The organism is Pseudidiomarina insulisalsae (assembly GCF_003987065.1).
GTDB lineage: Bacteria > Pseudomonadota > Gammaproteobacteria > Enterobacterales > Alteromonadaceae > Pseudidiomarina > Pseudidiomarina insulisalsae.
Map to the genome: position 1 here is coordinate 112,756 of NZ_PIPY01000004.1, position 57,671 is coordinate 170,426.

The following is a 57,671-nucleotide window of genomic DNA, read 5'->3' on the forward strand; positions in this document are numbered from 1 at the left end:
GCTGGTGGACTTCAAGTTAGAGTTTGGCGTCGACGCCGACGGTAACATCGTATTAGGCGATGAATTTAGTCCTGACGGTTGCCGTTTGTGGGACAAAGAGACGCGCAAAAAGCTCGATAAAGATCGCTTCCGCCAGGGCTTAGGTGGGGTTGTTGAAGCTTATGAAGAAGTCGCGCAGCGCCTGGGCGTGCAACTATAACTGATCATCTTTGTCATCACGCTCATCTGAATGCCGTTGCTTACGCGACGGCATTTTCATATGTGCGGTATGCTTTACCAGCATGATATTGCCGATCACCACGGCAAAGACAACCAGCAAAATTATCCAAAAAGCCATCCGTTATCTCCCGCAGCGGTGTTGTCGCTGCAAATGTTATCGACGTAGCGTTCTTTGAGTTCATGCATGCGCTCACATAGATAGTCGCTGCCGGCGACATCATTGTTACGCACGGCCTTGATGAGCAGCGCGGTGGTGAGTTGTTGCTGTGCTTCACTGGCGCTGCTGCGATGACTCAAATGCCAGGGTTCGGCTGCCACACCGCCCTGATAAACCCGGTAAGGAAAGAAGAAGCCAAAATCAGCGGCGTGGCGGTAGAGCCACAAGGCCAGATCATAGCAGGGGCCGCCTTCTTCATACTCCGCCGGAATAAGTTGTAACTGACGTTGCTGATCAGCAAAGGGCCGCGGGTCATAAACATCAAAATCCGTACCCCAATGATGACGACTGGCCCCCGGTAATGCGGACCAGGTCATGATGGCTTCGACCTTTTCCCCGGTGCTCAGCGAACTCGGATCAAGCAACGCGCCAGAACTGTCGTATAATGGCGCGTCACCGGAAAACTTACGATTCCAGATCTCACGCTGTCGGGCAAAGTCACGAAAGCCCGAGGCAATATCAAGTTCGATTCCGGCCTGCTGCGCGGCCTCGCGCATCGCCCGATAAGCAGCAAATACCTGGGGTTGCAGTCGCACGCTGGCACGGCAACAGGCATCACTTACTACATGACTACTTGCCTGGCCGGTAAGCTCCGCACTGTTTAGCATAAAAGCTGCTCCAGAATATTCTCGTACATGTCGGTTAAGATGACTAAATCGTCCGTTCGCACACATTCGTTAACCTTGTGAATGGTGGCATTGACCGGCCCTAACTCAATGACTTCAGCGCCGGTGGGGGCAATAAAGCGTCCGTCGGAAGTGCCGCCAGCGGTGGACAGTTGTGGCGCCTGACCGACATGGTGGCGCACCGCAGCTACGGTGGCCTGTACCAGCTCACCTTCGGCCGTTAAAAACGGCTCGCCGTTGAGCTTCCAGTCAATGGCATAATCAAGCTCATGGGCATCAAGTATGGCACAGACCCGTTGTTTTAGCTCAGCGGCGCTGCTCTCAGTGCTGTAACGGAAGTTAAAGCTGACTTTAAACTCACCGGGAATCACATTACCGGCACCCGTGCCGGCGTGCAGATTGGAAATCTGAAAACTGGTCGGTGGGAAAAACGCATTGCCATGGTCCCATTCCGTCTGCGCCAATACGGCCAGCGCGGGTGCTGCTTTATGCACTGGATTATCCGCCAGGTGCGGGTAGGCGACGTGGCCTTGCACTCCGTAAACCGTAAGCTCACCGGAAAGCGAGCCACGGCGGCCGTTTTTGACGACGTCGCCAACAGTTTTGGTACTGGAAGGCTCGCCGACCACGCACCATTTAATTTTTTCGTTCCGCGCTTCGAGTGTCTCAACAACCTTTGGTGTGCCATTGATAAACGGACCTTCTTCATCACTGGTGATGAGAAAGGCGATGCTGCCACGATGATTCGGGTTGTTGGCGACGAAGCGCTCTGTCGCGATCAGCATCGCCGCCAGGCTACCTTTCATGTCAGCAGCGCCCCGACCATACAAATAGCCATCGGCGAGCGTCGGTGTAAACGGCGGGTAATGCCAGGCATGCTCGGCACCTGCAGGTACCACATCGGTGTGGCCGGCAAAACAAAATACCGGGCCCTCAGTGCCGCGTCGCGCCCACAGATTCGTGGTATCGGCAAACTGCATGGTTTCCAGGGTGAAGCCTGCGGCAGCCAGGCGCTCACCCATAAGCTGCTGACAACCTGCGTCCTCGGGCGTGACCGAGGGGCGGGCGATCAGTTCACTGGCAAGGGCAATAATAGCATTGCTGGCAGCGACCACTGTCATCGTTCCAGCACCTGTTGCCACTGCGCTTCATCAAAGCCCACCAGCAAGTGTTCGTCCACTTCGAGTACCGGACGTTTCATAAGCGTAGGATAACGTTGCAATAACTCAATGGCGGCAGCGTTATCGTGCAACTCACGTTCGTCGTTGGTCAACTGGCGCCAACTGGCACTGCGCTTATTAATCAGCGTGTCACGGTCAACTTTTTGCAGCCAGAGGGTCAGGGTCTCGGCGTGCAAAAGTTGCTCACGCACATTTTGAAAGTCATAATTAACGTCATGTTGCTCAAGAAAACGGCGCGCCTTGCGTACCGTATCGCAGTTCGGAATTCCGTACAGTTTTACCGTCATTGTGGTCTCTTATTTTTTGAGTTGGCTCAACAGTTGCCCGACATTGTGACAAAAGCCTTGTGGATTCTCCACAGTTTGTGTGGATAACTCTGTGAGTTAGCTGCTGTGAACTAGTTAAGTCACTGAAAAATAATATAAAATCAATATGGTTAAAGCTTGACCAGGTTGATCAAAAGGACAGCAAAAGGATAAAAATGAAACATTCTCTTTGGCACGTTTTTAAAACCGGACAAGAGTACGCTGCTATCTGGCCGCACCACGCGGTCGTGGCGGCGATGACTGAAACCCGGGTCGTGCCGGCGGTGAAGTTCGCGGCGCGGTGGATGCCACCGGCGGCGGTCGTTAATTTGCTGGTTCAGTATCAGTGGTTGGGCATGAGTATGGCGCCACAGGCGCTGATCAGCTCACTGTTTTTATTATCGCTGCCAGTGCAGGGCTGGTATTGGCTGGGTAAACGCGCGCTGACGGAGCTCGATCCGCGACTGAAGCACTGGTATCTGGAACTGGCGCAAAAACTGCAGGTGCAGCCGCGGACTAAGCCCAAACGCATGGACTTAGCGCGGCTGCTCGATAAGGCGTTACGGGATTTACCGCCTGAGGAGCATTAAAGTTTAAACTCGCTCCATACCGGGGCATGATCCGAAGGTTTTTCGATGCCGCGCAGCTCATAGTCGATACCACTGTCAATCAGCTTATCAGCAAGCTCTGGGGTGGCCAGAATCAAATCGATTCGCAGCCCGCGATTGTCATCGAAGCCGCGCGAACGATAGTCAAACCAGCTGAACTGATCGGTACTATCATGATGCTGCAGCCGATACGTATCGACCAGTCCCCAGTCGAGCAGGCGGTTCAGCCATTCGCGCTCTTCCGGCAGAAAGCTGCACTTACCGGTGCGTAGCCAGCGCTTGGCATTAGCGTCGCCGATACCAATATCACAGTCCTGGTGCGAGATATTCATGTCACCCATGACCACCACGGGCTGGCTTGGATCAAGGTCTTGCTGCAGATAGTGCATCAAATCGGCATAGAATTTTTCTTTTGCCGGAAACTTCAGTGGATGATCACGGCTTTCACCTTGTGGAAAGTAGCCGTTTAAAATACGTACCCGGGTACCATCATCCTGAACCAAATCACCCATGATCATACGGCGCTGTGCATCTTCCGCGTCGCCGGGAAAACCAAACTGCGGGTTTTCCAGCGGACGCTTGCTTAACAGGGCGACACCGTAATGACCTTTTTGCCCATGGTAAATCACGTGATAACCCAATGCCTCAACGTCGGCGAGCGGGAACTGCTCGTCGTGGACTTTGGTTTCCTGGAGGCCAATCACATCGGGCTGATGCTTTTCAATGAGCGCTTGCAACTGGTGTAAACGGGCGCGAATACCGTTGATATTAAACGAAATGACTTTCATCGTTTTGCGTGTTCCCTTACCAAAAATAGAGTAGCTGATTAGCGTCTGCTAAAAACAGTCTGTTGAATGACGGCGATAAGCATATCAGAAGCCGAAATGGGGTGCGACCTTGAGGCTGTTGCAGTGCCGAAATTTGGGTATACTGGCGCCAGCATCAAAACGAACAATATGGAGAGAGCAACATGGCAACCCAGTGGTTGCAGTTACGTGCCGGCAAGCGGGCGTGGTTGCAGATTAAGGAGCAAGGGCTATCTGAGGCCGATATTAAGTTGTTGGTTGGCGCTTCAGGCGGGCCTAAATGGTTTGTCTTACAGGGCCTGGACCGCTATCTGTTTGGCGAGCTATTTGCGCAACGCGAGCAACCACTGGACTTGCTCGGTACCTCAGCCGGAGCGTGGCGCTTTGCCGCCCTGGGACAGAAAGACCCGGTTGCTGCCAGCGAACTTTTTGCCCGCCTCTACAGCACGCAAACGTACAGCGCTAAACCGGACGTGAAGGAAATTACCGATGAGGCACGCAAACTGCTGGCCGAATATATTCCCGACAACGCAGTGCAGGAAATTCTGTCGCAGGAGCGGTTTCGTCATCACTGGATTGTCGTGCGCTGCCGCGGGCTGACCGCCTCTGAAGGGAAACGGCAGCTGGTTGGCCTGCTGGCCTCAGCTGCGGCCAACTCGCTGAAACGGCGCTGGCTGGGTAAGTTCTATGAGCGGGTGATCTTTCATCACCCGGCGTCGCCGGCGACCTTTGCCGAACACTGGAATGATTTGCCGACACGCTTTGCGACCTTGTCGCAGGATAATTTTAAGCAAGCCTTACTGGCAACCGGTTCGATTCCGCTGGTGCTTGAAGGCGTGCGCGATATTCCTGGTGCGCCGGCGGGTATCTACCGTGACGGTGGCGTGACCGATTACCACTTTGACCTGGATTTTAGCGGCGTTGACGGTCTGGTGCTGTATCCGCATTTTCATCATGAGGTGATCCCCGGCTGGTTTGACAAGCGTTTAAAAAGTCGCCGTACGAGTGGAAGCTTATGGCCTAATGTGATCCTTCTGACGCCAACGCAAGAATTTATTGATTCGTTGCCCTATCAGAAAATACCTGATCGTAAGGACTTTGCTGAGCTCGACGCCAGCGAACGTATTAAGTACTGGCAAAAAGCAGTGGACCAGGGCAAGTGGATGGCGGATCAGCTGCATGACTGGATCGCCACGGACAAAATTCGCGATCATGTGCAACTTTGGCAATAAAGTTGCCGATTGCAGTGACAGATGAGGTAAGACATGGACTATCGCGGTTTTCCTGACTTCTCCCACGGCCAGGCAGATAAAATCGGTGTATTGGTGACGAATCTGGGTACGCCCGATGCGCCAGATGCCCCTTCGCTACGACGTTATCTGAGACAGTTTCTGGCTGACCCCCGGGTGGTCGAAGTACCACGTGCGCTGTGGTGGTTAATTCTTAACGGCGTCATTCTGCGCATTCGTCCGCGGCGTTCGGCAGCTGCCTACAAAACGGTGTGGACCGAGCGAGGCTCGCCTTTGTTGTTTCATACCAAAGATCAGGCCGCGAAGCTGCAACAAAAATTGCAACAGGACTACGGCGATAACGTAGTGGTGGGTTACGCCATGCGCTATGGCTCACCCGCCATTGGCACAGTGATTGACGAAATGCTTGAGGCAGGCGTACGCAAGCTGGTGTTATTACCGCTGTATCCGCAGTATTCAGGAGCGACCACTGGCTCAACGTTTGACGCGTTAGCCCATGATTTTACCCGTCGACGCTGGTTACCTGACTTTCGCTTTATCAGTCATTACCATGATGATGCCGGTTACATTAAAGCGTGTGCGGCGCAGATTAAAGCATTCTGGACACAGCACGGGCAACCGCAAAAACTGATTTTTTCTTATCATGGTGTGCCACTGAAATACCTGCAAAAAGGCGATCCTTATCACTGTGAGTGTCACAAAACCTCGCGCCTGATTGCCAACGAGCTGGGGCTCGGTAACGAAGACTACCTGACCACCTTTCAGTCACGCTTTGGCCGCGAGGAATGGCTAAAACCGTACACCGATGCGACGTTAAAAGCGTTGCCTGAACAAGGCGTGAAAAATGTGCAGGTAGTTTGTCCCGGCTTCAGCGCGGACTGTCTTGAGACCATTGAAGAGATTGGCGAAGAAAACCGCGAGTACTTTGAAGAAGCCGGCGGCGAGTCTTATGCTTATATTCCGGCGCTCAACGCGACTGATGCGCATATTGACGCACTCGCTGCAATAGTGCAACGTGAGTTACAGGGATGGCAACTAACGCGCGATGAACAACAAAGCGCGGAGCGCGCACAACAGCTGGAAAAAGACTACGGATCCATTTAGCGAACGAAAGAAGGAGCAAGAGCGACTGTGGTAAGCGACAATGGACAGGAAAGTTTAGCACAGGTAGTTCAAGCCTTAGTGTCGGAGCACCCGGGAGAAACGGGGGTGCTCCCTCTGGTTGAGGCCCGCGAGGCATTTGCAGCGCGCATTTTGCTCGCAGAGCAAGCCCAGCACCAGTTGGACGTGCAGTATTATATCTGGCGCCATGATATTACTGGCACGCTGTTGTTCGAAGCCCTGCATGAGGCGGCTGAGCGTGGCGTGAAAGTACGTTTGTTACTGGATGATCTCAGTACTGTTGGCCTTGATGCCACACTCAAGGGCTTGCACCAACATCCGAATATCGAAGTCCGCTTATTTAATCCACTGAAGCTGCGTCGCCCCCGCTTTATTAATTATCTGTTTGAGTTCCGGCGGCTGAACCGCCGTATGCATAACAAGGCTTTTATTGCTGATGGTCAGATGGTCATTAGTGGCGGTCGTAATATTGGCGATGAATACTTCGGTGCTATCCGCAACCTGCTGTTCGCCGACTTAGACGTCATGTTTATTGGTGACGTGGTCGATGATGTACAACAGGACTTTGACCGTTACTGGGACAGCGAGCCGGCGGTACCCTTAGATGAATTGTACAGCTTGACTAAGCCGCAAGATTTGTCGGTGTTGCAAAAAATTGCCGCGCGCTACAAGGACGATCCAAAGGCACAGGAGTATGTGAAGGCCATTGAGGAACTGCCATTTCTGAGCAAACTAAAAGCGCAGGAACTGGAGATCATCTGGGCGCGAACGCAACTCATCAGTGACTCGCCGGAAAAGGCACTGGGCCGCGCGAAACCGCAACAGATGGTGCCGCATCAGTTGCAACAAGCTATCGGTTCACCACAGTCACATGTCACTCTGGTCTCTCCTTATTTTGTTCCCACCAAGGCCGGGATAAAAGAGCTGATAGCTCTGGCGCGTCGGGGGGTACAGATTATTATTCTGACCAACTCGCTGGAGGCAACGGATGTGGCGGTGGTACACGCCGGTTATGCCAAGTGGCGACGCACGCTGTTAAGTCATGGAATTCAGCTGTTTGAAATGCAGTGCCTGACGCCGCTGGCAAGAAAGGACGCGCGCAAACAACGCCGCCAACGCCTCAAAGGTAAAGAGCGTTTTGGTAGCGCCGCCTCAAGCTTACACGCCAAGACCTTTATGGTCGATATGGCACGGGTCTTTATCGGCTCACTGAATTTCGATCCGCGCTCGGCCGCGATCAATACTGAGCTTGGCTTTTTAATGCATAGTAAGGCGCTGGCTGGCAGCCTCGAAAAGGCGATTGTGGAAACCTTACCCCATTACGCTTATCAGCTACGATTAATTAAGAACAAAATTGTCTGGGTGGAGCATTTAGGCGAACAACGCTCTTACTATAAGTCCGAACCGAATGCTTCTATCTGGCGCCGTTTGGCGGTGCGCATTCTGGAACGCTTACCGATCGAACGTTTGCTGTAATCACTCTGTTCTTTGAGGGGAAGTGCAATGCGGTTAACATTTTTAGGAGCCAGTGAAACGGTTACCGGCTCGAAATACCTGCTCGAAACTGAAACAACACGTGTGCTGATTGACTGCGGTCTGTTTCAGGGTTACAAGTGGCTACGCGAGCGTAACTGGCAGCCGTTGCCACTGGGCATTAACGAGGTCGATGCGGTGGTATTAACGCATGCGCACCTTGACCATTCGGGCTTTTTACCGGTGCTCTATGAGCATGGCTTCCGTGGCAGGGTTTATACGCACCATGCCACCGTGGGCTTATGTCAAATCTTATGGCCAGATAGTGGGCGTATTCAGGAAGAAGACGCGAAGTTTTATAAAAAGCATCGCTTGAGCAAGCATGCCGAGCCGCGGCCTTTGTATGATGAAGCCACTGCTAACGCGGCACTAAAGTTACTGCACGGAATAAACTACGACGCGCCCTTCAGCGTCGGCGATATACAGTTTCAGCTGCAGCCAGCCGGACATATTCTCGGCGCCGCGTCGGTCGTCGCCGAACACCAGGGAACGCGGATTGCATTTAGTGGCGATGTGGGTCGCCCGAACGATATTATGATGAAACCGCCGCGCCCGTTGCCCGAGGTGGACTATGTGTTGCTTGAGTCGACCTATGGCGATCGCCGTCACGACGATGGTGATCCCTGGCAGCAATTAGCCGAAGTCGTCAACGAGACGGCGGCGGCTGGTGGAGTACTGATGATTCCCAGCTTTGCCGTAGGGCGCGCGCAGCTGTTACAGCACATGCTGGTCACGCTGATGGCGGAGAAACGGATTCCGCGGTTACCTATTTTTCTCGACAGTCCAATGGGCATCCAGGTGTCGGAACTTTATGCTGAGCAACATGACTACCATCGTCTGACGCAACAACAGTGTGATGCGGCTGAACAACAGGTGATCTACAGCCGCAGCGTGGAAGATTCCAAGGCCATCGCCAAACAGGGCGCGCCGCATATTATTATTGCCGGCAGTGGTATGGCGACCGGTGGACGCATTCTGCATCATTTTAAGCACTGGCTCGGTGATCATCGCAGTAGCGTATTGTTTAGTGGACATCAGGCGGGCGGTACCCGGGGCGCGAAAATGCTGCAGGGCAATGAACGGATTAAAGTGCATGGCGAGTGGCTGCCAGTGAAAGCCAGAATTCGTCAGCTCGATGGTTTGTCCGCCCACGCGGATTATGCGCAATTAGGCGACTGGCTGAAGCAATCAGCATTGCCGCAACAGGTGAAGATTTATCTGGTGCACGGTGAGCCTGACGCGCTTGAGGCGATGTCGGACTATCTGAAGCAGACCAGTTCTTATGATGTACACATTGCGGCATACCGGGAGGTACTGCATTTCTAGACCAGCTGCCGGACGCTGGCTTATTAAGCGATCGTCACCATCACGACCAGTGTGGTGATGATCGCCAGAATGAAGTTTAATACCATTCCCTCACGGGCCATATCTTTCACTGTCAGGCGCTCCGATGAGAACACGATGGAGTTCGGTGGGGTTGCCACAGGCAGACAAAACGCCGTGCTGCAGGCAATGGTGGCGGGAATCATCAGTAGTTGGGGTGGTAACTCAAGCGCAATTGCGGCAGCGGCCATAATCGGCATCAGTAGCGTCGCCGTGGCCGTATTCGAGGTCACTTCGGTCAGAAATGATACACTCAGAGTCAGACAAAATATCAGTAACCAGAGAGGTAATGCGCCGAGCCCGGTCAAGGCTTCGCCAATGCGCTCACTCAGACCACTGCTGATAAAGCCCTGCGCCAGTGCAATACCGCCAGCAAAGAGTAACAGGATACCCCAGGGAATCGATACGGCAGCGTTCCAGGTCAATAAGGAATCGCCCTTTGAGTCGCGCACCATAAACATCACCAGCACCCCGGCGATGGCTACCGTGGCGTCGCCGACAGCGGTCAGGCCCGTCAGTGCCGTCCAGCCACCAAACGGCGTGGTGCGCGTCACCCACAGCAGCACCACCACAGCAAAAATCGCCAGTACTCGTTTTTCGGCCGATTGCATAGGTCCTGGCGGCTCAATACTGAGCGCGACCACATCATTAACCTTGCGGGATAACCACCAGGCCATCAGTGGAATAGCCAGTACCACTAACGGAATGCCGACTTTGAGCCAGTCGGTAAAGCTAAATGACTGGCCAGTGGTGGTTTCATATACCGAGGCAAAGATTAAATTCGGCGGAGTACCGACCAGGGTGGCAATACCGCCTACCGATGCCGAATAAGCCAGTCCGAGCAGCAAAGCGCGCTGAAAGGGCGCATCGTCGCAGGCATCGGCAAGCGCCAGTGCTACCGGCAACAGAGCGAGCACAGCCGCGGTATTACTAATCCACATGGACAGCAGGGCAGTGGCCAACATAAAAGCAAAAAGCATGCGTTTGCCGTGGCCATTGCCGACCGTATGGACCAGTCCCAGGGCGAGCCGACGGTGGACACCGCTTAATTCAACCGCTTTCGCCAGCATAAAGGCAGCCATGAATAACCAGATGATCGGGTTGCCCATGGCGGCGGAAACGTCGTTGAGTGAGCTGATACCACCCAGCGGCAACAGTACAAAAGGCAACAGTGAGGTGACGGGGAGGGGCAGCGCTTCACTGATCCACCACCAGGCAATCCAAACTGTTGCAGCTAAGGTCCAGGCAGGCGCATGAGAAAAATCGGCGAGTGAGAGGGTGGCAACATAGACCATGACAGCGGCAAATGGCGCCAGCAGAAGATGCCAGTTATGCATAACACGATGCCCCTGCGTTAATCCAGATCGTTCAACAAGTCATTTAATGGCTTCGGTTTGGCAAAGTAATAACCCTGACCAAGGTCACAGCCAAGCTCGTTCAGACGAATAGCTTGTTCGGCCATCTCAATACCTTCGGCCACCACTTTAATATTGAGTTGGCGTGCCATGGCCAGAATGCCGCGGACAATGGCTTCGTCACTCGCTTTGTTGACTACTTCCTGAATGAACGCGCGGTCAATTTTCAATTTACTGACCGGCAGTTTCTTCAGGTAACTCAAACTGGAAAAACCGGTGCCGAAATCATCAATAGCGACAGACAAGCCCGCCTGGCGGAAGCGTTCGATGAGCTTAATGGCATGGGCGCTGTCGTCCATCAGAATACTCTCCGTCAACTCAAGCTCAATACATTCGCTGGGGATGTGATGCGACTGTAAGGTGGTGATGACCTGCTCAAAAAAGTTCGCACGATTAAACTGCAGGGCCGAGAGATTGACAGCCAGACAGAAGCCGGGCCTGCGTTCGAGCAATTGGCTCAGGTCATGACAGGCCTGCTCGAGGGCCCATTGACTGGCCGGGATGATTTGACCGGTGGTTTCCGCCATCGGAATAAAAATGTCAGGCGGAATGAAGCTGCCATCTTCTAACTGCCAGCGCATCAATGCTTCGGCGCCGATAATTTTACCGGAACTTAAGGCGACAATGGGCTGATAAAATAATTGCAGCTGTTCATTATCGATCGCCTGCTGAAATTTACTGCGCAGATGCACGCTGAAGCGATGGGTCTGCTCAATGCACTGCTGATAAAAATTCAGATAATTGCGGCCCTGGCGTTTGGCCATGGTCATTGCCAGATCGGCATGCTGCATTAAGCTGACTGCGCTCTGTGAGTTATCGTCAAAGCAGGCAACACCAATACTGGCTGTCAGGTAGACTTTTTGCTTACGCACTTCATAAGGCTCGGCGATGATCTCCAACAAACGCTCACCCAGCACTGCCACATGATTTGGGCTCTCTTCACGTACGGCTACAACAAATTCATCGCCACCAAAGCGAGCGGCAAAACCGGGTGGGTTCAGTGCCGCCTGAATGCGCTTGGCGACCAGTTGCAGTACCAGATCGCCAGCTTCAAGTCCCATTGCCTCGTTGATCGACTTAAACCCGTCAAGGTCAATAAACATGACCGCCCACTGCTGTTTGCCCTGCGTCGCGCCGGTCTCCTGTAACTCTGCACTTAAGCGATGTTCAAAAGAGCGCCGGTTGAACAGCGAGGTTAACGCGTCATGCTCAGCCTGAAACGCCAGTTGCTGTTTGGCTACATAGCGCTCGGAAATATCCTCATGGATGCCGATAAAATGTGTTACCTTGCCGCCAGCGTCTGTGACTGGCGTGAGTTCAAGTTGATCCCAAAAGGATGAGCCGTCTTTGCGGTAATGCAGCACTTCAACATGACACTCGCGCTTACTCTCCAGTGCCTGGCGCACTTCGGTAATGATTTTCGGGTCTGTTTTAGGGCCAATCAGAAAGTCACAGGACTTGCCTGCAATTTCATCGATGTAATAGCCCGTCATGCGCTGGAATGCCTGATTGGCGTAGATAATGGGTGCATTTTCTTTTCCAGCATCGGAAATAATAATGCCGTTGCTGGTGACATTCATGCTGCGCTCTAAAATTTGCAACTGTGCGTCTTTAGCTTTATCTCGGGTCACGTCCTTGGCAATACCAAATACCCCGGTAATTTCATCGTCAATTTTAATTGGCAGGTTGGTTACCACAATACTCCGCTGCTCGCCCTGACTGGTGTAGACATTAAGCTCGTACTGACAGGTCTCACCGGCCAATGCTTGCTTGAAGTTGGTTTCAGCAACTTTACGGTCATTGGGACGCACAAAAACACTGAAGTGAGCACCGATAACCTGTTCAGGAGCGGCCTCGAGGTTCGAAAGTACCGCATGGTTGGCGCTGGTAATCAGCCCATCGGTATCCAGTGAGTAAACGGCATCGGGATGAAAGGTAAAAAGCGAGCGGAACTGTTGCTCGTTGAGTTGTAATTGTCGTTGCTGATCATGCAGGCGTTGCTGAATACCGCGCAGACGCAGACTGTGCTTGCGCAACATACGATTTTGCTGCGACAGCGCCAAAAAGGCAACACAGAACAAAAAGCCCGAGAACGCAAGAATCATGCGCAGATTCGAAGCGCTACTGAGGTTGGCAAACGAGTACAGACTGGCGGACAGCGTGACCGGCTCGCTATATGGAATGTTGAGTTCCGCACTGGCAATCGCAAGTTCGTTACGATGACGCGGTTTACTGTTCTCGAAACTCAGTTGCCGCTCTTCGCCTAATGAGGCATAAATTTTCAGAAAGTCTGGCAAAACCCGGGTATCCGGGTTCACCAATCTGACCAGATCAAACACCACCAGCAGGTAATAATCTTTCGTTCCTTCCTGAGCAACCGGCACCAGCATGAGGCCCACCGGCTTACGATCCGACTTAAATTCGTCCGGCGGGATCATCATGGCAATGTCGTTGATCGGCGAGGCGAGCCAACTTTGCACTTCCGGGTGACTGATTTGTTCCAGATAAGCGCGCTCATTATTGCGGTGCAACTGCCATTGCGGCACGCCACGCTCATCGAGCAAGTGGATGCCAAGGTAATGCGGAATGTCGCGCAAGAAAGTCGCGGCGTCAAACCGTGCGAATGCAGACGTAGGGGAAAGCTCCAACTCGGTCCAGCGCTCGCGTAAGCGATTCAGAATCTGCATGTTGACGACAATGGTTTGCTTGCGCGACTCAGCAACTTTTTCGATGGTCGTCACCGCCTCGTTACGAATATCTCTGATTTGATTGAGGCTGAGGTAAACCCACAGGCTACAAATAAATGCAACAAAGGCGAAGGTAAGCCAGGCGGCGGGGTTTGCATTCAGGTCAAACAGCAGGATGCGATTCGAGCTGGCCAGCAAAAGTGACAAGCCGGTCAGAAAAATGCTTAAGGTGGCCAGCGTCGTCACTGGCGGATGCGGGCCCAGATAAGCAAAGCCATGGGGTAGAAAATGAAGCACAATGCTAACACAGGCAACGAATAATAAGAACACAGCGAATACCCGCATCCACCGGCGTTGAATTTTTTCGCGCGGGTTTAAAAGCAGTGTTACGCCCAGAATTAAAAAGGTGAGCGCCACCGGTGGGTAAAAATAGGCATCAATCTGATTAAGAAAGTCGAGATAAAAAACCGAAGCAATCGACAAATTCACCAGCAAGCTATGCAGTGCCGCTAAGAGCAGTACCAAGGCGCCGCCGAGCTGGACTTTACGGCGCTTGGTGGCCAGCCCATACAGCGCAAAGGCAACGCTGATGGCAACAATACCCGAGGTATTCGAGATCACGCGCTCAAACGCACTTTCAGGTTGCGTGTAAATATTTACCACTAAGCCGAACAACCCGAATAAAAAGGTTGCACTTATGGTCACAAACAGCGTGACATTGACCAGTGATAGGGCAAGGCTACGGCGATAGAGCATAGATTTTGTTATTGTTTTTAAGTTACCTGAACAATATGTGCCAAACTTGGACTTAGGTCAATGGCAACTTAGGCGTACGCCGTTGCATCACTAACCGGTGCTGGCCCGGGCCAAGATAATCCAGCTTTTTTTCGGCTACGACAAACCCCTGACGCTGATACAATTGCACCGCGGGAAGATTGTCCGGTGCCACGGTCAACAAGGTGTGTTGATAACCCATGTTTTCTACTTGCGCGAGCCAGGCATTCAGGAGCTCACGGCCTATCCCCTGGCCACGACATTCGGGCGCAATCAGGAGCGACATCAGCCACAGCCGATCGGACTCCTGAGCCGGGGCCCCAAGGCAATAACCTAAGATGGGGCTGGCGTCCGCTAGGTCCTTGCAGGCCACCCGGACTAAGTGTGGCCACTGGTGTAACGCCTGATAAAAAAAGGGAGCAGGATAGCCATCGGTGGGATAAAAACTACGCTCTAAAAGAAGAAGCGCAGCAATATCACTCGACATTGCTGCGCGAAAGGTTACCGGGACTGCTGTTTTAGTCACGGGCAAATAGCACGCTGAAGGTTACTGGCACCACGTGGTTAATGGCGTCTAAGCCAGCAATGTCGCGTAACTTGTGAATACCTTCAATGAGAGCAAAATCTTTGCCATTGATTAACACCGGCTGCGAGGTCGTTGCAACGATGTGGTCAGCGTCAAGTTTGGTGATCTGAACCGCGGCGTCTACTTCAACCGCTTCACCGGCAATAAAGATTTCCATCGGAATAATCACCGGCAGCGTACCCGTTGCTGTTTCAATGTCATAAACCTCAACGGGTATCGTTGCAGTAGCCGTTACAAACGGATAGTCAGAGACGTTAAACAGATGCGTCAACATACGCTCATTGCGCACCGGAATGCCCGTATCAATACTGGAAACCGGAATTGAGATCTTCAACTGATCATCATTCAGCTCACCGGTAATTTCGGTAAAGCGATGGATTTCGGCTACGTTGTCATTCTTTACCGAAACGAAGTGCAACGTCGAGCGTTCACTGTCTAAGGTCCACTCATCGGCGGTGGCCGGAACGCTAAGCAGTGCCATCATCGCTGTCGTGCATAGAATTGATTTCAACATAAATCCCTCTTCAGTTGGCTAACAAAGTATCTATTAATACTAGCATATCCCTTTGATTGATCATTTTATAATTAATCCTTTTTGCGCCCGCTGACGTAAAACATGCTGACTTTAGGAAAACTAAAGCGCAGAACGTAAACGAGGAGATCAAAATGTTAAACCTGTTATCTACAATGAAATGGTTAGCGAGCGCACTGCTGATAGCTGCGGTATCGACCTCAGCAATTGCGCACGATCACGGTAAAAAACAAGATATTGTCGACATCGCCGCCAGTGATTCACAATTTTCTACCCTGGTCACAGCGGTGAAAGCAGCAGATCTGGTCGATACACTGAAAAGTGACGGGCCATTTACCGTTTTTGCCCCTACCAACGAAGCCTTTGCCGCTTTGCCTGACGGTACTCTGGAGAGTTTGCTGAAGCCAGAGAATAAAGACCAGTTGGTGGCGGTCTTAACCTACCATGTATTAGCCGATAAAGTGCCAAGCTCAGCGATTGCCGGCAAAAAGTTGTCGACAGCCACAGTGCAGGGCGAGGACGTTGCAATTGATGCCACCGACGGTGTCCAGGTTGCCGGGGCGAACGTGGTAAAAGCCGATATTATGGCCAGCAACGGCGTGATCCACGTCATTGACCCGTGATTTTACCTCCGTCAATGCGCTAATTGATGTGAGCTGACAGTGACAGCAAAGCCCTGGCATCTGCCGGGGCTTTTTTTATGTGGTTGTCGACAATCCGCTCGGGCTGAACATTGAAAACTACGCAAAACAGGAGTAAAATGCGCATCTCTTTCAGAAACTGTCGACACTTATAGTGCTTAAGGAAGGACTCGCCCGGTGCAAGTGACTGAACATCCGACATTATTGCGACAAGCCATTACTGCCTCCGATCGCGTGTTGTACGAGATTCAACAAGCCATTGTTGACGGTACCATTCCTGCTGGCAGCAAAATCAGCGAGCCAGAGCTCGCCCGCCGGTTTGACGTCAGTCGCGCGCCCTTGCGTGAAGCGCTGGCGCGACTGGAGCGCTGTCATCTGATTGAACGCACACCAAATGCCGGAGCCCGTGTGGTCACCCTGACCCCGGCGGGTTTGATTTCACTCTATCAAATCCGTGAAGAGCTTGAAGGCCTGGCCTGCCGGCTGGCTGCCGAGCAGATGCCAGCGCAGGAAATCTCTGAGCTTGCCGCATTGCTTGATCAGCACTTAGCGTCGCAACGGGTGCGTGAAGGCGAAAGCTACTACCAGGAAGCGGGTGATCTCGACTTTCATTACCGTGTCATTTTAGGCAGTAAAAATCCCTATTTAATTAATATGCTTTGTGATGAGTTGTACTATCTTGTGCGCATGTACCGGGTGCAGATGGGTATGAATGGTCCGCGTGTTTCGCGGGCCTTTGACGAACACAAAGCAATTCTCAATGCCATCGCTAATCGTGATGGCGAACTTGCGGATTTATTGATGCGCCGTCATATCAGCGCGTCACGCCGTAACATCGAACAACAATTGCAAGCAGAAAAGGACGTATCATGACTCATTTAACCAGTGCCGGCGCCAAACTCCGTCAGGCAATTAAAGACGAGCAGCCGTTGCAGATTGTCGGCACCATTAATGCTTACACCGCCATGATGGCAGAAAAAGTAGGCCATAAAGCTTTATACCTTTCCGGCGCAGGGGTAGCGAACGCATCTTTCGGTTTACCGGACCTGGGCATGACCTCGCTGAACGACGTCTGCGAAGATATCCGCCGCATTACCGGCGCGACCGACGTGCCGTTGCTGGTTGACGCTGACACCGGTTGGGGCGGGGCATTTAACATTGCCCGCACAGTAAAAGAAATGACCCGTGCCGGCGCAGCAGGTTTTCATATTGAAGATCAGGTCGCGCAAAAGCGCTGTGGTCATCGCCCAAATAAAGAAATTGTCAGTCAGGGCGAAATGGTCGATCGCGTGAAAGCTGCAGTGGATGCCCGTATTGATGATCAGTTTTTGATTATGGCGCGCACCGATGCCTTGCAACAAGAAGGCCTGGAAGCCGCCATTGAACGCGCGCAGGCATGTGTTGACGCCGGCGCTGACGCTATTTTCGCTGAAGCCGTACACACCCTTGAGCAATATCAGGCATTCACCAGCGCGCTGAACGTGCCGGTTCTTGCTAACATTACAGAATTCGGCGCCACGCCGCTGTTCAACAAACAGGAACTGGCCGACGTGGGCGTCGAGATGGTGCTGTATCCCTTAAGTGCTTTCCGCGCCATGAATAAGGCGGCGTTAAATGTTTATGAGAGCATTCTGGAAAACGGTGATCAAAAAGCGGTGATTGATGAAATGCAGACCCGCGCGGAATTGTATGAGTTCCTGAATTATCACGCATTCGAGCAAAAACTCGACGCACTGTTCAAAAAATAAAAACCAAAAGCGTTATTGGTTATTTGATATTAGATAGTGGTAACCAATATCCAGTAACCAATATCCAGTAACCAATATCCAGTAACCAATATCCAGTAACCAATATCCAGTAACGCATTAAGATTTTAACTAAGGAGTTTGAAATGGCTGAGAAGAAATTAGGTGGCGCAGGCTTGCGCGGACAAGTTGCCGGTGAAACAAAACTTTGCACCGTAGGTAAAAGCGGTTCAGGCCTGACGTATTACGGATACGATATTAAAGAACTGGCAGAGAAAGTTAGCTTTGAAGAAGTGGCTTATTTGCTGGCCCATGGTGAGCTGCCAAAGGCTGACCAACTGGCAGAATATAAAGAGCGTCTGGCACAGTTACGTGGCCTGCCGCAGGAATTAAAAGACGTACTTGAGCGTATCCCTGCGGATGCGCATCCGATGGATGTGATGCGTACCGGTGCTTCTTTCCTGGGTAACATTGAGCCAGAAGAAGACTTCAGCGAAGCGGACGCTAAAATTGAGCGTTTGCTGGCGTCATTCCCAAGCATGTTGCTGTACTGGTATCACTTTAGTCACAACAACAAGCGCATTGAAACCGAAACTGACGCTGATTCGATTGGCGCGCATTTCCTCGAATTACTGCATGGTGAGAAGCCATCGCAACTGCATGCTGATGTCATGAATACTTCACTGATCCTGTACGCAGAGCATGAGTTCAATGCTTCAACCTTTACTGCACGCGTCTGTGCCTCGACGTTGTCTGATATTTTCTCATGTGTCACCGGTGCGATTGGCTCGCTGCGCGGTCCTTTGCATGGCGGCGCGAATGAAGCGGCGATGGAACTGATTGAAGATATGAAAGACCCGGATGACGCTGAGCAGACGCTGATGGGCATGCTGGAACGTAAAGAAAAGATCATGGGCTTCGGTCACGCGGTCTACAGCGAGTTTGACCCGCGTAATGACATCATCAAAGCCTGGTCGAAGAAGCTTGCCGAAGAGCATGGCGACACCCGTCTGTACGACGTATCTGTACGTTGTGAAGAAGTCATGTGGCGTGAGAAAAAGCTATTCCCGAATGCGGACTTCTTCCATGCTTCTGCGTATCACTACATGGGTATTCCAACCAAGCTGTTTACGCCGATTTTCGTCATGTCACGGGTGACCGGCTGGACCGCGCACGTGAAAGAGCAGCGCGCCAACAACCGTATTATCCGTCCAAGTGCGGACTACATTGGTCCTGAGCCGCGTCCAGTTCCTGCAATGAACGAACGCTAAGGCAAGGAGCACAATGATGTTTAACGAAGCGTACCGGAAGCAGTTGTCCGGTACCTCGCTGATGTATTACGACACGCGCCAAGCGGTCAATGACATTGAGCCAGGTGCCTACGAGAAACTGCCGTATACCTCGCGTATCCTCGCTGAAAACCTGGTGCGTCGCTGTCAGCCTGAGCAGCTGACCGACGCTTTAAGCCAGTTGATTTACCGCAAACGTGACCTGGATTTTCCCTGGTTCCCGGCGCGCGTTGTGTGCCATGACATTCTGGGGCAGACGGCGCTGGTCGATCTGGCTGGTTTGCGTGACGCGATTGCTGCGAAAGGTGGTGAACCGGCCAAGGTGAACCCGGTGGTGCCAACCCAGTTGATTGTTGATCACTCGCTGGCGGTAGAGCATGCCGGTTTTGAAAAGGACGCGTTTGAGAAAAACCGCGCTATTGAAGACCGTCGTAATGACGATCGCTTCCACTTTATTAACTGGACCAAAACGGCCTTTAAGAACGTGGACGTGATTCCTCCGGGCAACGGCATTATGCACCAGATCAATCTGGAGAAAATGTCGCCGGTGGTACAAGTGCGTGACGGCGTTGCGTTTCCTGATACCTGCGTGGGCACTGACAGTCATACCCCGATGGTTGACGCATTAGGCGTTATTTCGGTGGGCGTCGGTGGCCTTGAAGCGGAAAGTGTAATGCTGGGCCGTGCCTCGTATATGCGCCTGCCGGACATTGTCGGTGTCGAGCTAACCGGTAAGCTGAAGCCGGGCATTACCGGTACCGATCTGGTGCTGGCATTGACTGAGTTCTTGCGTAAAGAGCGTGTTGTGGGTGCCTATCTGGAGTTTTACGGTGAAGGCGCTGACGCACTGACCGTGGGCGATCGTGCCACTATTTCCAATATGACACCAGAGTATGGTGCGACCGCGGCGATGTTCTATATTGATGATCAGACCATTGATTATCTGAAACTGACCGGTCGCGACGATGATCAGGTGAAACTGGTTGAACAGTTCGCTAAAGAAACCGGGCTTTGGTCAGACAGCCTGAAAACCGCTGACTATGAGCGCGTGTTGCAGTTCGATTTAAGCAAAGTTGAGCGCAATCTGGCTGGACCGTCAAACCCGCATGCCTTATTACCAGCTTCAGAGCTGGCCAAGCGCGGCATTGCCGGTAAGGTCGAAAGCGAAGACAATCTGATGCCTGACGGCGCTTGTATTATTGCCGCGATTACCAGCTGTACCAACACCAGTAATCCGCGCAATATGATTGCCGCAGGTCTGATAGCGCGCAACGCCAACAAGCTGGGTCTGACCCGTAAGCCTTGGGTGAAATCGTCGCTGGCGCCAGGCTCAAAGACGGTCAAGATGTACCTTGAAGAAGCCGAACTATTGCCGGAGCTGGAAGAGCTGGGTTTTGGCGTGGTCGCTTTTGCCTGCACCACCTGTAACGGTATGAGTGGTGCGCTGGATCCGAAAATCCAGCAGGAAATCATTGACCGAGATCTGTACTCGACTGCGGTACTTTCTGGTAACCGTAACTTCGACGGTCGTATTCACCCCTATGCCAAGCAGGCGTTTTTGGCGTCACCTCCGCTCGTCGTCGCTTATGCCATTGCCGGTACCATCCGCTTTGACATTGAAAAAGACCCGCTGGGGTATGATGCGAAAGGGAATGCCATTACCTTAAAAGACATCTGGCCAAGCGATGAAGAGATCGACGCTATCGTGAAAAGCTCGGTAAAACCTGAGCAATTCCGCAAAGTGTATGATCCAATGTTCAGCCTGTCGGTCGACTACGGCGAGCAGAATAATCCGTTGTACGACTGGCGCCCGATGAGTACCTATATCCGCCGTCCTCCATACTGGGAAGGCTCGCTTGCCACTGAAAACCAGTTGCAGGGTATGCGTCCTCTGGCGGTACTGGGTGACAATATCACCACCGACCACTTGTCGCCGTCGAACGCGATTCTGGCGGACAGCGCGGCGGGAGAATACCTGGCCAAAATGGGCTTGCCGGAAGAAGACTTTAACTCGTACGCGACGCACCGTGGTGATCACCTGACCGCGCAGCGCGCCACTTTCGCCAACCCGAAACTATTTAATGAAATGGTGCGGGACGAAAACGGTGCTGTGATTCAGGGTTCTTTTGCCCGGGTTGAACCAGATGGCAAAGTGCTGCGCATGTGGGAAGCCATTGAAACCTATATGGAACGCAAGCAGCCGCTGATTATCATTGCCGGTGCTGACTACGGTCAGGGCTCATCGCGTGACTGGGCGGCCAAAGGCGTTCGTCTGGCCGGGGTAGAGTGTATCGTCGCCGAAGGTTTTGAGCGTATTCACCGCACCAACCTGATTGGTATGGGCGTACTACCGCTTGAATTCGAAGCTGGCACCACCCGTGAATCCCTGGGTATTAACGGTACTGAAACCTTTGACGTGAAAGGTGAGATTGCGCCGGGCGCGACCATGACATTGGTCATTCACCGTGGCGGTGAGGAAGCGCAGGCTGAAACTCTTGAAGTACCGGTAAAATGCCGTCTGGATACCGCTGAGGAAGTATCAATCTATTCCGCCGGCGGTGTGTTGCAGCGTTTTGCGCAGGACTTCTTAGAAGCAGAGGCAAGTTAATTATGGTTGCCCATACAAAATTTGCTCCGCAAATCAAAATCCCCGCCACCTATATGCGTGGCGGGACCTCGAAAGGCGTCTTTTTCCGTTTAGAAGATTTGCCACCTGAAGCTCAGGAGCCAGGTGCAGCGCGCGATAACTTGTTGTTGCGTGTTATTGGCAGTCCGGACCCTTATGCCAAACATACCGATGGCATGGGTGGCGCGACCTCAAGTACCAGCAAAACAGTGATCCTGTCGCGCAGTGACAAGGCCGATCACGATGTCGACTACCTGTTTGGTCAGGTCGCTATCGATAAACCTTTTATCGACTGGAGCGGTAATTGCGGTAATTTGACCGCCGCAGTGGGCTCGTTTGCCATCAGTAACGGTCTGGTAGATGCCAGTCAGATCCCGGAAAACGGCATCTGTACCGTGCGCATCTGGCAAGCCAATATTGAAAAGACCATTGTCGCGCGGGTGCCCATTACCGACGGTGAAGTGCAGGAGACCGGTGACTTTGAACTGGACGGCGTAACCTTCCCGGCAGCCGAGGTGCAGGTTGAGTTTATGGACCCCGCGGCCGATGACGGTGAGGGTGCCGGTGCCATGTTCCCAACCGGAAACGTGGTGGATACCTTCAACGTGCCAGGGCTTGGCGACCTTGAAGCCACTTTCATTAATGCCGGCATTCCGACGATTTTTGTCAACGCTGAGGCCATTGGCTACAACGGCACTGAGCTACAAGGCGCTATTAATGAAGACCCGCAGGCATTGCAGATGTTTGAAAGTCTGCGTGCCCACGGCGCGGTGAAAATGGGGCTGATTGACGATGTCGCAGAGGCGGCAAACCGTCAGCATACGCCGAAGATTGCCTTTGTTGCGCCACCGCAGGACTACATGGCCTCAAGTGGTAAGCAAATTCACGCTACCGACATTGATGTGCTGGTGCGTGCTATGTCCATGGGCAAGCTGCACCACGCCATGATGGGCACTGCGGCCGTTGCGATCGCTGCGGCTGCAGCGGTGCCGGGTACCTTAGTGAATCTGGCGGCGGGCGCGGGCGATCGCACTTCAGTGCGCTTCGGTCATCCATCAGGCACGCTACAGGTAGGTGCAGAAGCCAAACAAGTCAACGGCGAATGGACCGTCACCAAAGCCATCATGAGCCGCAGCGCGCGAGTCCTGATGGAGGGCTGGGTGCGGGTACCGGGAGATTGTTTCTGATGGCGTTTAAAGCGCCCAAGAAATGCCCTTGCGGTAACGGCCTGTACCGTAAATGCTGTGGTCGCTTTCACCCGCAATTTGCGGGTGAGGCGGCTGCTGCTCCGGCCTCGGCCGAACAGCTGATGCGCTCGCGCTACAGCGCTTTTGCGTTGGGTTTAAGCGACTACCTGCTCGCGACCTGGCATGTCTCGACCCGTCCGGAGTCACTGGATTTAAGCGACAGTCCGAAGTGGCTGCAGCTGGATATTTACAGTGCCGAGCAACAAGGCAACGCCGCGCAGGTCCACTTTTGTGCCTATTTCCAGTTTGACAGCGAGGTCGGTGAACACGAGGAATTATCCGAGTTCGTTCGCGAAGACGGTCGCTGGTTTTATCTCAAATCCCTGCAAAGCGCAGCATAAGCCTACTGCTGCGCCTGTTTCACGCGTTTAAAGGTCTGTCGCTCGCCATAGGTGAGTGTCCGCCATAACCACTCACAGGGACCGAACCGGTACCGTTCCAGCCACCAACGGCTCAGTGGCAGTTGTAGTAACCATAAGCCGATTGCTAGAGCAGTTGCCACACTGCGGCTGATCTCGCCGTACATGGCAAACCCATAACCATAAAACAACGTCGTGAACACCACAGAATGCATCAGGTAATTGGTCAGTGCCATGCGCCCGGCTGGCGCCAGGTGTCTGAGCCAGTGCTGACGTTTCGCACGTTCGGCCGTACGAAGGGTAAGCGCGATCAGGCTTATGTAGAAAAAACAGAGTCCGAAATTAGCCACCTGATCAATGGTAAAAGTGAGTGCCGAACCCGGACTGGGTAAGAGCATGTTAGGCCGGGTGCCGTAGAAGCCGATGTAAAGCGCGGCCGGCAAGCCCAGCAATAAGCCCCAGCGCAGTAGGTGCGTATAAGCGCGCGGGCGTTTTTCAAAGGAAGTGAAAATGCCGCTGCGCGCAAGGCTGGCACCAATCAGAAAAATACCCAGTAGGGTAGGCAAAAAGAAGATTACACCACCGGTACCATAAAGTTTACTAAGCTCGTACATGCGTAAACGGTAAATGTCAGCGTAACCGCCGCTGGCATAGACTTCATTGGCATGCACAATAAAGGCCTGCAGTTGCTCACTGGTTCGTGCGACATCAGATAAAACTTCTTCCGCAACCGCGGGGTCCTGCAATGCGGCTTGCATGGCGAAGGCGCCTAGCCAGAACAGCGCCACGGGAATCAGGAAGAAACTGATACCCCATTTCAGCAAACGGCGGGCCGGGCTATTGGCAAAAAGTGCCAGCACCAGTCCACAAATAGCATAGGTCAGCAAAATATCGCCGCCCCAGATAAGAAACAGGTGCACCATACCAAACAGTGCTAAAACAACGATGCGGCGCAAAAATAAGCGGCGAGGGTGTGGTTCGCGTTGTTTCGCGCGGTCATAAAAAATCACAAACCCCATGCCAAACAGCAGCGAGAACATGGTGTAAAAACTGCCTTGCACAAAAGTAAAAACGCTCCAGCCCACCACACGATCGACCCCTTGCAGGGACTGATCAAGACCAAACAACATGGCGGTCAGCGGCCGCTGAAAGTACTCGATATTCATTAACAGAATGCCCAGTAAGGCAAAGCCGCGAATGACATCAAGCATCTGGATGCGTTCGCGCGAGGTAATAGGGGTCGTTACACTGGTCATGAATTGCAGCTCTTTGTTGTTATTGTAAAAGGTGTCTAACAACTGAGCTTAGCGGGTTTCGGTTTTTTCACAACTGCGATGTGCGCCATGAGCTCATGACCTTAGAAACGTAACTGTCCGGAGCTAATTCGCTGATATAACTGCGGGTCCAGTGGCTGATAGCCCTGGCTGCGATCGAGCAGCACGTACAACGGATCACTTATCTGTTCCGGCGAAAAACTTTCGAGCTTGAGCTGACTTTTGCGAATTTTCAGCGTGCTGGTGACTTCATGCGCCCGCTGTAAGCGAATAAATAGCGGCTGCGCATAGTCCGGCAGTACCGCCCGGATATGCTGATAGAACGCCCGCGCATCGAAATGTTTGCCATGCGCAAGTACCAGCGACACCATGCCGGCCCGGCCTTCGGTATGCGGCACTTTGACCCCATAGGCGACCGCTGCCAGTACATCGCGAAAGCGTCCGGCCTGCGCTTCGACCTCGGTGGTCGCGACATTTTCGGACTTCCAGCGGAAGGTATCGCCGACACGGTCGACAAAGGCAATATGGCGATAGCCCTGATGGCGCACCAGATCACCGGTATTGAACCAGCAATCGCCGGGTTGAAAGACATTTTCAAAGAGTTTCTCGGCGTTGGCTTTCGGGTTATGGGTGTAGCCGTCAAACGGCGCCTTGGCCGAGACTTTAGTCAGTAACAGCCCGACGTCACCTTTGGTGACCCTGCTTAGTCGTCCGTTGGCATCGCGCAGCGGGGTTTCATGTTCGTGGTCAAACTTCACAATGGCGTAGGTCATGGGTGAGAAACCTACCGTGCGCTTAAGATTAAACACATTGACAAAGCCGACGTTGCCCTCGCTGGCACCATAGAGTTCGCAAATACGTGAAATGCCAAAACGTTGTTGGAACTGGTCCCAGATCTCTGCCCGTAAGCCGTTACCAATCACCGCGCGAACTGAATTATTGGCTTCTGCGGGCGACGCTGGCTGATTTAGCAGATAACGACAGAGTTCACCGACATAGACAAAGCCGGTTGCATTGAACCGCTGGATATCCTGCCAGAACTGACTGGCGCTAAAGCGTTCTGCCAGGGCCAGCGTGGTGCCGGTCATAACGGTCGAGCTTAGCGCAATGGACAGGGCGGTGTTGTGATACAAGGGCAGGCAGTTATATAAAGTGTCGTTTTTTTTCAGACTCAGGGACATGCGGCCAAAGGCAATTCCGGCTTTGTACCAGCGCAGATGGGTCATGGCTGCGGCTTTGGGCAGGCCGGTGGTGCCTGAGGTCATCATATAAAAACAGGTGTCGCCTAATTTCACCTGCGCTGCCTGCGGTGGGTTCGCCGCCTTGCTTTGTTGTGCCTCCTGCATCAGCTCAGCTGTTGCGTGCAGGCATGGCGTGTGGCTTTCCAGCTGTTGTGCTGCCTCAGCAAATTCCGGCGCATGGATCAGAAGTTGCGGCTGCATCACCTGCACGCTGTGTGACAGCGCCTCGCCTTGTTGTTTGGGGTTAAGCATACCGGCAATCGCACCGAGCTTATTAATAGCGAACGCCCAGGCCAGTACTTCAGGACTGTTGCGATAGAGCAGGGCGACGCAATCACCGCGGCCGACGGCCCGCCGTTGCAATTGCTCTGCCAGACCATTGGCCCACTGGTTAAGCTGGGCATAACTGTAGCTTTGTCCGGCAAATTTAAGCGCAATGCGCTCAGGATATCGTTGCGCCGCGCATTGCAAAAAATAGCCCGTTGAGCCACGCCGGCCTTTATGAGCCCAGGCCAACTGCAGTAACGTCAGTAAAAAACGCGGCAGCCGTGGCGTAAAACGCACTATAGCAGTAGCCATGGCGGCAAATGAGAAGCTGTTATTAGAATTATTAGTGTTGCTTGTCATAATATTCGATTCGTATCACCGGAGGTTTAGAATAAGCGCGAGCGCATCCAAACGTCAAAGAGATTCGTATTTTTGGTTATATTTCACTAAGCTAGAGTGTTAAGACACTGGATATAAAGAGGGAATCGCTATGCCAATTATGAAACAACTGGGTGGCCTGCTGGCCTGGCTTGCTCTTTCAGCTCTGGTAGCTGCTATCGGCGGCTGGGGCTCTGGCAACGCGCCCATGTTTTACCGTGAGCTGACGATGCCGGACTGGGCGCCGCCCGCATGGCTGTTTGGCCCGGTCTGGACCGCGCTGTATACCATGATGGCAATTGCTGCCTGGCTTATCTGGCGTGAGTACGGATTTCAGGGACAAGCGAAGCGCGCGTTGCAGGTAAACTTCGTGCAGCTGGGGCTCAATGCCATCTGGAGCTGGCTGTTTTTTGCCTGGTATTTAGGCGCGATTAGCTTTGTCGAAATCATTTTATTGTGGGGCGCCATTGTCGCCACGATTGTGCTGTACTGGCGTCTGAACCGCGCGGCGGCGATACTGCTGTTGCCTTACCTGGCGTGGGTCACCTTCGCCGCATTCCTCAATTTCAGTATCTGGCAACTGAACCCGGGAGTGCTGTAACGCCCGTTCAGGTGCCGCAAAAAGTGCGGGTGACAGCTTCATCCGCCTGTGCCGGCCGCATCAGGTCGGCATATTCCTCGCGTTCGTTAAAGGGCTCGCGCAGCGCCTGGTTCAGGCGATTAAAGCGCGTCAGAGAGCCCTCATTAACGGCCTCATCAATCAGTTGTTCAACCAGATGATTACGCGGAATAAAGGCTGGATTGATGGTCTGCAGCTGTTGCGGGTCAAAGTCATCAGGCAGCGCGTCCTGCCAGCGCTGGTACCATGCTTGCCACTGCTGTGGCTGATTGAACAGAGTGGCGAAGCGCGTCGTGTCGGCATCCCCTAACGCACGAAAGGCCAGGGTAAAATCGACGCTATGTTGTTCCAGTAAGCCAAGAAAGTCCTCGACCAGCGCTTGTGCGTCACTGTGGTCGGGTGTCAGGCCGATTTTTGCGGTCATCTGCTGCCAGTAATAGTTCTGATAAACCGATTCGAATTCCTGCACCGCGCTGGTTGCGGCGTTAATGGCCTGATCTTTATCGTCACTGATAAGCGGTAGCAGGGTTTCGGCAAAGCGCGCCAGGTTCCACATGGCGATAGGTGGCTGGTTCTGATACATATAGCGGCCGCGACGATCAATAAAACTGAATACCGTTTGCGGGTCGTAGGCCTCCATAAAGGCGCAGGGACCATAGTCGATGGTCTCGCCGGACAAGGTCATATTGTCGGTATTCATCACGCCATGAATAAAGCCAAGACTCATCCATTTCGCAATCAGCTGCGCCTGCTTATCAATCACTGCTTGTAACAGCGCCAGATAGGATTGCTCAGCGTCCGCGCAGGCAGGGTAGTGACGCTGAATGACATAGTCAGCAAACTTTTGTAATAGGGCACGGTCTTTATAGGCTAGCACGAACTGCGCTGTGCCTACGCGCAAATGACTTTTCGCGACGCGGGTGATAACGGCTCCCGGCAGTGCTTCTTCCCGGTGTACCAGCTCGCCGGTGGCGACCGCGGCTAACGCCCGCGTGGTCGGCACGCCAAGGCGGTACATGGCCTCACTCAGCACATATTCGCGTAACACCGGGCCGATGGGCGCGCGGCCGTCACCGCCGCGCGAGTAGGGGGTACGCCCCGAACCTTTTAGCTGAATATCGTAGCGCTCGCCGTCGGCAGCGATGACCTCGGTGAGCAGCACGGCGCGGCCATCGCCCAGTTGCGGCACGTAGTTGGCAAACTGATGACCGGCATAGGCCAGCGCATGCGGTTGTGCCCAGTCGGGGACACGATTTCCCGCAAAAATCTCCGCGCCGGCATCGGTGCCACAAAGCGCTTCGGGAACACCGAGAAACTCGGCCAGCTCGGTATTGACTGCCAACCACTGCGGCTGCATGACAGGGGTGGGCTGGCAGGCGGCGCTTAACCGCGGATCAAGTTGCACATAAGTCATTGCTGTCTGCATGGCCACTTAAGCGTCCTTGGTTGTTGGTTGGTGTTGGGGAAATTGTAGCAGCTCTGGCAGCAGGGGATGCTGGAATTTGCGGCTTAGGGTCACCGCGTAAAAGTTTTCAAAGGCGTTAGGTAACTCAAAGCGCTTACTTAAAATACCACTGCGCAGCTCGTCACGCACCACTACCGCTGGCATCGCGGCCAGTGCACCACTGTCACGGGCAAGCAGTCGTAACATCGCCATGTCGTCGACTTCGGCAATAATATCAGGCTCAAGCTGATGCTGCGTGCAAAACCCCTCGAAGGCTGTACGCAACGGCGAAGCACTACCCGGGACCACCCATTGTTGTGCGCGGTAAGCGGGGCTGATGTGGTCGGGAAGGTCGGTGCGTGAGGCCGGGGCGATAACGCTGAGCGGCTGGCGCGACAGCAGTTGAGACTGCCAGGCAACATCGTCGCTGACTGACACCTCACGATTGGTCAACACCACATCAATCTGATGCTGGGCAAGCAAATCCAATAGCTCCGGCTGCGGTCGTGCCAGCAGCCGAAAACTGGCACCGGCGTCGCGTGCGGCGTTGCTCAACAAAGGCTCGATAAAGCTCTCAATAAAGTTACGCGACATGCTCGAAAGCATGCCGATACGTAACGAAGGCAGGGTGGTGACGCCGCGCTTTAGCAATTGCTGCAGCTCTTCACCACGCTGAAATATGTCTTCCGCGTAGTTAAGTACGGTGTGGCCAAGCTCGGTCAGCACCAAAGTTCGCCCTTCACGCGCAAAAAGTGGCTGTCCGATGCTATGCTCTAACTGATTGATTTGTGATGACAGTGCCGATTGCGATATCGCCAGCTTTTCGGCGGTCGCGGTAAGGTTGCCTTGCTTGGCAACGCGCCAGAAGTAGTAAAGATGGTGATAGTTCAGGCGTGTCATAGCTGCTCCGGCTGGTTCGCAATCAAGTATACGTTCACTATAATAGAACGTTAGTAGATAATATATGTATTTTTATAATGTTTCTAAGGATTGCAGAATAGCCGCCAAGTCAAAATAAGAGTGATGGAGGTTTTATGCCCTGGCGTGGTACCCAACTGGTATTACTGGCATTTTTGCTGGCTCTGTTAGCAGCATGCGTCGCGGTGGCAAGTGGTCTGAGTGCCCCGATTCAATTCTTCGGTTTTGCATTAACCCCTTTAAGCAGTGGCTTTGCGGCGATGATCTGTTTTATCGCCTGGGTCGTGACCCGCTACGCCGCCACCCAATTTCGTGACGAGCAGGATGCCGGCAGCTTTAAGCGCCGCCTTATTGCTACCATTGCCGCTATTTTGGTGACCTCACTGGCCGATCACTTCGTGCTGTTCTGGCTGGGCTGGGTTGCGGTAAGTTTAACCCTGCACCGGTTACTGGTGTTTTACCCTGAACGTCCCCGCGCCATGCTGGCCGCGCATAAAAAGTTTATCTTCGCGCGGATTGCTGAAACCTTACTGGCAGCGGCGTTACTCACTCTTTATTTCACTTACGACATTACCCGCATCAGCGAGCTTTCATTCATTGCTGATCACAGCGTGAGCAACTGGGTTGCCATACTGCTGGTCACAGTTGCGGCAATGAAGTGTGCGCAGTTGCCGGTCCACGGCTGGCTGTTGCAGGTGGTAGAGGCGCCTACGCCCGTCTCGGCATTGTTGCACGCCGGTATTATCAATCTTGGCGGCTATCTGTTGCTGCAGTTTTCTGAGGTACTCACGCCGGCAGAGGGCGCGCGCTGGTTATTAGCCGTAATCGCGGGTCTGAGCATGTTGGTCGCGGCTTCGGTCACCATGACCCGGATCAGCGTCAAGGTACGTCTGGCCTGGTCGACCGTGGCGCAGATGGCACTAATGCTGGTTGAGATAAGCCTTGGTTTTTATGCCTTAGCGGCACTGCACTTACTGGCCCACTCTTGTTACAAAGCCTACGCCTTTTTATCGGCTGGCAGCGCGGTCGAGCAGCATGAGCGGCAGGTTTTTGCGCAACTCGAATTGCCAAGCTTTCGTGCGTTACTTGGCGGTGCGGTGATTGCAACCGTGCTGGTAGTCGCGGCAGCGTACTTGCTGACCACGCAACTTTATATTGCCCCCTGGCTGGCAGTGGGTATGGCGCTGGCCTTATGGCTGGCCAGTGAAGTGGACTATTTTGGCCGCCGTCATTTAATTCGTACGCTGGCCATCAGCGCCTTCTGGCTCGGCCTTTATCTTATCGGTGCCTTACTACTGAAAGCTTTACTGACAACGCCGGTTGCCGAAGTTTACCTGTTAGGCATTGATATCTGGGTCTGCTTTGTGCTGCTGGGCATCGCCAGTGTCTATTTATGGCTGCTGTACCGTCCGCGCCGTGCCCTGGGGCATCGGTTATTTATCGCTCTGAATGCCGGTTTGTATCTGGATGAATGGGCGACCCGTCTGTCGTTGCGGATCTGGCCGCTACGTTTACCAAAAGGAGAGCAATCATGAGCTGGTCTGCATTAGGCAAACACGTTTGTTCACAAGTGGCGCCGGTCTGGCCTCTGGCGCGCAGCATTGCGGTTAATCCATGGTGGCAGCGCCGCCAGGAAACCATTGATCAGGTTGCGATAAGCGAGCAGACCTTACTGGGCACGGCCATGCTAATGCCGGCCGATTACTACCGTGCGCGCTGGCAGCAACAGATTCAGCCAGAGCATTTAGCGCGCGCCCGGCAATTGCAGGGCTCGCAACTGAGCGAGGCGGAGCTGGTTGAGGCGTTAAACGCGGCGGCCAGTGGCGCGACCATGCCGTCAGTGGCACAAATTCTCGACAGCGGTAAGAAACGCAATACCACGCTGCCATGGCAAACCGAAATCGTGCATCAGTTGAGCCAATTTTGTGCACTTTGGGTGAACTATCCCGAGCAGTTTAATGGTTCTGACAGCCACGATGCGCTGTATCTGGCCTGGCTGGATATTGTTCGCCATGACCGCGGTATTGAGTTACTGGTCGGTGAGCGCCGCGTTGAAGAGCAGCTGCAGCAGTTGCCACGCGACAGTGAGGCTCTGTGGCAAGAGGTCGCAAAAGATCTACCGCTTAATGATCCGCACCAGGTGGAAGCCTGGTTGCAGGTGGTGCTGCATGATATTTATGGCTGGGCCAGCGTGTTCGCGCAGCGGCGCTGGGCACGGCAACTGGAGCACAGCTCGCAGGTGTACGATGAACTGGATCAGTTATTGGCGATTCGGGTTGCCTGGGAGTTGATTTGCTGGCGTCTGGCCAGTGACAATAAACGCCAGCGCTTTATCGATGCCTGGCAGCAGTTAGAGCCGCGTAAGCAACTGGTAACCGAGCAGCAGCAAGCCTTATGGGTCTGGCAGCGCGCTTTAGAGCTTAGCTATCAGGACGAACTTGCGACGCAACTGGTCAGCCAACCCATGTTGAAAGGCAAAAGCAAGGCGCCGGAGTTGCAGGCAGTATTTTGTATTGATGTGCGCTCGGAGCCGATGCGCCGCGCGCTCGAGGCGCAACACGAGAGTATTCAGACCTTCGGCTTTGCCGGTTTCTTTGGGCTGCCGGTGGACTACAAGATCAGCGAAAGCTTTATCAAGCCACAATTGCCGGGGCTGCTGGCGCCGCAGTACCGCGTAACCCAGGCGAAAGACGCCGAAGGGGTGGCGCAACGGACCCATAGCTGGCGTGCCGCCAGTTGGCACCGCTCGCTGGAAAGCCCGGCGGGTGCTTATGGCTGGGTTGAGATGAGTGGTCTGGCGAAGATCTGGAAGTTGTTAGAGCGCAGTCTGTGGCCGTCGCCGCAGGCGCGCATTGGCAGTGAAGTGGTGCGTGACCAGACCTGGTTGATTGAGCGTGACGGTGAGGCCGCAACGACCAAAGAGCTGGCACAGCTGGCCGCCAATGCTTTACGTGGTATGGGTTTAACCGGCGAATTTGCCCGTCATGTGCTCATTGTTGGCCATAGTGCTTGTGTGACCAATAACCCGCATGCGGCAAGCCTTGATTGCGGTGCTTGTGGCGGTCAGTCAGGTGAGGTGAACGCCCGGGTTCTGGTGCAGTTATTCAATAATGAAGACGTACGCGAACGAATTGCCAGCGTTTACGGTATAACGATTCCCGCTGAGACAGTATTTTACCCAGCGCTACACGACACGACCCAGCAGCAGGTGAGTGTTTTGGGCGAGCGGAGCCTTCCGGCGGAGTTGGCGAACTATCTGGTGCAGGCCAACGCGCAAGCTCAGGACGAGCAACGCCAGCGCCTGCCCGATCAGCCAACCTCGTCTGACAAAGCGTTATTACGCCGCGCGGCAAGCTGGTCGGAAGTGCGTCCGGAGTGGGGACTGGCACGCAACGCCAGCATTATTTTCGCGCCGCGTGAGGCCACCGCAAATTACGATTTCGCCGCGCGAACCTTTTTACACAGCTACGACGCAGAGCAGGACCCTGAAGGCGCGGTACTGACCCAGCTGATGACTGCGCCAATGGTGGTTGCGCACTGGATTAACATGCAGTATTACGCCTCAATGGTGGCGCCAGTCACCTTCGGTAGCGGCAATAAGTTACTGCATAACGTGGTGGCAGACGGCGTGGGTGTGTTTGAAGGGAACGGAGGTGATCTGCGCATTGGCCTGGCGAAGCAGTCGTTGCATGACGGTAAGGACTGGTATCACGAGCCGTTACGCCTGACGGTGGTGATTGCAGCGCCGACCGACGCCATTGATAAAGTCATTGCTGAACAACCGGTGGTGCGGGAACTGGTGGAAAATGGCTGGTTGTATTTATGGCAGTGGGAGCCGGCGCAACAGCAGTTGCAGGAACGCACCGCCAAGGGCTGGAGTGAGTTGGGAGCGCGTTATGACCTTGCTGTTTAATGCCGACAACGAAAAAGAGCTGCAGCATGTCGGTCGCTTGCTGCAGTTAGGCGGTGTGGTCGCTATTCCCACGGAAACTGTATATGGTCTGGCCGCCGACGCCAGTAACGTGAAAGCGATTCAGCGGGTTTACGAGGCGAAGAACCGGCCTGCCGATCATCCGTCCATTGTACATATTGGGCGGGTGGGGCAACTGACCGACTGGGCCGTGGAAATACCGGACGCTGCCTATCAGCTGGCCGAGGCCTTCTGGCCCGGTCCGCTGACTTTGTTGTTGCAGCGCCATCCGCATGTGTCGCCGCTGGTGACCGGCGGCGGCTATGGCATTGGCGTGCGGTTACCGGCACAGCGACACACGCGCAAAATCCTGAGCGACTTTAACCTTGCAGTCATTGCGCCATCGGCGAATATGCATCAGCAGCTAAGCCCCGTGACAGCGGCACAGGTGATGCAGCAACTGGATGGACGGATTGATGCAGTGCTTGATGGCGGTCGCTGTGACGTCGGCATTGAATCGACCATCGTAGATGTGCGTGAAGGAACGCCGCGTATTTTACGGCCTGGCCTGATTAGCGCTGAACAAATCGCCAAAGTGCTGGGCGTTGAGGTGGAAACGCCGGTGCGCCACCGGGTGTCCGTTGCCGGGAATCAGGCGCGGCATTATCAGCCACGGACGCCACTGGAGTGGTATCAGGTGGGTGCTGTACTGACGGACAATGACGTGGTGCTGGTGCGTGAGCCACTAAGCGAGCTTGGCGGTCGCCAGATTGCGCTTGGCGGTGACCCTGAGGCCTATGCCCACGAGTTGTATCATACCTTGTACGAACTTGATCAGCAGGGCCTTGCGCGCATTTTAGTTGCGCCTTTACCACAAGACCCTGCCTGGCTACCGCTGACGAACCGCCTGGAGCGCGCCGTAACCGCTTAAGCGACGGCGCTACCAATCAGGCGAACCGTCGCGTCATCGGCGTCCAGTTCGACCACATGGCCTACCGGCAAAATGTGGTTGTCACGAATGTGACCGAATTGGGCGCCGGTGTAGGTTGGCACACCCAGCGGCTTGAAGTAATGCTCAAATACTTCATGCAGGGTAAAGCTGCCGAAGCCGCCACCCGGATCACACTCGGTGCAATGGCCAAACACGATACCGGCAACATCATCTAAGTGACCGGCAAGCTGCAGCTGTGATAAGAAGCGGTCAATGCGGTAAATATTCTCGCCAACATCTTCGAGCATCAGAATCTTGCCGCTTAAGTCCGGGAAGTAGGGCGTGCCGCATAAACTCGTGAGTACAGTTAAGTTCCCGCCGACCAGAACCCCTTGCGCTTTACCACTGTTAACCGTGGTGGTGCGATTGCTCATCATGGTCAGGGTTTCTTCTTTTTCTTTGTAATTGCGCATGGTGGTGGACTTACCGTCCATGATGACATCGCGGAACTGCTGTGCCTGAAAGTCAGCCCAGTACGAGAATCCGTTCGGACCATGGAATGACACCATACCGGTTTTCACATACAACGCGTTCATAAGCGAGGTAATGTCGCTGTAGCCCAGTAATACTTTGTTGTTTGACCGGATCATGTCGTAATCGAGCAGCGGCAGAATGCGGTTGCAGCCCCAGCCACCGCGTACGGCGATAACCGCGTCGACGCTGTCGTCGGCAAAGGCGTTGTTAACGTCTTCGGCGCGTTGCTGGTCGGTACCGGATAAGTAACCGTAGCGGCCAAACACATGCTCGCCCAGCTGCACTTTAAAGCCCAGGGCCTCAAAGGACTCCTTGGCGATCAGCACATGATGACGGTCCTGCACCGCACTGGCGGGGGCAACCATGCGCACGGTGTCGCCCACTTTCAGACGTTTGGGTAAGCGTCCGGCGCCCAGGCCATTGCCCGCCTGAAACAGTGGCGCTGAGGCCAGCGCTGCCGGCGAAAGAACAGAGCCTGCGACTGCACCGGCAGCCAGGGTTTTCATAAAAGATCTGCGATCCATGACAAGGTCACCTTTTCATTAGTCTTAGATTTGTGCCTATTGAACGAGTGTCAGTTGACGCTGAGGAAGGTCAACCGCTACGCTCAATCCTAGTAATAATTTATTATTAATTGAACCCCAGGTTGAAATAAAAAATGAAAAAAAGCTTTCTGACGACTCTTTTCGTTACCACCGTGACGTTGCTCTCGAGCCTACCTGCAAATGCGCACGAAAACCATCACGGGGCAGTTAAACTGCTACCAGGACTCGATAAACAGCAGATTCGATTTGCCGATGTTGAGCCGTTGATTCAACGCGTACAGCGCAGCTCGGTGATTGAAACCAAACACGTCGGCACTTCCTATCAGGGACGTCCACTTTATCGGTTTAAGGTCGGGCAGGGCGATACTGTGGTCTTTATGTGGTCGCAAATGCATGGCGATGAGTCGACAGCGACGCCTGCGCTGTTCGATCTGATGCAAAAAATTGAAACCGACGCCCGCTGGCGCGAGCACTGGGAAGACGACATCACCTTGTACATGCTGCCTATGGTCAATCCGGATGGCGCTGAATTAGCACAGCGCTACAACGTGCAGGGCATTGATGTGAATCGCGACGCGCGGGCGTTGCAAACGCCTGAAGGCCGCATTCTGATGGCCCAAGGCCGCGAACTTAACCCGGATTTTGGCTTTAATCTGCATGATCAGAGCCGTTACTATGAAGTCGGTAATACCGGTAAACCAGCAACTATTTCATTGCTGGCGCCGGCATTTAACCACGCCAAAGATATAAATGATGAGCGCCGCCGCGCTATGCAGCTGATTGGCGATCTCAAAGCTGTGGGTGATAAGATGATTCCCGGACATATGGGCCGCTACAATGACACCTTCGCGCCGCGCGCTTTCGGCGATAACTTTGCTGCAATGGGCATCAGCACCATTTTAATTGAGTCAGGCGCGTTTCCGAATGACCCGAACCGACAAAAAGCGCGGGCGGTCAATGTAGCGATGCTTATCCGTGCCATTGACAGTATTGCCAGTGGGGACTATCAGGCGCAAACCCTGGAGCCGTATCACAGCATTCCGATGAATAACTCAAACAGCTTTAAAGATGTCATTCTTGAGCAAGTGCAAGTGCAAGATGGTGCGCATGAGTATCGCATCGATATCGGTATTAACCGCAGCGCTGACGCACGTCACAGCGGTTATATCCGCGAGCTTGGCGATCTGTCGGTGTTCCCGGCATTTGACCGCTACGCCGCGGATGCCTATGTGTATCAGGCCGGCAAGGGCTTCGCAATTCCGGACGAGGGCCTGACGCTTTCGCATCATGAATACCTGAAGTTGTTAAAGCAGGGCTACACGCACTTTACCGGCAACGCCGAGGCGCTGGAACTGCGCACCCATTTGCCGGTGCTGGTGAATCCGAACAATCTTCCTGGAGCACGCCCGCAGCAACGCCAGCAAGCAACCTTCTTACTTCGTAAGCAAGATCAGGTAGCAATGGCTGTGTTGGCGGGAGTGGTCATAAACCTCCAGTAATGACAAAAAGTCACTGATTATCGTTATCGCCTTTTTTCTTGGCTGATTTCTTTTCAGTGGCTTTTTCCGCTTCGGCGGCTTTCTCGGGCTCGCTGTAGCCGTCGCCATCGCTATCGCTATCGTTGGCCTTAACGCCTTTCTTGAGCGTAATATCCGCAAACTTAGTGCGGCCGGGACGCTTGCGAGTCAACGGGTCATCGCCGTCCTGTTCGGCTTCGGTGGCGTCCGCTATGCCGTCATCATCACTATCGGCGTCATGAAAGTCAGGTTGCCCCGACTTGGCTTTCGCACCTTGTTCAGCTTTGGCTTTTGCATCAGCGTCGTTTTTCGGATCTTGCGCTTGCGCAAGTGCAGTTAGGGAGCCTAGCAGCAGGCTCAGGACGCTTAGTTTCAATAGATGTTTCATGGTGTACCTCCTTCGCAGATACTGCTTTTAATTTTAGTTGCCGGTTAAAAAACAACCACACGTTAAAACGCAAAAGCTCAGTAAACTGACTTTAACTCCTTAAGGTGTTAGCTATAGTTAAGGGAGACATAAGGAGGAGTAATATGAAACTTAGCAAATTATTCATTACCTTAGCTTCAGTAACTACGTTAACTTTCACCGGTGCAGCGGTGGCCGCACCGTTGCTCGCACAAGCGCAGCAAGACGTGGGACATGCGGCTGAAGATCCTAGTGATCATGTCAGTGATGCAGCGATTACGGCACAAGTGCAAAGCGCATTGCTGGCCAAAGCGAGTGGTATGCAGGTAAATGTGCAAACCAACGGCGGCGTGGTAACCTTAAGTGGTGAGGTGCCTAGTGCAGCAGATATCAAAGCCATTGAACGCATTGTACGTGACGTGAATGGTGTCAAAGAGGTTCGCAACGAACTTACTATTTCAGGAGCTTAAGCTTACGAATGAAAGCCCAGGAAGTTCTGGAATTCTGGTTCGGTGAGCTGGAACCTGCTGATTGGTTCCGTAAAAGCGACGAGCTTGACGCGCGTGTTACCGAGCGCTTCGGTACCGTGTTAAAGGCAGCTGCTGCCGGCGAATGCTGGCAGTGGCGCCGCTCGGGCTTTGGCCGGCTGGCGGAGATTATCGTGCTGGACCAGTTCTCGCGGAATGTTTATCGCGACACCGCCGCAGCCTTCGCGCAAGACGCCATGGCCCTGGTGCTCGCCCAGGAGGCCGTGGCACTGGGCGTTGACAGCGACTTCTCTGCCGCCGAAAAAGCCTTTTTGTATATGCCCTATATGCATAGTGAATCACTGGTCATCCATGACCAGGCAATGGTGCTTTTCAATCAGCCAGGTCTGGAAACCAACTTCGACTTCGAAGTAAAACACCGCGATATTCTTCAGCGCTTCGGCCGCTATCCGCACCGTAATGCCATTTTGGGGCGCGTTTCCAGCGCCGAGGAAAAAGAGTTCCTGGCCCAGCCAGGTTCGGCGTTTTGATTTTTCGCGTGCTGCTGACGCTTGGTGTGTGTTGTCATTTCTATTTGAGTTTTGGCCAAAATAATGCGGCTTTTTTGCTGCAATAATTAGCTACTTTTTTAGATGCTCTAACATACCCTCCATCGACTGATCTTATTAACGTCTCTTCAACGGTATCCTCGTGGTCAGTTGCGGCTGTGCCGACATTAGCGCTTTTAACTCACGGATTGTTACGTTTTTACCCTGCAACTTTGCACTTCGCTTCGGCTAGACTGGATTAATGTGAAAAGGAGATCACCTGTTATGGATGCGAACGTGAGTGCCGAGCGCCTGGCAGTGATGCTGGGTCAATGGCTGAAGTCTGAGCGCGCTGAGCAAGGCATGGATCAGTCGGAGCTTGCCACGCTGGCCGGGGTGAGTCGCGCTACCGTGTCGAGAATGGAGCGGGGGCAGTCGGTGGCGTCACACTCGCTGTTTAGGTTAATGGCGCAGTTACAGGCACTCGACGATATCAGCTTGCTGGTGGAAGACAATTATATGAGTACCCAGCAACTTAAACGGAAAATTACAGGTCGGCGCAACAGACAGCGGCGGCATAAATGGGAGGCATTTTGTGACTACTGGAGCATTTGATGACCGCTTTGATCATGGCATTGAGAACCTAAAGCTATACGAAGGGCTCATGCTGCTCGCACTGAATGAAGAGAAGGGCACCATGAGCGGTGCGTATGTTGAGTACAGCGTTGCTGCGGCCATATTGGCGGAACTGTTGCTGCTGAAGCGTATTCGGGTAAATGTCGACGATAAAGACAAGGTTGAGCTGGTAGACGCAACGTCGACCGGCGATAAGGTCATGGACGAAGCGCTGCAAAAGATTGCTGACGCAAAACGGCGCGCAAAGTTGAAAGACTGGGTGCAGCGCATTGGTCATATCTCGCGGTTAAAGCACAAGGTAGCTGAGCAACTTGCAGCCGATGGCATTATTGCGCTGGAAGAGAAAAAAGTGCTGTGGCTATTTACCCAGAAGGTTTATCCGGAAGTGAATCCGAAGCCGGAAAAGGAGCTGCGGTATCAGATGCGCCGGTTAGTGCTGGAAAAGCCGCTTGAGGTCGACCCGCGCGTCGCGCTGATGGTCTCGCTGGCAAAAAGCGCCCACTTGCTGAGCCAGGTATTCAGCAAGGAAGAGCTAAAGCAGCATAAAGAACGTATTGAGCAGATTGCCAAAGGCGAAGAACTGGGCGCCATTGCCAGCGATGTGGTTGCCGCAGTTGAGGTGGCTGTAATGGTGGCTGTCATGTTACCGGCAATTACCGCAGCAACGACCTCGGCAGCGACTTCGGCCTCTACTACCTGTTCGACGTAAAGGGAGGGATACGATGTACGACATTATTGGGGATGTGCATGGTCATGGAGACCGGCTGGAGGCGCTACTAAGTAAGCTTGGCTATCGCGAACAGCAGGGCGTCTGGCGCCATCCAGAGCGTAAACTGATTTCGGTGGGCGATCTGGTGGATCGAGGTCCGCAGCAGCGCAAAAGCGTGGATATTATTCGCGCCATGCAAGAAGCCGACGAAGCCAGGGTGATTATGGGGAATCACGAGTTCAATGCTGTGGCCTGGGTAACACAAGATGAGAATGGCGATTATCTAAGACCGCATACCGATAAGAACTACACGCAACACAAAGCATTTCTGCAAGCTGCCGAAGCTGACAGCGATTGGTATCGCAGCACCATTGAGTGGTTTAAAAGCCTGCCGTTTTATCTCGACTTACCCGACCTTCGCGTCACCCATGCCTGCTGGCACGAGCCATCAAAGCGCATTATCGACCTCCATACTGACGAAGAGGGCGCACTTCACGAAAGCGCCTGGCAGCACGCAACCCGCAAAGGCCACGAGCTCTTTGATGCGATCGAAATCATGGCGAAAGGCTGGGAAGTTGAATTGCCGGAAGGCTATAGCTTTCTGGACACATCTAAGTTCGAGCGCCGGCATATGCGCACCGAATGGTGGCGCGAAGACAGCCGTAACTATCGCGATATAGCGATTGGTGTCGAGCCGCTCTCCTCACTGCCAGACGCCGACATTGATGGTGCCGCGCTGCCCGGCTACGACCACGCCAAGCCACTTTTTCTCGGCCATTACTGGATGCAGGGCGAACCTTGTTTACAGTCGAAGAAAATCGCCTGCGTCGACTGGTCGGTCGCGAAGAACGGTATTCTGGTGGCTTATCGTTTTGACGGTGAGCAGGAGTTACGGGACGATAAGTTTATTTGGGTTTGACAAATAGACGTATAGACGGCTATAATCGTTTTGCATTTTGAGTAGAGCCAAGCTCTCGCCAACCTGCCGGCGTTCTCCGCGTTGGTAAGGTGGTTATCGTGTTTTTGCTGACACGAGATGTGCTCAGTAATCGGATGGTCGGTTACTGAGAATCATCAAGCATTGCTCTCGATTTTTTATCAAAAGTGAAACCTAAGGTTTGAAGCTTGCCCACAGTGACTGTGCTCTCAGTTACTCGTAGAGGGCGTTGCTGGCTTGGTCTCCCTCAAAAGTGCTCAGATAAACAGAACGCATAAAATCTCTCATCCACAGGATCTGAAAGACACGATATGTCACACAAGTGAGCATAATAAGTGATTGTTCCTGATGGTTAAGAGACTGGACATAGAGGACGATTATGCAAGACAAGACGTATGGACTTCGAGTGGCGAGCAGTCATGATGAACACCTGACGATTAGCGACCCCCAGTTAGTTTGGTTAGAGGTGAGCGAATGTGAGCAATTGCAGTGCCTTGAACTCCAAAACCAGAATGACGTTTCAGCCCCAAAGGCAGTGGCGACTCATGAGCGTCATCTGACAATCAACCGAGCGCCAAATCTACGTCGTATTAAAAATCCTCAGAATTTGCCATTGGTCATCCACTTAGATGCACGCGGACGTTTAAAACCACTGCTAGTCGAGGGTCCCGTACATCACATCGACTTCTGTTGGGAAAAAGGTGAGTTTGGGAGTTCTCGCCGATATGAAACAGTCATGCTCCTGCCCGTTCAATCATTAAGCCAGTATCGACAGGAGGTTGAGCTTCTGTGCAAGGATGCACTACTGGTGCTTTATTCGCCTGAGTCGAGCAAGAGCCTTAAAGCCACAAGTCTTACAATTTTACAAATTGAGACCAATGCTGAAGTTGTCGTTACCGACCTGGCTGAAATACAACAAATTCATATGAACAGTCGGGATAAACAGTTACCTGCACGGCTGCTGGCAACTCAATGCCCTAAACTTGAGCTGATAAATAAACTGGGTACCGAACCTACGAAGGCATATGCAAAGATTAGCCGTTGTGGACGTAATCGGCTGAAATTCACAGGCGCTTGGTATCGGATAGCGTTGGCAGGATGCACCATTCGGCGACTTTCTGTTGAAATGGCGCAAGCGCTTCATGTGGCGGGCGTTTGCCATATCGAGGAAGTACATGTTCCCAACACGATGCGAGTAGTTAACCAGGCAACCAATTGGTTTGCTGATGGCGTTATTCCTGATATCAACGAATCTACGTTGTCTGATCTCAAGCAGCGACTTAATGACCCATCGAGCGAACAACCGGATGTCGAGCTTGTTGAAACCTGCATGGCCGCAGTCCGCCGCTGCCGGCGTCCGAAATCGCGCTATTACGGAATTCAAATACTAAGTTTACTGGCTGAAAGTTACGAAAAGGGCATTCATCTTGATGAGTTATTTGAAATACGTCGTAACATGCTTCCGCCGCGCACTTCACATCCTTTTCCGGCTGATTTACATATTGAAGGCTGGCGCGCTGATGTTCGACTTTGGAACTACTTACGACGGGCTTCGCTCGCTGCCAATAAAAATGGACAGTTTGTCCGTATCAACAATTACTACCTTGAGCATTTTAGCGGCACCGACCAAAAAGGCGAGGCGATTTACGCGCTGATTCGTGAGTGTCTGGACCACCGTAGTGAAGAATTGCTCGAGTACGCACTAAAACAACTGAAACCGACATCGCCACAACACTCGATATTTATTGATATTTACTTTAACTGGGGCCAGCCGCTTATTATTAAAGGTATAAAACTCTTGTTGTTGGCCATACCGCGCCTGGGCGCAAGTACTAAGACAATGGCGATTGAATATATTTTATTGAGTTCCGTTCCTGACCTTTTCCGAACTGCTGTAGACAAACTTATAGAACAGGAGCCCTTTCTAACACGGAAGGTCGCGTTACGTCTTGCGAATCAGCACCCAAAAAGTAAAGCCGTATTTATTCACCTGGCTTTGTCGGGCCCGTCGGGTCATCGCGGTAAACAGCCATCAAGTAAGGAAGGTGCAACAGCATGAACGATTTATATCCAAGCACTCCGCGCGACGTGCAAACGATTATTCGCGCGCAATTAGAATTACTTTGGGAGCAACCTGAATTGGCACAAACAATTCCTCCGTTGATGCTGTGGGGTGCTCCAGGCGTAGGGAAGAGTACTGTAATTCGGGAGCTTTGCCAGAAACTGGGGATTGAATTTATTGACATTCGCCTGGCGCAACGCGAGCCGGTCGATCTCCGGGGCTTGCCGGTTCCTAAAGAAAATCATGTCGAGTGGCTGCTGGCAAGTGAATGGCCACGAGATCCAGATAGCCGCGGCATTATTCTGTTTGACGAGTTAAGTGCTGCCGATCGGACCTTACAGGCGGCGGCGTACGAGATTATTCTGGATCGTCGTCTGGGTGATTTGTATACGCTACCGAAAGGCTGGTTAGTGATGGGAGCGGGTAACCGTATAGGTGATCGTGCAATAGCGCACAGTTTTTCAAGTGCACTGGCCAACCGTTTCTGCCACCTCACTCTTGAGCCTGACATTGAACAATGGTGTGTCTGGGCACGACAAAAAGGTATCGACCCACTAATTATCGGCTTTTTAAAATTTGCGCCAGAGCATTTTTTCAACCTGACCGACACTACTGAGACGGACTACGGTTGGCCAAGTCCCCGCTCGTGGGAGCGAGCCGCACTGATGTATTCCCAGGCTCAACGCATGGATCTAAACAAGCAACAGCAACGCATCGTAATTAATGGCTTGATTGGTCCTGGCGCGGCAGCTGCATTCTTCGCCTACTGTGAGAGTACCGAAGATTTACCTGATGTGCCTGCCATGCTGCGCGGCGAAGTGCCCGTAGAAGTCCCCACAAGTAATGACACGCTTTATGCTTTTTGTACTTCAGTAAGTTTTCATCTTTGGCTTGCCAACAAGCGCAACTATCAAAAGCGGCTGGATATTCTGTTCAAGATTACCCGTCAACTGAATTCAGATTTCGCCACCATGCTAATGCTGGATGTAATGCGTGATGACTCTTATAGCGGCGATGGGGAACGGTTGCATGAGCAACGTGCGGCCTTGATTTTTGGCCATCCTGATTATGGTGCCTGGATCGAGCAACATGGCATGGAGTTTGGCTCGGTACTGGAAACTTTAGTATGACTTCCCAAACACACAGAAATGTGACGATACATGAGCTTGAGTGTTTGTTACATCGGGATCGTAGTGCGCTGCTGTTACGCCAACCGTTTACGGCTGGGCTGGCCATGCGTCTGGCCATTGTAGTGGTGAACGGCAGTGAGGATAGTGCGCGGACGGATCCTCGTATAACCACAGCGGCTACGGATGGCCGCACCCTTTACTTTGATGCCGCATTCACAGCTGGACTTGATGCCCGCACCCGACAATTCGTGCTTTGCCACGAAGTTTGGCACTGTGTCATGGGCCACCTGCGACGACGGTTTGGACGTGACCATCAGCGCTGGAATCGTGCTATCGACTACGAAGTGAACGCTATCTGCGGCGACCTGCTTGGTTTTGTACCTGAAACGGCACTTCACAATGAAGAATGGAATCATTTAAGTGCTGAGGACATCTATGCGCTACTCAAAAAGAACAATGAACCAAAAGCGCTCAGCCTTTTAGGCACATTTGATCAGCACCTGCCTTTAGATCCGTTAGTTGCTCAACAATGGCGCGAAATGTTGGTGCAATCGATGAAAACAAGCGCCCATGCGGGAAGTTTGCCCGGTAGTTTGCGTCGACGGTTGAAAGCCGCAATAACCCGAAGTATACCCTGGCAGCAATTATTGGCGCGCTTCGTACAGACTCAGGCAAGCGGCGAGCGTGAATGGTATCCACCCTCACGGCGTCATATACACCGAGGTTTATATTTGCCACGTCAGCGGATTAAGTTCATTGAGCTCACGATAGCAATCGATACCAGCGGTAGCTGTGCCCAGGATTTTGGTAAGTTCCTGGCGCAACTTAACTACCTGCTTAATAGCTACCAACGTTACGAGATTACAGTTTTGCAGTGCGATACTCGCATTGTGAATGTAGCAACTTACACGCCTGAGCGGCCTTTAAACGCGAACAACTTCGAATTTTCTGGCTTTGGCGGTACTCGTTTCCAACCTGTATTTGACTACGTGCAACACCATCCGACGGCCGCTCTTATTTATTTCACGGACGGCTATGCGTGTGACCCGGTCAATAATGCTGATGTGCCAGTGTTATGGGTGCTCACGAGCGATGGGATGGAAGAAATGGACAGTGGTGAATCTATAAGGATGAATTAGAGCTAGTAGAGCAGCGGGGACCGGCGGAATTTACCGATCTCGGGGTTGATGTGCGTTTAAAGAGCGTGGAAGCTATTGATCTAGCTCCCACACCCTTGCAGTTCGTGGCATCCATTGAAAATTGAACAGCTCAATTCATTTCTCGAGTGGTTCTAATAATGGGGGCCCGTCAATTTCGGCAATGGTCATGTTTAACGGTGGCATCATTTTATTGAGTATGGTTTGCTTACGTTCTTCTGAATAGCGTGGCACAATTAAGCCTTAACGCCCCAACTGGTTAATTTTTAAGTAGTGTCAACTATCCTGCCAGAGGGGGACAGGAAAACTAAAAAACCGGGCGTAGTGTTCATTTCCATGTAGCAAGCCCATTTCAACTAAATTTTTTTAGTAACTAGTTATATACCCAACGCTCTATGCTTAATTCTGTTTTCCTTCTTACTATTGTCGACTTAGGTGATCGGCGATTGGTTTAAACCATTCCATAAACTCATCAAAGTTCTCGATTGGTATGTTACGAGGGTATTTCATTCCGCGAAACCGTGGTAACCCATTAACTAAACTATTGTTTGCATCTCTGATTTCTAAACTAGGTTTAAATGCCTTGATTTTATTGATATTAGCATTAGTTGACGGTGTATTGGCTAAGCAAATATTAAACAAGTTATTTTCGCGAGACTTGATAATGAAATCAATTCCTGACACGTGACAAATAAAACCATATTCACCGTTGGCAAAGGTTGGAAAATAGCGAGAATCATACTCTCGACTATCACTTTCAAAAACCAGGTAACCTAAGGTTCGCATTGACTCTCTTATGTAGTCAATAGTTGAGACCGTTCCAGCATGACGCAGATACTCTCGCTTCATTTCAGCGGCTCGACCATCACCCGGTATGGGTGGGTCTAGGTCAAAATTCCCTTCATGACTGCCTTTAATACGGATATTTTCATGCCCGTGACCACGATTCAAGTTTGTAAGTTCTGAGTGGCCATAAACCCAGTTTATCAAAGTGGCTTCAACTGCTAATGCTTCAGCTTTTGTTTTATAACGGCCTATAACTATACATATCGGTTTATAACCGGATTCAATTAACTCATTAATTTTATTATGCTTTGGGTGTTTAAGTTTTTGACGATTAGCAATTAACGTATCATACTCATTAAGATGGGCGTGAACACGTTGATCTTGACCTTCTCCAACATAAAAAACAGACAAATCACGCGGATCAATTAGTTGATATACATAGTAACGAAGCATTGTAAATCTCCAAGTGTAGTGGTCAACAAAACCCCGGACTCCTTTTTAGTTAATTTATCCAACCCGCAACGTACTCCCGCCAACTCCACGCACCACATCAATGCGTTTCGAAATACGCAGTTTCAATTCGCTGACGTGCGAAATGATACCTATGGTGCGGCCGCTCGCACGAAGGTTCGCCAGCACGTTGATGGCGAGGTCGAGAGCTTCGCTGTCCAGACTGCCAAACCCCTCGTCAATGAACAGGGTATCGATGCGGATGCCGCCGGAATAGCTCTGCACGACGTCTGACATGCCAAGGGCAAGGGCGAGTGCGGCCATAAAGCTCTCACCGCCGGACAAGGTATTTACTTCGCGCTCTTGGCCGGTAAAGGTGTCGTCGACCATCAGGTCGAGTCCGCCATGCTGGCGGCGATCTCCGGCAGTTTCACGGCGTACCAGGCGATAACGATTATTGGTCATTTGTTCCAACCGCACCGAGGCCTCGTGCAATACATCATCAAGCAGAACTGCCAACACGAAACGATGCAGACTCATGCGTAATTCATTGTCTCCATTCAGTGTCTTTGCCAGCATTCCGATGACGCGGTATTCATGTTCTAGTTCCGCTGATTGTGTGACGAGCTTTTGGTATCCCTCGATCATGTTGCGTAGCTGTTCTTGCTTGCTGCGCATGCTTTGCAGAATATGGTCGACACTTGACTCATTCTGTTTCAATTCATCAACTTTTGCGAGCAAGACGCTTAGGTCGGGTTTCGTCTGATCACCAATTGCTTGCTCATCCTGTTCAATGGCTGTGTTTACCTGAATGAGTTGTTCGCGGTGTTCGCTCACTTGTTGTTTGAGCTGAGCTTCAAGCTCGCTATCAAGTAGCGCTTCAGAAAATGCTTCACTGTCGATAAATTTTGACTCCACCAATTTCCCACTCCAGGCTTTTTCGGCAGCCTGCAAACTCGCGCGAGCGGCTTCTTCTTCTTTTATACTTGTTTCATGAGCATTTTTTGCAGATGCCAACTGACTCTCAGCCTTTGCCTTCCGCTGAAGCGCTGACTCATGCTCGGTTTGTAATTGATCGATTTGCTGCCGCCTCGTGTTCCGTTGAGTTTCGATTTCGTCAACAGACAGCGTGCGTAAAGTTTTATCAGAATCGATTGTATCGAGACGCGACTCAAGTGCTTTAACAGCGGATTCAGCAGCATGTAATTCATCATTAAATTGTGTAGCTTGTTCGCGGTGTTTCTTTTCTTTCACCGTCAACTGTTCTAAACGTGTATTCATTTCAGCAAGGGCTTTTTTCTGTTGCTCTTGCTGCTTTTCCAGATCAGCGAGATTGGTCAAATCTTGTTGAATCGAATCAGCAGATTTTTTAGCTAGGTCACCAAGTTCCTGTAGGTGTGTCTTAAGCTGGTGCTGTGAACTCGCAAGTGTTGCTTCTGCCGCATTCACTTTTAAACGTAACTTTTCGAGTTTGCTGTTGCATTGTGTGACTTGAGCATCAGCTGTCTCTAGCTGTTCTTGGGTTACGAGTTGACCTTCTTGCGCCGAATGAGCAGGAGCAGGGTGTTCCTTACTGCCGCAAACAGGGCAGGGCTCACCGGGGTTAAGCTCATGTGCTAGTGAAATAGCTTGCTCTTGATGCCAACGAAGACGCAATTGTTGACTTGCAATACGTGCATCGGCCAAGGTTTGTTTTGCTTCCTCTAAAGGGGTTTTTGCTTCGCGGACTGCACCTTCTTCAGTTTCGATACGTCGTTGCAGCGAGTCGCGCTGCTGTAAACGCTGGAGTTGCGATTGCAGTTGTTCGCGCTTGGCTTCCGTGTTTTGGTGTTGCTGCACTGCTTTATTTAATTCGGTAAGTTCAACTTTGGTACCGGTAATCGCGTCAGTGGTGTGTTCAAGCGCGGTAGCGATCGCCGCTTTTTTTTCCTGTGCACTATTACGAGCATGCGTTTTTAACTCGAGCTCTTGCAGTGTCGCGTTGACATTCTCCAGGTCTTCTAGCTGTTTTGCGAAGCGGTCTATGGCAAGTTTCAGTTTATCGATCTGGGCTGGAGTATCTTTGTGCTTCGCCAACTCAGCTATTGCCTGTTGCTGGACTAGCTGCGCTTGTTCATTCTGCTCCTTTGCTTGTTGCAAAGCTTTCTCACGGGCGCTTAGGGCTTCACGGGCACGACTAAATTCTAACCATTCAGGCTGAATTCGCTTCGCGGCATCATGTTCATTGAGTTGTTTCTCAGCGGCTGCGACTGCTTCAGCTTGTTCACTGAGTGCTGTTAGTTTTTGTTTGCTGGCAGCCAGGCTCTCGAAGCGCTTAGTAAGCTCTTCTGCTTGCGTGAGATCTTTTTGGGCTTGTTCGCGTGTTGCTTTTAACTGATTTAGTTCCTTTAGCGTTTCTGCAATCGGCTCTTCGTCTGCTTTGAGCTTCTCTTGTGCCAACTCAATCGACTGATAACCCGCATTTTCGAGCTGAGTCTTTAACTGATTTTTGAGTGCATGGTATTCATTGTTGATCCGTTGCGCGCGCTCACGCACTGCTTCTTCAATACGACGGAACTCTGCGGTGTTGAAGAGACTGGCAAGAATAGATTCACGATCTTCGGATTTTGCTGTCAGCAATTCGCGAAAACGCCCCTGTGGCAGAACTACAACCTGGCGAAACTGTGCATCGTTAAGACCAATAAGCTCATTTACTCGCTTGGTGACGTCAGTAACTGAGCTCTCCAGAAGTTCGGTTTCCCACTCTTCTGGCGAGCCATTCTGAGCAATTATTTTGTAGAGCTGTGCTGAGGCTTGGCGTTTTGCAAACCCATCGCCTCGTTTTGCTAAGGTGGTTTGGGTTGGCTTGCGATCCACTCGATAGATGGCATTACCCAACGCAAAAATAAATTTCACTTCGGTTTCGGTGGCGTCGTTCGCATGATGACAGCGCATTGATTCGCCTTTGCGATCACCGGTTGAGCTGCCATACAGCGCAAAATTCATGGCATCAAGCAGAGTGGTTTTACCCGCGCCCGTGGGACCATTAATTAAAAACAACGGATGCTCGCCTAAGTCATCAAAGTTCACCGTTTCCATGGTGGCGAAAGGGCCAAAAGCCGTCATGGCCAAATAAAGCGGTTTCATCGGCAGTTCCTTATGCGTCGTCGGTGGCTTTGTTGAGTTCACTCAAAATGTCGGTAAGCAGCTTTGTTTGTTCTTCAGATAAGCTATCACTGGTCATCTCTTTGTAGAAGTCGTTGATGATTTCAATCGGTTGGCGCCCGAGTTGCTCTCGTGTTCGTTTATTCGTTGTGGCCTCACGTTCTAACGCTACTTTAGTGAGATCCAAAATGTTTGGGTAGACGGTTCGTAAACGCGCCAGAGGATCCAAAATAGCCTCTTTGTCGGTCAGTTTAATCTGCAGATAATCATCGGCTGCTGGATCATCTTTGCCCTGACCCAGAAGCTGATCAAACTTGCCTTCGAGCACGCGCACATCGCGGATGGCGCGTAGGGGGAGTAGTTCGGTTGTCACTGATTTATCATCAGCAATAGTTACTAGAGTGACAGACTTCTTTTGTTTTACTTCTGAAAAACTGTATTTCAATGGTGAGCCACTGTAACGCACATGAGCATAACCACGGAATTGCGCTTGGTGTAGATGGCCCAATGCGGTGTATGCGAAATCTTTAAATAAATTGGCATCAACACACTCAGCGCCACCAATACTAAGCGGTCGTTCTGACTCGCTGGTATCAGCTCCGGCAATAAAGCTGTGGCTGACGACTACGTGAGCCGCGCTACCGTCAAAATTTGCCGCAATATGCTCTTGCAGGACTCCTGTGACGTGCTCTTGGGCGCTTTGGTGGTCAGTGGTTTTTACTTTAAAGAAATCGTTGACAGTTTCGGGGTCACAATATGGGATTCCCCAAATATTGACCTGTCCGGAGGAAGCCTCAAGTTGAACTGGTTGTAACAACTGCGCGAATGAAGTAAACAGGTGTAGGCCTGAATGTTTCAGCAGCTCTGAACCGAATCCCAATCGCTGAGCACCATCGTGGTTGCCGGAAATCATCACCACGGGAATTGATAATTCGCGAATAAGGCTAGTAAGAGTCCGATCCAATAGGCTTACTGCATCAGCCGAGGGCAGGGCGCGGTCGTAAATGTCGCCTGCGACAATGACTGCATCAACCTCATGAACCTTTGCGTAGTCGATAATCTGTTTAAGTATATGAGCCTGATCATCTAACAATGACTGTTGATTGAAAATACGGCCCAAATGCCAATCCGAGGTATGTAACAGCTTCATGATGAATGTCTCTTTTCTTCTTCTTCAAACGACACAAACGTCTTTTCTTCACGCGGTGGTACGGTTAAAAACTCAGCATCGTCAATAGCTGCTGCGCGTTTAATGTCACGATAAAACATGCGGCGGAACGGTTTGGGGCCAAGTACTTTTAAATAAGGCGAACGGGCGATGAGCCAGTTCACCAGGTTTTGGTTGTAGGGCACGTCGACTTGCAGTAAGAAAATAGTGGGGTGACCTTCGATTGGGCGAATAACTTGGTTTTTACCAAGATGCGCATCTTGAATTTCGCGGCGAACCGAATCGAAAATTTGCATTTCGAGTGTGAAGTCATCGCCGATGGTCATGTTGAATTGCTTCTCCTTTGCCTCAGCTAAGTTGAAGTCCTTAACTTCCTGTGAGTCCGAGACTACCCCTTGAACGCCAAGTATTCTTGAAATGGGCAAAAAAGCAGTGAAATCTTTATCGTCTGGATTCCGCTTCAAATAGCGAAAGGCAAGGTAGGGCACACGTCCGCGATAGACGATACCGAGCGCATTGCCACGACGCTTAATAGGCTCATCACCTTGGTGACGCACGTAAGTGATGTCGATAACACTGCGGTTAAACACATCGCGCAATAATTGTTCAAATAGCTTTGGCTCAATCTTAGGCGCTTGTAGTTGATGATCAGAGGGCGTGTATTCGACGGACCGGTTCCAGTTCGCAATCAAACCACGGTTTTCAGCATTGTGTTCCAGCATCTCGTGAGCATACTTAAACAATGGCTCAAGTTTCGTCATTAATTGGGGATGCCGAATTCCTTCCAGGTGGCGCTCGGCGAGCAGTGTGGCTAATGCCGCTGGTTCGTTAAAGTCCGGTGGTTGGCGTGTTCTGTCTCGCTTCTCCGTACTCACGGTCCACATTTGCTTTGTGCGATGCGCAGGCTCGCCATGCTTACGAATTCCATTTTTTCCTAACGAGTCGTTTAAGTCCCGGATAATCGTGCGCTCGTTTTTCTCGATGCCATAATCGTGGTATAGCTTTTCGGTAATCTCTCGCGCAGACATTGGCCCGTGTTCCAGGATCCGTTTAATACACTCGATACGCCACAGAATAGATGACTTATTCATGGGCATGCTCCTCTTCAAGTTCTTCTGTGCGTTGCACCGCACAATGCAAGCGTAGCCATTGTCGGTAGACACGAAAATGCTGCTCAGCCTTTTGCTGCTGTTTTTCGTAAGTGGCCAGCTCTTTCTCCCTGCGGATTAAAGATTTAAGAGTATTTTCTATGCCCACATCATGCAAATGATAACGATGGATGGTCGCATCAATTGAACTACGCAAGTTAGCTACTTCATTCTCAGTCTGCATGAACGCGCGGTGTAGCTCTAAGACTTTCGGATCTTTTTTACTTCGACTAAATCTTGACCGAGCTTCGGCCCGCAGGGTGATCAGCTTGGATTCATATTGACGCACAGCTTCGCGTTGTTGCATCGCTGTGCGGATATCTTTTTGCATTGTCCCGTTAAACCGTACTTGACGTGAGGCATGATTGGTTGCGGACTCCGCTTTTATTGCCGCCTGGTGCAACTGCTCTAATTTGCCGTAATGTCGAAAAAAGCCGATTTGGGTGGCTTTGGAATGAAGATTTAATTCAGTCATTTGTTTAGTCGCGGTATCGAGAGATTCGCGCAACTGTGTAAGGTCGACGTGGCTTAAGTCGGAGCAATGATAATTAAGTCGCCATTCGCAGTATTTTTCTATTGCAGTGGTTGCGTCGGTGACGATAGCAAACCTTTGCCAGTTGGGGGCTGAACTTTTTTCACGGGGCTCACATAACCAAATATTCGAGCCTAGAGCTGTGCGCTCCGCAAGGTACATTTCAGTTTCGTCTTGAAACCAAAGTTGTACTTTTTCCAATGTCGTTGCACCTTTGACACGCATCACCCAGGTTAGCGCGTGCATCATCAAGTCAATATTGGGAGCTCGCTGGGCGTCAGTGTAATCATAATGTACGGGAGCCACCTGAGGACTGTGCTGAATGACGAGATATATCGGCGACATGTGCTGTTCCTTTTTTAAACTGTCCCTATCCTAATTAGTTTGCATGACACATTATGTCGCACAATGCGTGTACGCTTACCAAACACAAAAAAAACGAAAGTGGGGATCGAACTATGTCATTGACTATACAAGAGAAGCGCCAGGGATGCTATTGGGGCCAATGTGTCGGTGATGCTTTGGGGAGCATTGTCGAATTCAAAACCAAAGAGACAATCGCTAAAGCATATCCAAATGGTATTACAGAGCTTATAGCAAGCCCTGTATTTCCCACCGCAGAGCGTGGTCAATTGACAGATGATAGTGAGATGGCCATTGCTCTGATGACTTCAATGCATGACAGCGGGGGAAATTTTATCGGTTACGATCCTGATCGTGCCCTGAAGAATTACCGCGACTGGTACGATAGTGCCCCTATTGATTGCGGCTTCACCATATCACGTGGTATCACCGGCGATCCGAACCCTTCAAGCGAGGCCAACGGCGCGTTGATGCGTGTCAGCGCTTTGGCACTACGTTCCGACTCAGTCGACGAAACAAGCGCAGTGAACTGGGCGCGCCAAGATTCGGAGCTAACACATCCGAATCCAGTTTGTGTCCAGGCAAATCAACTGTTTGTAGCTCTAATTCGTCACATGTTGGTACATGATGAAACGTTTTCAGGAGAACAGTTGCATGAAGCTGCACAGCACTTGGTTTCAACATATCAGCTGAGTAGCCTCAGTGAGCTCGTCATGCAAGCGAAGCACCAGAATGTCTCCGATTTCTATATCAATATGGGCTGGGTGCGCCTAGCGCTGCAGAACGCCTTGTTTCATTTATTCAACGATACTCCCTGGCGAGAGGCGGTACACACGACCGTGATACAGGGGGGCGATACAGATACCAACGCAGCCATTGTCGGCGCGCTGCTAGGGGCGCGATCTGGAGCAAAGGAGATTCCAGAGCGGTGGCTACACGATGTAAAAAGCGCACGTCCTGCAAGACGTCCTGATTGGCTTCACGCTTATACGGGAGCGCAGCTGATCAGCTAAAGCTCTGACAAAATCACGAGGAGAGCAACCATGGAACTCGGAGGATTAATTCAGCAGTTGGCGATCGCCGCAGTAATGCTTTGGCTGGGTTTTAAAGTCTTAAAGTGGGTTTTTATTTTTATAGCCGGGATCATTTACATAAATGGCTATATGTTTACGAATCACCCTATATGGTCCCTGATTTGTTATGGCTTTTTTATAACCCCTGGACATCCACTGGCAAGTTACATATGCGGACAGCTAGCGCTCATCATTGCGTTCAGTTACAAACAGGATAAATCAGGAACGCTGAAAGCTATGGGCCTGGGTGCTTTGTTGGGCGGATGGCTAGCGAAGCGCAATAGCAATAAATTACGAATAAAGGATTAAATCATGAGTAAAAGTTGGATAGTAAAGTTATCAGCAAATGCGACGAAATGTGATCTTGAGCTTGTCTCGAGGAGAGCTCGGGCTTACCACTGTTTGGTGACCTGCTAGCCGTGAAGTTTATAAATGATGACTTAATTTAACGGGAGAATCTCATATGAATCAGTTATCGTCGCTTTTTCAAACTCATATTGCCGATGGCATTGCACAAACCTATCCTGATTTGAGCAACGCCGCTGAATTTATTACCAACTCACATCTCGACCCTAATAATTTTGCAATGCCAATGACCGAAAGTTCTGCGTCCGAGATTCGAAACTTGTTAGCGCGAGGCAGTTATTCAACGGTTAACGACAAACTCAAGTTTGAGCCTACGCAAACAATCCGGGGTGTGATTCGCGTTATGGTGCGTACTCATTTGAATCGACAGGGTGTTGGATTTGTCAGTCGCAATTCGGCAAATAAAACCTTGGCCAAGCGGGTTTTACTTCCTTTCGAGGGTGAGTTTGATTACGAACGGATGATTGATCATAACTGCTACATTGAAAGCTGGCAACGTGCTGCGGATACTAATCCTGCTGACTATGATGAAATCGATCGCCGCGCTATTGAAGGCCTGAAAAACCTCCGCGGTGGTCAACGCACCAATGCAGCCGTAGCTAAACATTTTTTGGGCAATGATAACTGGGCAAAAGTGCTTACCGGTATCTACAGCGGATTACTTTATTTACATGAGCACTATGAATTTAATCCGGACACTTTATGGGCCGATATGAATGAGTGTCTCGGCAACGCCCAAGCGGCTAAAAAACTCGTACGCAATGTTCAGTCCGGTATTCATCAATATGGAACAGCGCTTGCAGGTAGCTTTCTGGCTGACTTAGGGCATCCGGGCTTTGTGAAACCTGATACACACGTGATTAGCGGTGTTGCCGCTATGCTTGGTAAAGACAACGTTTCTCAAGAAGAGGCGGTACATTTCGTCTACGAGCTTGCCGAAAAATATTCGGTATCGCCGCGCGCAATCGATAAAATTTTCTATATTGGCTGTTCGGGTAAGCTTTACTTGTATGATTTAGAGATAAATAACTCGGGGCACTTTAAAGCCAAATTTCTTAGCCAGTTACGCCAAATATAAGGAAACGCCATGCGCCAACTCAACGGACAGACTTTTTACTCACCTTCAGATTTAACTGAGTTCCACGACAGTCCGTTCGCAAGTTGGTGCAAGCTTTGTCATCGTGCGACAGGGGGAGAGTTTCCGACACCTGATCCTGAAGATGCGTTCTTAAAAATGCTACAAGACGCCGGCGAAGCGCATGAGCTCGGGTTGGTCAAGCAGTTGCATGAAGAAGGGCGAAATGTTGTTGATGTGAAGAAGCTGTGCCCTGGGAGTGACTTTCTAAAGCAACATCAGGAAACCGTCCGGTTAATGAAAGAAGGAGCCGAGATCATTTTCCAGGCAGCGCTTATGGATGAGCCGTTTGCCGGTTACGCTGATTTTGTGGTGCGCGTCAACACACCCAGTGATCTTGGCGAACATAGTTATGAAGTATGGGACACCAAGTTATCGAAAACCGCGAAAGTTACGCATCTGCTGCAGTTGGTTGCCTATGCACAGATGCTTGAAAAAATTCAGGGGCATATGCCCAATACCGTTACCGTTGTACTGGGAAGTGGTGCGTTTGAAAGCTATCCGACAGCCGAATACTTGCCCTATTTTTCTGTAACAAAAGAGAAGTTTATTGCGGCAGCCACTAACTTTGACCAGGACGCAATGCCTGATCCGTTTGAATCCAGGGAGTACGGCTCCTGGAGTACATTTGCCGAAGCACTCTTAGCTGAGCGGCGGCATTTGTCGTTAGTGGCAAATATTCGCCGCAGTCAAATCGTTAAATTAAATAGTGCAGGTATTCTAACGATAGATGAGCTCGCTGAGCTAAGTGATCTGTCTCAGGTGAAAATTCCAAATGCAACGCTCGAAAAGCTGCGCGAGCAAGCACAAGTGCAAATTGCGACGGAACAAGCCGGCACGCCGCAATACCGTTTGCGCTCACCGAAGCCCAATGAACCAGAGCTCTTCTCTATGCTTGCACCTTTTAGCTCCGGTGATATCTATTTTGACCTTGAGGGGGATCCATTAACTGAAGGTAGCCTTGAGTTTTTGTGGGGCATGACCGTATTTGATGATAACGGCAAGCAAGATTTTATTGCCTATTGGGCGCATAACCAGGAGGAAGAAAAGCAAGCGCTTGCCAAGTTTTTTGAGCTCACCCTGGCTCGCTGGCAGCGTTACCCGCAGATGCGAGTTTATCATTACGCACCGTATGAAATGACCGCACTAAAACGCCTTGTGGCGCGCTATGGCATCTATGAAAATGAACTCGATGAAATGTTACGCGCCGAGCTGTTTGTCGATTTGTATAAAGTGGTTAAGAGTACGCTTATTATTGTCCAGCCGTCGTATTCAATTAAAAAGGTCGAGCTGTTTTACCGCGATGCTCGCGATACCGAGATTGGTCTTGGCGGTGACGCAGTTGTAGCGTACCAGCAATGGACAGAGCTGGGCGATAAAACAATTCTTGATGCCATTGAGCTATACAATAAAGATGACTGCGACTCGACCTATGAGTTGGCGCAGTGGTTGCGGGGTTTACAAGCTATGCATCGTAGTGAAATAGCACAAGCAGCACATGATGTGGCAGATAAAGAAGGAGCTGCTGAACGCGAAAAGAAGCCTGATGACAATCTCGCGACAAAACAAGCGCTGCAAAAATTAGCCGACGCGCAGAGTGACGAGCTAGAGCGGTATGCAATCGAGACATTGATGTATCTTATCGATTTCCACGCGCGCGAGGATAAACCAAAATGGTGGCAATTTTTTGAATGGCTTAACGCGTTTGACGAAGAGTTGATTGAAGAACGCAACGTTATTATTGATTGCAATGTACTTGATCGATCAGACGTTTCATTACGGATTCGTTGTAACACTGAGCAAGAAATGTCGTTGAGTATGGGCGCTGGTTTTGCATTAAAAATGCCGGAATTCCCTGAGCTAAGTGGTGCGGTTAAGGGAAAGGTTTCAGAGCTATTCGATGACGAGACGTTTGAGCTAAAGATGACTGGGAATGGTGCCGAACAAGCTCCCGATCAGTTCACTTTGGTAAGTCAGGAGTTTGTGCCAACCGGGCCACTGAAAAAAAGCTTAGTCGAACTTGCAGAGCAAGTGGTGAGACAAAAAGCATTACCTGATGACGTAGCGATTGAGATTATCAAGCGCGCTGCGCCTCGTTTTAGCAAAGCACTGGACACCCTGAGTGCGAATCGTTGCTCACAGAACGAACGAGTTGGACAAATAGCGCAGCTGGTGGAGCATCTCGACCGCAGCTATTTGACGGTTCAAGGGCCACCGGGTACTGGCAAAACGTACACGGCGGCACGGGTGATTGGGCATTTAATGCACAACTATCCCCAGCTGGCCATTGGCATTACCAGTAATAGCCATAAAGCGCTGAATAACCTTTTAAAGAAGGTTGCGGAGTATTGCGCTGAGCAAGGCATCGCCTGCACATTTTATACGAGTAAGTTAGATGAGGAGCTAGAGGCTCTTGGTGTCGACTCCTACGAACAAAATACCAAAGCGGTGAGATTTGTTAGACCCAATGTAGTAATGGGCGGCACTGCATGGGTATTTTCCCGTAAAGATATGGCCAACACCCTCGACTATTTGTTCATTGATGAAGCGGGGCAAGTTGCTTTAGCCAATGTAATTGCGATGGCGCAAAGCACGCGTAACATTGTGCTCCTTGGCGATCAAATGCAACTTGGCCAACCAACGCAGGCGACACATCCTTTGGACTCAGGTCTATCAGCGCTCGATTATCTGATGAAGCATGAGCAAGTTGTACCTGAAGACAAAG

At 51.7% G+C, this 57,671-nt stretch carries 50 protein-coding genes (2 of these 50 only partly in view); 30 read left to right on the top strand and 20 right to left on the bottom strand.

All coding sequences use genetic code 11. The features are described 5' to 3' along the window. Positions 1 to 199, top strand: partial view of a phosphoribosylaminoimidazolesuccinocarboxamide synthase gene (gene purC, locus CWI71_RS04790; protein ID WP_126754134.1) — the 3' end only. 515 nt of this gene lie to the left of the window's left edge; the window shows 199 of its 714 coding nt (coding positions 516–714); its start codon lies off the left edge, out of view; its stop codon occupies positions 197 to 199. Here purC and CWI71_RS04795 read toward each other — a convergent pair. The 4 genes from CWI71_RS04795 to CWI71_RS04810 are packed head-to-tail and all read right to left on the bottom strand — an operon-like array spanning position 194 to position 2,530. Further along, positions 194 to 337: a DUF2897 family protein gene (locus tag CWI71_RS04795; RefSeq protein WP_126754135.1), complete on the bottom strand. Its 144-nt coding sequence runs from the start codon at positions 335 to 337 to the stop codon at positions 194 to 196. The two genes, purC and CWI71_RS04795, sit on opposite strands and share 6 nt — an antisense overlap. Then, on the bottom strand, positions 322 to 1,044 hold the full coding sequence (locus CWI71_RS04800) for a M15 family metallopeptidase (protein WP_126754136.1): 723 nt from the start codon (positions 1,042 to 1,044) through the stop codon (positions 322 to 324). Before CWI71_RS04800 ends, CWI71_RS04795 begins: the two co-directional genes overlap by 16 nt. After that, positions 1,038 to 2,183: a succinyl-diaminopimelate desuccinylase gene (gene dapE / locus CWI71_RS04805; protein ID WP_126754137.1), complete on the bottom strand. Its 1,146-nt coding sequence runs from the start codon at positions 2,181 to 2,183 to the stop codon at positions 1,038 to 1,040. The genes CWI71_RS04800 and dapE overlap by 7 nt, the downstream gene beginning before the upstream one ends. Continuing rightward, on the bottom strand, positions 2,180 to 2,530 hold the full coding sequence (locus CWI71_RS04810) for a Spx/MgsR family RNA polymerase-binding regulatory protein (protein WP_126754138.1): 351 nt from the start codon (positions 2,528 to 2,530) through the stop codon (positions 2,180 to 2,182). Before CWI71_RS04810 ends, dapE begins: the two co-directional genes overlap by 4 nt. A gap of 194 nt (positions 2,531 to 2,724) precedes the next feature. Here CWI71_RS04810 and yfbV point away from each other — a divergent pair, with 194 nt between their 5' ends. After that, a complete protein-coding gene (gene yfbV, locus CWI71_RS04815) occupies positions 2,725 to 3,138 on the top strand; it encodes a terminus macrodomain insulation protein YfbV (protein ID WP_241967624.1) in 414 nt (137 codons plus the stop codon). Here the strand turns inward: yfbV and xthA are convergent. After that, on the bottom strand, positions 3,135 to 3,944 hold the full coding sequence (gene xthA, locus CWI71_RS04820) for an exodeoxyribonuclease III (protein ID WP_126754140.1): 810 nt from the start codon (positions 3,942 to 3,944) through the stop codon (positions 3,135 to 3,137). The genes yfbV and xthA overlap by 4 nt on opposite strands. Positions 3,945 to 4,126: 182 nt before the next feature. Between xthA and CWI71_RS04825 the strand changes: the two genes are divergently transcribed. The 4 genes from CWI71_RS04825 to CWI71_RS04840 are packed head-to-tail and all read left to right on the top strand — an operon-like array spanning position 4,127 to position 9,193. After that, positions 4,127 to 5,194 (top strand): alpha/beta hydrolase, encoded by a 1,068-nt coding sequence (locus CWI71_RS04825; RefSeq protein ID WP_126754141.1) that lies wholly within the window; start codon positions 4,127 to 4,129, stop codon positions 5,192 to 5,194. A gap of 33 nt (positions 5,195 to 5,227) precedes the next feature. After that, positions 5,228 to 6,316 (top strand): ferrochelatase, encoded by a 1,089-nt coding sequence (hemH, locus tag CWI71_RS04830; RefSeq protein ID WP_126754142.1) that lies wholly within the window; start codon positions 5,228 to 5,230, stop codon positions 6,314 to 6,316. A gap of 27 nt (positions 6,317 to 6,343) precedes the next feature. Next, positions 6,344 to 7,810 (top strand): phospholipase D family protein, encoded by a 1,467-nt coding sequence (locus CWI71_RS04835; RefSeq protein WP_126754143.1) that lies wholly within the window; start codon positions 6,344 to 6,346, stop codon positions 7,808 to 7,810. A gap of 27 nt (positions 7,811 to 7,837) precedes the next feature. Next, a complete protein-coding gene (locus CWI71_RS04840; RefSeq protein WP_126754144.1) occupies positions 7,838 to 9,193 on the top strand; it encodes an MBL fold metallo-hydrolase RNA specificity domain-containing protein in 1,356 nt (451 codons plus the stop codon). Between the two features lie 23 nt (positions 9,194 to 9,216). On the opposite strand, the gene CWI71_RS04845 is transcribed toward CWI71_RS04840, so the two are convergent. From CWI71_RS04845 to CWI71_RS04860, 4 genes are read right to left on the bottom strand one after another with little or no spacing between them, the layout of a single operon-like run. Beyond that, positions 9,217 to 10,587 (bottom strand): SLC13 family permease, encoded by a 1,371-nt coding sequence (locus CWI71_RS04845; RefSeq protein ID WP_126754145.1) that lies wholly within the window; start codon positions 10,585 to 10,587, stop codon positions 9,217 to 9,219. Positions 10,588 to 10,604: 17 nt separating this feature from the next. Beyond that, positions 10,605 to 14,108: a sensor domain-containing protein gene (locus CWI71_RS04850; protein ID WP_126754146.1), complete on the bottom strand. Its 3,504-nt coding sequence runs from the start codon at positions 14,106 to 14,108 to the stop codon at positions 10,605 to 10,607. Between the two features lie 52 nt (positions 14,109 to 14,160). Further along, a complete protein-coding gene (locus CWI71_RS04855; RefSeq protein WP_126754147.1) occupies positions 14,161 to 14,652 on the bottom strand; it encodes a GNAT family N-acetyltransferase in 492 nt (163 codons plus the stop codon). After that, positions 14,645 to 15,226, bottom strand: a complete 582-nt coding sequence (locus CWI71_RS04860) for a YceI family protein (RefSeq protein WP_126754148.1) — start codon at positions 15,224 to 15,226, stop codon at positions 14,645 to 14,647. The genes CWI71_RS04855 and CWI71_RS04860 overlap by 8 nt, the downstream gene beginning before the upstream one ends. Before the next feature lie 173 nt (positions 15,227 to 15,399). Here CWI71_RS04860 and CWI71_RS04865 point away from each other — a divergent pair, with 173 nt between their 5' ends. The 7 genes from CWI71_RS04865 (at position 15,400) to CWI71_RS04895 (ending at position 23,133) form a co-directional block, all read left to right on the top strand. Next, on the top strand, positions 15,400 to 15,867 hold the full coding sequence (locus CWI71_RS04865) for a fasciclin domain-containing protein (protein WP_126754238.1): 468 nt from the start codon (positions 15,400 to 15,402) through the stop codon (positions 15,865 to 15,867). Positions 15,868 to 16,068: 201 nt separating this feature from the next. Next, positions 16,069 to 16,758 carry a GntR family transcriptional regulator gene (locus tag CWI71_RS04870; RefSeq protein WP_126754239.1) on the top strand — a complete coding sequence of 230 codons (690 nt, stop codon included), beginning with the start codon at positions 16,069 to 16,071 and terminating at the stop codon, positions 16,756 to 16,758. Beyond that, the gene (prpB, locus tag CWI71_RS04875) at positions 16,755 to 17,633 is read left to right on the top strand and encodes a methylisocitrate lyase (RefSeq protein ID WP_126754149.1); all 879 of its coding nucleotides are present in this window, start codon (positions 16,755 to 16,757) and stop codon (positions 17,631 to 17,633) included. The genes CWI71_RS04870 and prpB overlap by 4 nt, the downstream gene beginning before the upstream one ends. Before the next feature lie 143 nt (positions 17,634 to 17,776). Further along, positions 17,777 to 18,901, top strand: a complete 1,125-nt coding sequence (prpC, locus tag CWI71_RS04880) for a bifunctional 2-methylcitrate synthase/citrate synthase (RefSeq protein WP_126754150.1) — start codon at positions 17,777 to 17,779, stop codon at positions 18,899 to 18,901. Between the two features lie 13 nt (positions 18,902 to 18,914). Next, on the top strand, positions 18,915 to 21,527 hold the full coding sequence (gene acnD / locus CWI71_RS04885; RefSeq protein ID WP_126754151.1) for a Fe/S-dependent 2-methylisocitrate dehydratase AcnD: 2,613 nt from the start codon (positions 18,915 to 18,917) through the stop codon (positions 21,525 to 21,527). 2 nt (positions 21,528 to 21,529) lie between these two features. After that, on the top strand, positions 21,530 to 22,732 hold the full coding sequence (gene prpF, locus CWI71_RS04890; protein ID WP_126754152.1) for a 2-methylaconitate cis-trans isomerase PrpF: 1,203 nt from the start codon (positions 21,530 to 21,532) through the stop codon (positions 22,730 to 22,732). After that, positions 22,732 to 23,133 carry a YchJ family protein gene (locus CWI71_RS04895; protein WP_126754153.1) on the top strand — a complete coding sequence of 134 codons (402 nt, stop codon included), beginning with the start codon at positions 22,732 to 22,734 and terminating at the stop codon, positions 23,131 to 23,133. The genes prpF and CWI71_RS04895 overlap by 1 nt, the downstream gene beginning before the upstream one ends. 2 nt (positions 23,134 to 23,135) lie before the next feature. Here CWI71_RS04895 and CWI71_RS04900 read toward each other — a convergent pair whose 3' ends face one another. Both CWI71_RS04900 and CWI71_RS04905 read right to left on the bottom strand, forming a co-directional pair. Then, complete coding sequence (locus CWI71_RS04900) at positions 23,136 to 24,407, bottom strand: DUF418 domain-containing protein (RefSeq protein ID WP_126754154.1); 1,272 nt, start codon at positions 24,405 to 24,407, stop codon at positions 23,136 to 23,138. A 101-nt stretch (positions 24,408 to 24,508) separates the two neighbouring features. Continuing rightward, positions 24,509 to 26,293 carry a long-chain-acyl-CoA synthetase gene (locus tag CWI71_RS04905; protein ID WP_126754155.1) on the bottom strand — a complete coding sequence of 595 codons (1,785 nt, stop codon included), beginning with the start codon at positions 26,291 to 26,293 and terminating at the stop codon, positions 24,509 to 24,511. Between the two features lie 130 nt (positions 26,294 to 26,423). Here CWI71_RS04905 and CWI71_RS04910 point away from each other — a divergent pair, with 130 nt between their 5' ends. Continuing rightward, positions 26,424 to 26,912 (top strand): TspO/MBR family protein, encoded by a 489-nt coding sequence (locus CWI71_RS04910; protein WP_126754156.1) that lies wholly within the window; start codon positions 26,424 to 26,426, stop codon positions 26,910 to 26,912. A gap of 7 nt (positions 26,913 to 26,919) precedes the next feature. On the opposite strand, the gene CWI71_RS04915 is transcribed toward CWI71_RS04910, so the two are convergent. Continuing rightward, complete coding sequence (locus CWI71_RS04915) at positions 26,920 to 28,356, bottom strand: protein adenylyltransferase SelO (protein ID WP_126754240.1); 1,437 nt, start codon at positions 28,354 to 28,356, stop codon at positions 26,920 to 26,922. Between the two features lie 6 nt (positions 28,357 to 28,362). After that, positions 28,363 to 29,274 (bottom strand): LysR family transcriptional regulator, encoded by a 912-nt coding sequence (locus CWI71_RS04920; protein ID WP_126754157.1) that lies wholly within the window; start codon positions 29,272 to 29,274, stop codon positions 28,363 to 28,365. Positions 29,275 to 29,408: 134 nt separating this feature from the next. On the opposite strand from CWI71_RS04920, the gene CWI71_RS04925 reads away from it, so the two are divergent. The 3 genes from CWI71_RS04925 to CWI71_RS04935 are packed head-to-tail and all read left to right on the top strand — an operon-like array spanning position 29,409 to position 34,133. Then, positions 29,409 to 30,827 (top strand): NADH-quinone oxidoreductase subunit L, encoded by a 1,419-nt coding sequence (locus tag CWI71_RS04925; protein ID WP_126754158.1) that lies wholly within the window; start codon positions 29,409 to 29,411, stop codon positions 30,825 to 30,827. Next, positions 30,824 to 33,205, top strand: coding sequence for a DUF2309 domain-containing protein (locus CWI71_RS04930; protein WP_157981059.1), 2,382 nt, complete (start codon positions 30,824 to 30,826; stop codon positions 33,203 to 33,205). Before CWI71_RS04925 ends, CWI71_RS04930 begins: the two co-directional genes overlap by 4 nt. Continuing rightward, positions 33,189 to 34,133, top strand: coding sequence for an L-threonylcarbamoyladenylate synthase (locus tag CWI71_RS04935; RefSeq protein ID WP_157981060.1), 945 nt, complete (start codon positions 33,189 to 33,191; stop codon positions 34,131 to 34,133). The genes CWI71_RS04930 and CWI71_RS04935 overlap by 17 nt, the downstream gene beginning before the upstream one ends. Here the strand turns inward: CWI71_RS04935 and CWI71_RS04940 are convergent. Continuing rightward, positions 34,130 to 35,191 (bottom strand): S66 peptidase family protein, encoded by a 1,062-nt coding sequence (locus CWI71_RS04940; RefSeq protein WP_126754161.1) that lies wholly within the window; start codon positions 35,189 to 35,191, stop codon positions 34,130 to 34,132. The genes CWI71_RS04935 and CWI71_RS04940 overlap by 4 nt on opposite strands. Positions 35,192 to 35,325: 134 nt before the next feature. On the opposite strand from CWI71_RS04940, the gene CWI71_RS04945 reads away from it, so the two are divergent. Continuing rightward, complete coding sequence (locus tag CWI71_RS04945; protein ID WP_126754162.1) at positions 35,326 to 36,711, top strand: M14 family metallopeptidase; 1,386 nt, start codon at positions 35,326 to 35,328, stop codon at positions 36,709 to 36,711. A 10-nt stretch (positions 36,712 to 36,721) separates the two neighbouring features. On the opposite strand, the gene CWI71_RS04950 is transcribed toward CWI71_RS04945, so the two are convergent. Next, on the bottom strand, positions 36,722 to 37,117 hold the full coding sequence (locus CWI71_RS04950) for a hypothetical protein (protein WP_126754163.1): 396 nt from the start codon (positions 37,115 to 37,117) through the stop codon (positions 36,722 to 36,724). 143 nt (positions 37,118 to 37,260) lie between these two features. On the opposite strand from CWI71_RS04950, the gene CWI71_RS04955 reads away from it, so the two are divergent. The 8 genes from CWI71_RS04955 (at position 37,261) to CWI71_RS04990 (ending at position 44,763) form a co-directional block, all read left to right on the top strand. Beyond that, positions 37,261 to 37,605 (top strand): BON domain-containing protein, encoded by a 345-nt coding sequence (locus CWI71_RS04955; protein ID WP_126754164.1) that lies wholly within the window; start codon positions 37,261 to 37,263, stop codon positions 37,603 to 37,605. A gap of 8 nt (positions 37,606 to 37,613) precedes the next feature. Then, positions 37,614 to 38,153: a DUF924 family protein gene (locus tag CWI71_RS04960; protein WP_126754165.1), complete on the top strand. Its 540-nt coding sequence runs from the start codon at positions 37,614 to 37,616 to the stop codon at positions 38,151 to 38,153. 282 nt (positions 38,154 to 38,435) lie between these two features. Beyond that, complete coding sequence (locus CWI71_RS04965) at positions 38,436 to 38,765, top strand: helix-turn-helix transcriptional regulator (RefSeq protein WP_126754166.1); 330 nt, start codon at positions 38,436 to 38,438, stop codon at positions 38,763 to 38,765. Next, positions 38,746 to 39,495: a GOLPH3/VPS74 family protein gene (locus CWI71_RS04970; RefSeq protein ID WP_241967627.1), complete on the top strand. Its 750-nt coding sequence runs from the start codon at positions 38,746 to 38,748 to the stop codon at positions 39,493 to 39,495. The genes CWI71_RS04965 and CWI71_RS04970 overlap by 20 nt, the downstream gene beginning before the upstream one ends. Positions 39,496 to 39,508: 13 nt before the next feature. Continuing rightward, the gene (locus tag CWI71_RS04975) at positions 39,509 to 40,414 is read left to right on the top strand and encodes a metallophosphoesterase (RefSeq protein ID WP_126754167.1); all 906 of its coding nucleotides are present in this window, start codon (positions 39,509 to 39,511) and stop codon (positions 40,412 to 40,414) included. 397 nt (positions 40,415 to 40,811) lie between these two features. Beyond that, positions 40,812 to 42,491, top strand: a complete 1,680-nt coding sequence (locus tag CWI71_RS04980; protein ID WP_126754168.1) for a hypothetical protein — start codon at positions 40,812 to 40,814, stop codon at positions 42,489 to 42,491. Further along, on the top strand, positions 42,488 to 43,624 hold the full coding sequence (locus tag CWI71_RS04985) for an ATP-binding protein (RefSeq protein ID WP_126754169.1): 1,137 nt from the start codon (positions 42,488 to 42,490) through the stop codon (positions 43,622 to 43,624). The genes CWI71_RS04980 and CWI71_RS04985 overlap by 4 nt, the downstream gene beginning before the upstream one ends. Then, a complete protein-coding gene (locus CWI71_RS04990) occupies positions 43,621 to 44,763 on the top strand; it encodes a vWA domain-containing protein (RefSeq protein ID WP_126754170.1) in 1,143 nt (380 codons plus the stop codon). The genes CWI71_RS04985 and CWI71_RS04990 overlap by 4 nt, the downstream gene beginning before the upstream one ends. 438 nt (positions 44,764 to 45,201) lie before the next feature. On the opposite strand, the gene CWI71_RS04995 is transcribed toward CWI71_RS04990, so the two are convergent. The 5 genes from CWI71_RS04995 to CWI71_RS05015 are packed head-to-tail and all read right to left on the bottom strand — an operon-like array spanning position 45,202 to position 52,354. Beyond that, complete coding sequence (locus CWI71_RS04995) at positions 45,202 to 46,020, bottom strand: GIY-YIG nuclease family protein (RefSeq protein WP_126754171.1); 819 nt, start codon at positions 46,018 to 46,020, stop codon at positions 45,202 to 45,204. Between the two features lie 54 nt (positions 46,021 to 46,074). Beyond that, positions 46,075 to 49,143 carry an SbcC/MukB-like Walker B domain-containing protein gene (locus CWI71_RS05000; RefSeq protein ID WP_126754172.1) on the bottom strand — a complete coding sequence of 1,023 codons (3,069 nt, stop codon included), beginning with the start codon at positions 49,141 to 49,143 and terminating at the stop codon, positions 46,075 to 46,077. A gap of 10 nt (positions 49,144 to 49,153) precedes the next feature. Continuing rightward, entirely contained in the window at positions 49,154 to 50,311 is a 1,158-nt protein-coding gene (locus CWI71_RS05005; RefSeq protein ID WP_126754173.1) for an exonuclease SbcCD subunit D, read from the bottom strand. Continuing rightward, complete coding sequence (locus CWI71_RS05010; RefSeq protein WP_157981061.1) at positions 50,308 to 51,420, bottom strand: helix-turn-helix transcriptional regulator; 1,113 nt, start codon at positions 51,418 to 51,420, stop codon at positions 50,308 to 50,310. Before CWI71_RS05010 ends, CWI71_RS05005 begins: the two co-directional genes overlap by 4 nt. Then, a complete protein-coding gene (locus CWI71_RS05015) occupies positions 51,413 to 52,354 on the bottom strand; it encodes a hypothetical protein (protein ID WP_126754175.1) in 942 nt (313 codons plus the stop codon). The genes CWI71_RS05010 and CWI71_RS05015 overlap by 8 nt, the downstream gene beginning before the upstream one ends. A gap of 113 nt (positions 52,355 to 52,467) precedes the next feature. Between CWI71_RS05015 and CWI71_RS05020 the strand changes: the two genes are divergently transcribed. The 4 genes from CWI71_RS05020 to CWI71_RS05035 form a co-directional block, all read left to right on the top strand. Further along, on the top strand, positions 52,468 to 53,385 hold the full coding sequence (locus CWI71_RS05020) for an ADP-ribosylglycohydrolase family protein (RefSeq protein ID WP_157981062.1): 918 nt from the start codon (positions 52,468 to 52,470) through the stop codon (positions 53,383 to 53,385). 30 nt (positions 53,386 to 53,415) lie between these two features. Continuing rightward, positions 53,416 to 53,754: a hypothetical protein gene (locus tag CWI71_RS05025; RefSeq protein WP_126754177.1), complete on the top strand. Its 339-nt coding sequence runs from the start codon at positions 53,416 to 53,418 to the stop codon at positions 53,752 to 53,754. A gap of 154 nt (positions 53,755 to 53,908) precedes the next feature. Continuing rightward, positions 53,909 to 54,889, top strand: coding sequence for a hypothetical protein (locus CWI71_RS05030; RefSeq protein ID WP_126754178.1), 981 nt, complete (start codon positions 53,909 to 53,911; stop codon positions 54,887 to 54,889). Between the two features lie 9 nt (positions 54,890 to 54,898). After that, positions 54,899 to 57,671: the 5' portion of a TM0106 family RecB-like putative nuclease gene (locus CWI71_RS05035; RefSeq protein WP_126754179.1), read on the top strand. Its footprint extends 620 nt past the window's final position; 2,773 of the gene's 3,393 nt are visible here — the first part of the coding sequence; the start codon lies at positions 54,899 to 54,901; its stop codon lies off the right edge, out of view.

Coding starts and splice junctions, on each gene's coding strand:
- CWI71_RS04925 (WP_126754158.1), top strand. CDS start 29,409: ATGCCCTGGCGTGGTACCCAACTGGTATTACTGGCATTTTTGCTGGCT.
- CWI71_RS04975 (WP_126754167.1), top strand. CDS start 39,509: ATGTACGACATTATTGGGGATGTGCATGGTCATGGAGACCGGCTGGAG.
- CWI71_RS05015 (WP_126754175.1), bottom strand. CDS start 52,354: ATGTCGCCGATATATCTCGTCATTCAGCACAGTCCTCAGGTGGCTCCC.
- CWI71_RS04950 (WP_126754163.1), bottom strand. CDS start 37,117: ATGAAACATCTATTGAAACTAAGCGTCCTGAGCCTGCTGCTAGGCTCC.
- acnD (WP_126754151.1), top strand. CDS start 18,915: ATGATGTTTAACGAAGCGTACCGGAAGCAGTTGTCCGGTACCTCGCTG.
- hemH (WP_126754142.1), top strand. CDS start 5,228: ATGGACTATCGCGGTTTTCCTGACTTCTCCCACGGCCAGGCAGATAAA.
- CWI71_RS05000 (WP_126754172.1), bottom strand. CDS start 49,143: ATGAAACCGCTTTATTTGGCCATGACGGCTTTTGGCCCTTTCGCCACC.
- CWI71_RS04980 (WP_126754168.1), top strand. CDS start 40,812: ATGCAAGACAAGACGTATGGACTTCGAGTGGCGAGCAGTCATGATGAA.
- CWI71_RS05005 (WP_126754173.1), bottom strand. CDS start 50,311: ATGAAGCTGTTACATACCTCGGATTGGCATTTGGGCCGTATTTTCAAT.
- CWI71_RS04825 (WP_126754141.1), top strand. CDS start 4,127: ATGGCAACCCAGTGGTTGCAGTTACGTGCCGGCAAGCGGGCGTGGTTG.
- CWI71_RS04945 (WP_126754162.1), top strand. CDS start 35,326: ATGAAAAAAAGCTTTCTGACGACTCTTTTCGTTACCACCGTGACGTTG.
- CWI71_RS05030 (WP_126754178.1), top strand. CDS start 53,909: ATGAATCAGTTATCGTCGCTTTTTCAAACTCATATTGCCGATGGCATT.
- CWI71_RS04920 (WP_126754157.1), bottom strand. CDS start 29,274: ATGACACGCCTGAACTATCACCATCTTTACTACTTCTGGCGCGTTGCC.
- CWI71_RS04910 (WP_126754156.1), top strand. CDS start 26,424: ATGCCAATTATGAAACAACTGGGTGGCCTGCTGGCCTGGCTTGCTCTT.
- CWI71_RS04845 (WP_126754145.1), bottom strand. CDS start 10,587: ATGCATAACTGGCATCTTCTGCTGGCGCCATTTGCCGCTGTCATGGTC.
- dapE (WP_126754137.1), bottom strand. CDS start 2,183: ATGACAGTGGTCGCTGCCAGCAATGCTATTATTGCCCTTGCCAGTGAA.
- CWI71_RS04965 (WP_126754166.1), top strand. CDS start 38,436: ATGGATGCGAACGTGAGTGCCGAGCGCCTGGCAGTGATGCTGGGTCAA.
- prpC (WP_126754150.1), top strand. CDS start 17,777: ATGGCTGAGAAGAAATTAGGTGGCGCAGGCTTGCGCGGACAAGTTGCC.
- CWI71_RS04865 (WP_126754238.1), top strand. CDS start 15,400: ATGAAATGGTTAGCGAGCGCACTGCTGATAGCTGCGGTATCGACCTCA.
- CWI71_RS05025 (WP_126754177.1), top strand. CDS start 53,416: ATGGAACTCGGAGGATTAATTCAGCAGTTGGCGATCGCCGCAGTAATG.
- CWI71_RS04930 (WP_157981059.1), top strand. CDS start 30,824: ATGAGCTGGTCTGCATTAGGCAAACACGTTTGTTCACAAGTGGCGCCG.
- CWI71_RS04935 (WP_157981060.1), top strand. CDS start 33,189: ATGACCTTGCTGTTTAATGCCGACAACGAAAAAGAGCTGCAGCATGTC.
- CWI71_RS04795 (WP_126754135.1), bottom strand. CDS start 337: ATGGCTTTTTGGATAATTTTGCTGGTTGTCTTTGCCGTGGTGATCGGC.
- CWI71_RS04960 (WP_126754165.1), top strand. CDS start 37,614: ATGAAAGCCCAGGAAGTTCTGGAATTCTGGTTCGGTGAGCTGGAACCT.
- CWI71_RS04900 (WP_126754154.1), bottom strand. CDS start 24,407: ATGACCAGTGTAACGACCCCTATTACCTCGCGCGAACGCATCCAGATG.
- CWI71_RS04915 (WP_126754240.1), bottom strand. CDS start 28,356: ATGCAGACAGCAATGACTTATGTGCAACTTGATCCGCGGTTAAGCGCC.
- CWI71_RS04985 (WP_126754169.1), top strand. CDS start 42,488: ATGAACGATTTATATCCAAGCACTCCGCGCGACGTGCAAACGATTATT.
- CWI71_RS05010 (WP_157981061.1), bottom strand. CDS start 51,420: ATGAATAAGTCATCTATTCTGTGGCGTATCGAGTGTATTAAACGGATC.
- xthA (WP_126754140.1), bottom strand. CDS start 3,944: ATGAAAGTCATTTCGTTTAATATCAACGGTATTCGCGCCCGTTTACAC.
- CWI71_RS04905 (WP_126754155.1), bottom strand. CDS start 26,293: ATGACAAGCAACACTAATAATTCTAATAACAGCTTCTCATTTGCCGCC.
- CWI71_RS04850 (WP_126754146.1), bottom strand. CDS start 14,108: ATGCTCTATCGCCGTAGCCTTGCCCTATCACTGGTCAATGTCACGCTG.
- yfbV (WP_241967624.1), top strand. CDS start 2,725: ATGAAACATTCTCTTTGGCACGTTTTTAAAACCGGACAAGAGTACGCT.
- CWI71_RS04810 (WP_126754138.1), bottom strand. CDS start 2,530: ATGACGGTAAAACTGTACGGAATTCCGAACTGCGATACGGTACGCAAG.
- CWI71_RS04860 (WP_126754148.1), bottom strand. CDS start 15,226: ATGTTGAAATCAATTCTATGCACGACAGCGATGATGGCACTGCTTAGC.
- CWI71_RS04840 (WP_126754144.1), top strand. CDS start 7,838: ATGCGGTTAACATTTTTAGGAGCCAGTGAAACGGTTACCGGCTCGAAA.
- prpB (WP_126754149.1), top strand. CDS start 16,755: ATGACTCATTTAACCAGTGCCGGCGCCAAACTCCGTCAGGCAATTAAA.
- CWI71_RS05020 (WP_157981062.1), top strand. CDS start 52,468: ATGTCATTGACTATACAAGAGAAGCGCCAGGGATGCTATTGGGGCCAA.
- CWI71_RS04895 (WP_126754153.1), top strand. CDS start 22,732: ATGGCGTTTAAAGCGCCCAAGAAATGCCCTTGCGGTAACGGCCTGTAC.
- CWI71_RS04940 (WP_126754161.1), bottom strand. CDS start 35,191: ATGGATCGCAGATCTTTTATGAAAACCCTGGCTGCCGGTGCAGTCGCA.
- CWI71_RS04800 (WP_126754136.1), bottom strand. CDS start 1,044: ATGCTAAACAGTGCGGAGCTTACCGGCCAGGCAAGTAGTCATGTAGTA.
- CWI71_RS04955 (WP_126754164.1), top strand. CDS start 37,261: ATGAAACTTAGCAAATTATTCATTACCTTAGCTTCAGTAACTACGTTA.
- CWI71_RS04990 (WP_126754170.1), top strand. CDS start 43,621: ATGACTTCCCAAACACACAGAAATGTGACGATACATGAGCTTGAGTGT.
- prpF (WP_126754152.1), top strand. CDS start 21,530: ATGGTTGCCCATACAAAATTTGCTCCGCAAATCAAAATCCCCGCCACC.
- CWI71_RS04995 (WP_126754171.1), bottom strand. CDS start 46,020: ATGCTTCGTTACTATGTATATCAACTAATTGATCCGCGTGATTTGTCT.